Annotated in this window: 58 protein-coding genes and 1 pseudogene (2 of these 59 running past the window's edge); 16 read left to right on the plus strand and 43 right to left on the minus strand. The window is 40.2% G+C overall.

The features are described from left to right. Positions 1-202, minus strand: partial view of a LysR family transcriptional regulator gene (locus tag O2S85_RS18345; RefSeq protein WP_269410718.1) — the 5' end (the start) only. The gene continues 674 nt to the left of window position 1, outside the view; only the first 202 of its 876 coding nucleotides appear in the window; it begins with the start codon at positions 200-202; its stop codon lies beyond the left edge, outside the window. A 397-nt stretch (positions 203-599) separates the two neighbouring features. Between O2S85_RS18345 and O2S85_RS18350 the strand changes: the two genes are divergently transcribed. Together O2S85_RS18350 and O2S85_RS18355 are read left to right on the plus strand one after the other, a co-directional pair. After that, positions 600-1811 carry an MFS transporter gene (locus O2S85_RS18350; protein ID WP_269410719.1) on the plus strand — a complete coding sequence of 404 codons (1212 nt, stop codon included), beginning with the start codon at positions 600-602 and terminating at the stop codon, positions 1809-1811. A gap of 140 nt (positions 1812-1951) precedes the next feature. Next, positions 1952-3268, plus strand: a complete 1317-nt coding sequence (locus O2S85_RS18355) for a purine/pyrimidine permease (RefSeq protein WP_269410720.1) — start codon at positions 1952-1954, stop codon at positions 3266-3268. Positions 3269-3407: 139 nt separating this feature from the next. Here O2S85_RS18355 and O2S85_RS18360 read toward each other — a convergent pair whose 3' ends face one another. Both O2S85_RS18360 and O2S85_RS18365 read right to left on the minus strand, forming a co-directional pair. After that, positions 3408-3695, minus strand: a complete 288-nt coding sequence (locus tag O2S85_RS18360; protein ID WP_269410721.1) for a YxcD family protein — start codon at positions 3693-3695, stop codon at positions 3408-3410. Next, on the minus strand, positions 3683-4144 hold the full coding sequence (locus O2S85_RS18365; RefSeq protein ID WP_269410722.1) for a hypothetical protein: 462 nt from the start codon (positions 4142-4144) through the stop codon (positions 3683-3685). Before O2S85_RS18365 ends, O2S85_RS18360 begins: the two co-directional genes overlap by 13 nt. A 184-nt stretch (positions 4145-4328) precedes the next feature. Between O2S85_RS18365 and hpaB the strand changes: the two genes are divergently transcribed. Next, positions 4329-5771 (plus strand): 4-hydroxyphenylacetate 3-monooxygenase, oxygenase component, encoded by a 1443-nt coding sequence (gene hpaB / locus O2S85_RS18370; RefSeq protein ID WP_269410723.1) that lies wholly within the window; start codon positions 4329-4331, stop codon positions 5769-5771. A gap of 176 nt (positions 5772-5947) precedes the next feature. On the opposite strand, the gene O2S85_RS18375 is transcribed toward hpaB, so the two are convergent. Beyond that, positions 5948-7453 carry a malate:quinone oxidoreductase gene (locus O2S85_RS18375; RefSeq protein ID WP_269410724.1) on the minus strand — a complete coding sequence of 502 codons (1506 nt, stop codon included), beginning with the start codon at positions 7451-7453 and terminating at the stop codon, positions 5948-5950. A gap of 306 nt (positions 7454-7759) precedes the next feature. On the opposite strand from O2S85_RS18375, the gene O2S85_RS18380 reads away from it, so the two are divergent. Next, positions 7760-9175 carry a LysM peptidoglycan-binding domain-containing protein gene (locus O2S85_RS18380; RefSeq protein ID WP_269410725.1) on the plus strand — a complete coding sequence of 472 codons (1416 nt, stop codon included), beginning with the start codon at positions 7760-7762 and terminating at the stop codon, positions 9173-9175. A gap of 204 nt (positions 9176-9379) precedes the next feature. On the opposite strand, the gene O2S85_RS18385 is transcribed toward O2S85_RS18380, so the two are convergent. Further along, positions 9380-9952, minus strand: coding sequence for an NADPH-dependent FMN reductase (locus O2S85_RS18385; protein WP_269410726.1), 573 nt, complete (start codon positions 9950-9952; stop codon positions 9380-9382). A 209-nt stretch (positions 9953-10161) separates the two neighbouring features. Here O2S85_RS18385 and O2S85_RS18390 point away from each other — a divergent pair, with 209 nt between their 5' ends. Next, the gene (locus tag O2S85_RS18390; protein ID WP_269410727.1) at positions 10162-11487 is read left to right on the plus strand and encodes a replication-associated recombination protein A; all 1326 of its coding nucleotides are present in this window, start codon (positions 10162-10164) and stop codon (positions 11485-11487) included. Positions 11488-11879: 392 nt separating this feature from the next. On the opposite strand, the gene O2S85_RS18395 is transcribed toward O2S85_RS18390, so the two are convergent. From O2S85_RS18395 to O2S85_RS18425, 7 genes are all read right to left on the minus strand, one after another. Further along, the gene (locus O2S85_RS18395) at positions 11880-12896 is read right to left on the minus strand and encodes an oxidoreductase (RefSeq protein WP_269410728.1); all 1017 of its coding nucleotides are present in this window, start codon (positions 12894-12896) and stop codon (positions 11880-11882) included. 166 nt (positions 12897-13062) lie between these two features. Then, positions 13063-13974 (minus strand): PTS system mannose/fructose/sorbose family transporter subunit IID, encoded by a 912-nt coding sequence (locus tag O2S85_RS18400; RefSeq protein WP_269410729.1) that lies wholly within the window; start codon positions 13972-13974, stop codon positions 13063-13065. A 20-nt stretch (positions 13975-13994) separates the two neighbouring features. Then, positions 13995-14801, minus strand: a complete 807-nt coding sequence (locus O2S85_RS18405; protein ID WP_269410730.1) for a PTS mannose/fructose/sorbose transporter subunit IIC — start codon at positions 14799-14801, stop codon at positions 13995-13997. A gap of 27 nt (positions 14802-14828) precedes the next feature. Further along, entirely contained in the window at positions 14829-15803 is a 975-nt protein-coding gene (locus tag O2S85_RS18410) for a mannose/fructose/sorbose PTS transporter subunit IIA (RefSeq protein ID WP_269410731.1), read from the minus strand. Positions 15804-16247: 444 nt separating this feature from the next. Continuing rightward, the gene (locus O2S85_RS18415; protein ID WP_269410732.1) at positions 16248-16619 is read right to left on the minus strand and encodes a DUF956 family protein; all 372 of its coding nucleotides are present in this window, start codon (positions 16617-16619) and stop codon (positions 16248-16250) included. A gap of 190 nt (positions 16620-16809) precedes the next feature. Next, a complete protein-coding gene (gene rlmH, locus O2S85_RS18420; protein WP_269410733.1) occupies positions 16810-17289 on the minus strand; it encodes a 23S rRNA (pseudouridine(1915)-N(3))-methyltransferase RlmH in 480 nt (159 codons plus the stop codon). Between the two features lie 295 nt (positions 17290-17584). Then, entirely contained in the window at positions 17585-17761 is a 177-nt protein-coding gene (locus O2S85_RS18425) for a hypothetical protein (protein ID WP_269410734.1), read from the minus strand. A 203-nt stretch (positions 17762-17964) separates the two neighbouring features. Between O2S85_RS18425 and O2S85_RS18430 the strand changes: the two genes are divergently transcribed. Further along, on the plus strand, positions 17965-18906 hold the full coding sequence (locus tag O2S85_RS18430; protein ID WP_439649467.1) for an SDR family oxidoreductase: 942 nt from the start codon (positions 17965-17967) through the stop codon (positions 18904-18906). Positions 18907-19107: 201 nt separating this feature from the next. After that, on the plus strand, positions 19108-19467 hold the full coding sequence (locus O2S85_RS18435; RefSeq protein ID WP_269410736.1) for a Lin0512 family protein: 360 nt from the start codon (positions 19108-19110) through the stop codon (positions 19465-19467). A gap of 284 nt (positions 19468-19751) precedes the next feature. On the opposite strand, the gene O2S85_RS18440 is transcribed toward O2S85_RS18435, so the two are convergent. Next, positions 19752-21296: a M14 family metallopeptidase gene (locus O2S85_RS18440; RefSeq protein ID WP_269410737.1), complete on the minus strand. Its 1545-nt coding sequence runs from the start codon at positions 21294-21296 to the stop codon at positions 19752-19754. A 461-nt stretch (positions 21297-21757) separates the two neighbouring features. Beyond that, a complete protein-coding gene (gene tatA / locus O2S85_RS18445; RefSeq protein ID WP_269410738.1) occupies positions 21758-21964 on the minus strand; it encodes a twin-arginine translocase TatA/TatE family subunit in 207 nt (68 codons plus the stop codon). 140 nt (positions 21965-22104) lie between these two features. Between tatA and O2S85_RS18450 the strand changes: the two genes are divergently transcribed. From O2S85_RS18450 to O2S85_RS18470, 5 genes and pseudogenes are all read left to right on the plus strand, one after another. Next, positions 22105-22728, plus strand: coding sequence for a GNAT family N-acetyltransferase (locus O2S85_RS18450; RefSeq protein ID WP_269410739.1), 624 nt, complete (start codon positions 22105-22107; stop codon positions 22726-22728). Beyond that, positions 22725-23102 carry a nucleoside 2-deoxyribosyltransferase gene (locus O2S85_RS18455; protein ID WP_269410740.1) on the plus strand — a complete coding sequence of 126 codons (378 nt, stop codon included), beginning with the start codon at positions 22725-22727 and terminating at the stop codon, positions 23100-23102. The genes O2S85_RS18450 and O2S85_RS18455 overlap by 4 nt, the downstream gene beginning before the upstream one ends. 130 nt (positions 23103-23232) lie before the next feature. Continuing rightward, positions 23233-24183 (plus strand): response regulator transcription factor, encoded by a 951-nt coding sequence (locus O2S85_RS18460; protein WP_269410741.1) that lies wholly within the window; start codon positions 23233-23235, stop codon positions 24181-24183. Positions 24184-24284: 101 nt separating this feature from the next. Next, a pseudogene (locus O2S85_RS18465) lies at positions 24285-25133 on the plus strand (ABC transporter ATP-binding protein). Further along, on the plus strand, positions 25134-25835 hold the full coding sequence (locus O2S85_RS18470) for an ABC transporter permease (protein ID WP_269410742.1): 702 nt from the start codon (positions 25134-25136) through the stop codon (positions 25833-25835). 17 nt (positions 25836-25852) lie between these two features. On the opposite strand, the gene O2S85_RS18475 is transcribed toward O2S85_RS18470, so the two are convergent. Then, positions 25853-26026: a hypothetical protein gene (locus tag O2S85_RS18475; protein ID WP_269410743.1), complete on the minus strand. Its 174-nt coding sequence runs from the start codon at positions 26024-26026 to the stop codon at positions 25853-25855. Positions 26027-26165: 139 nt separating this feature from the next. On the opposite strand from O2S85_RS18475, the gene O2S85_RS18480 reads away from it, so the two are divergent. Continuing rightward, the gene (locus tag O2S85_RS18480) at positions 26166-26654 is read left to right on the plus strand and encodes a GNAT family N-acetyltransferase (RefSeq protein ID WP_269410744.1); all 489 of its coding nucleotides are present in this window, start codon (positions 26166-26168) and stop codon (positions 26652-26654) included. Positions 26655-26745: 91 nt separating this feature from the next. Here O2S85_RS18480 and O2S85_RS18485 read toward each other — a convergent pair whose 3' ends face one another. The 3 genes from O2S85_RS18485 to O2S85_RS18495 all read right to left on the minus strand — a co-directional run bounded on the left by O2S85_RS18485 (position 26746) and on the right by O2S85_RS18495 (position 29424). Beyond that, the gene (locus tag O2S85_RS18485; protein ID WP_269410745.1) at positions 26746-27042 is read right to left on the minus strand and encodes a 4a-hydroxytetrahydrobiopterin dehydratase; all 297 of its coding nucleotides are present in this window, start codon (positions 27040-27042) and stop codon (positions 26746-26748) included. Positions 27043-27290: 248 nt separating this feature from the next. Next, the gene (locus O2S85_RS18490) at positions 27291-29003 is read right to left on the minus strand and encodes an ABC transporter ATP-binding protein (protein ID WP_269410746.1); all 1713 of its coding nucleotides are present in this window, start codon (positions 29001-29003) and stop codon (positions 27291-27293) included. 256 nt (positions 29004-29259) lie between these two features. Beyond that, positions 29260-29424 carry a hypothetical protein gene (locus O2S85_RS18495; protein ID WP_269410747.1) on the minus strand — a complete coding sequence of 55 codons (165 nt, stop codon included), beginning with the start codon at positions 29422-29424 and terminating at the stop codon, positions 29260-29262. Positions 29425-29527: 103 nt separating this feature from the next. On the opposite strand from O2S85_RS18495, the gene O2S85_RS18500 reads away from it, so the two are divergent. Further along, positions 29528-29902, plus strand: coding sequence for a DoxX family protein (locus O2S85_RS18500; RefSeq protein WP_269410748.1), 375 nt, complete (start codon positions 29528-29530; stop codon positions 29900-29902). Between the two features lie 256 nt (positions 29903-30158). Here the strand turns inward: O2S85_RS18500 and O2S85_RS18505 are convergent, their stop codons facing one another. The 11 genes from O2S85_RS18505 to O2S85_RS18555 form a co-directional block, all read right to left on the minus strand. After that, a complete protein-coding gene (locus O2S85_RS18505; RefSeq protein WP_269410749.1) occupies positions 30159-31382 on the minus strand; it encodes a S1C family serine protease in 1224 nt (407 codons plus the stop codon). 122 nt (positions 31383-31504) lie between these two features. Next, positions 31505-32302: an MBL fold metallo-hydrolase gene (locus tag O2S85_RS18510; protein ID WP_269410750.1), complete on the minus strand. Its 798-nt coding sequence runs from the start codon at positions 32300-32302 to the stop codon at positions 31505-31507. Continuing rightward, positions 32299-33222, minus strand: a complete 924-nt coding sequence (locus O2S85_RS18515) for a two-component system regulatory protein YycI (RefSeq protein WP_269410751.1) — start codon at positions 33220-33222, stop codon at positions 32299-32301. Before O2S85_RS18515 ends, O2S85_RS18510 begins: the two co-directional genes overlap by 4 nt. Before the next feature lie 2 nt (positions 33223-33224). After that, positions 33225-34514 carry a YycH family regulatory protein gene (locus O2S85_RS18520; protein WP_269410752.1) on the minus strand — a complete coding sequence of 430 codons (1290 nt, stop codon included), beginning with the start codon at positions 34512-34514 and terminating at the stop codon, positions 33225-33227. Beyond that, positions 34514-36340: a cell wall metabolism sensor histidine kinase WalK gene (gene walK, locus O2S85_RS18525; RefSeq protein ID WP_269410753.1), complete on the minus strand. Its 1827-nt coding sequence runs from the start codon at positions 36338-36340 to the stop codon at positions 34514-34516. Before walK ends, O2S85_RS18520 begins: the two co-directional genes overlap by 1 nt. 6 nt (positions 36341-36346) lie before the next feature. Continuing rightward, positions 36347-37051, minus strand: a complete 705-nt coding sequence (yycF, locus tag O2S85_RS18530) for a response regulator YycF (protein WP_269410754.1) — start codon at positions 37049-37051, stop codon at positions 36347-36349. Positions 37052-37170: 119 nt separating this feature from the next. After that, positions 37171-37761, minus strand: a complete 591-nt coding sequence (locus tag O2S85_RS18535) for a uracil-DNA glycosylase (RefSeq protein ID WP_269410755.1) — start codon at positions 37759-37761, stop codon at positions 37171-37173. Positions 37762-37965: 204 nt separating this feature from the next. Then, positions 37966-39333, minus strand: coding sequence for a replicative DNA helicase (gene dnaB / locus O2S85_RS18540; RefSeq protein WP_269410756.1), 1368 nt, complete (start codon positions 39331-39333; stop codon positions 37966-37968). A gap of 269 nt (positions 39334-39602) precedes the next feature. Then, positions 39603-40049, minus strand: a complete 447-nt coding sequence (gene rplI, locus O2S85_RS18545; protein ID WP_269410757.1) for a 50S ribosomal protein L9 — start codon at positions 40047-40049, stop codon at positions 39603-39605. After that, a complete protein-coding gene (locus O2S85_RS18550) occupies positions 40046-42019 on the minus strand; it encodes a DHH family phosphoesterase (protein ID WP_269410758.1) in 1974 nt (657 codons plus the stop codon). The genes rplI and O2S85_RS18550 overlap by 4 nt, the downstream gene beginning before the upstream one ends. Positions 42020-42321: 302 nt before the next feature. After that, positions 42322-43260 (minus strand): YybS family protein, encoded by a 939-nt coding sequence (locus O2S85_RS18555; RefSeq protein ID WP_269410759.1) that lies wholly within the window; start codon positions 43258-43260, stop codon positions 42322-42324. Between the two features lie 218 nt (positions 43261-43478). On the opposite strand from O2S85_RS18555, the gene O2S85_RS18560 reads away from it, so the two are divergent. Next, a complete protein-coding gene (locus tag O2S85_RS18560; protein WP_269410760.1) occupies positions 43479-43979 on the plus strand; it encodes a DUF1189 family protein in 501 nt (166 codons plus the stop codon). A 115-nt stretch (positions 43980-44094) separates the two neighbouring features. On the opposite strand, the gene rpsR is transcribed toward O2S85_RS18560, so the two are convergent. The 7 genes from rpsR to O2S85_RS18595 all read right to left on the minus strand — a co-directional run bounded on the left by rpsR (position 44095) and on the right by O2S85_RS18595 (position 49205). Then, the gene (rpsR, locus tag O2S85_RS18565) at positions 44095-44325 is read right to left on the minus strand and encodes a 30S ribosomal protein S18 (protein WP_170840739.1); all 231 of its coding nucleotides are present in this window, start codon (positions 44323-44325) and stop codon (positions 44095-44097) included. Between the two features lie 198 nt (positions 44326-44523). Further along, positions 44524-44997, minus strand: coding sequence for a single-stranded DNA-binding protein (gene ssb, locus O2S85_RS18570; protein ID WP_269410761.1), 474 nt, complete (start codon positions 44995-44997; stop codon positions 44524-44526). Positions 44998-45012: 15 nt separating this feature from the next. Further along, positions 45013-45303 carry a 30S ribosomal protein S6 gene (rpsF, locus tag O2S85_RS18575; RefSeq protein WP_269410762.1) on the minus strand — a complete coding sequence of 97 codons (291 nt, stop codon included), beginning with the start codon at positions 45301-45303 and terminating at the stop codon, positions 45013-45015. A 236-nt stretch (positions 45304-45539) separates the two neighbouring features. Further along, complete coding sequence (ychF, locus tag O2S85_RS18580) at positions 45540-46640, minus strand: redox-regulated ATPase YchF (protein WP_269410763.1); 1101 nt, start codon at positions 46638-46640, stop codon at positions 45540-45542. A gap of 271 nt (positions 46641-46911) precedes the next feature. Continuing rightward, positions 46912-47109: a DUF951 domain-containing protein gene (locus tag O2S85_RS18585; RefSeq protein WP_269410764.1), complete on the minus strand. Its 198-nt coding sequence runs from the start codon at positions 47107-47109 to the stop codon at positions 46912-46914. Positions 47110-47136: 27 nt separating this feature from the next. After that, complete coding sequence (locus O2S85_RS18590) at positions 47137-48072, minus strand: mechanosensitive ion channel family protein (protein WP_269410765.1); 936 nt, start codon at positions 48070-48072, stop codon at positions 47137-47139. A gap of 107 nt (positions 48073-48179) precedes the next feature. After that, entirely contained in the window at positions 48180-49205 is a 1026-nt protein-coding gene (locus tag O2S85_RS18595; protein ID WP_269410766.1) for a hypothetical protein, read from the minus strand. Between the two features lie 90 nt (positions 49206-49295). Between O2S85_RS18595 and yyaC the strand changes: the two genes are divergently transcribed. Beyond that, entirely contained in the window at positions 49296-49970 is a 675-nt protein-coding gene (gene yyaC / locus O2S85_RS18600) for a spore protease YyaC (protein WP_269410767.1), read from the plus strand. A gap of 145 nt (positions 49971-50115) precedes the next feature. Here the strand turns inward: yyaC and O2S85_RS18605 are convergent, their stop codons facing one another. The 7 genes from O2S85_RS18605 to mnmG all read right to left on the minus strand — a co-directional run. Then, positions 50116-50820: a DUF554 domain-containing protein gene (locus O2S85_RS18605; protein WP_269410768.1), complete on the minus strand. Its 705-nt coding sequence runs from the start codon at positions 50818-50820 to the stop codon at positions 50116-50118. A gap of 20 nt (positions 50821-50840) precedes the next feature. After that, positions 50841-51995, minus strand: a complete 1155-nt coding sequence (locus O2S85_RS18610) for an aminotransferase class V-fold PLP-dependent enzyme (protein WP_269410769.1) — start codon at positions 51993-51995, stop codon at positions 50841-50843. A gap of 75 nt (positions 51996-52070) precedes the next feature. After that, on the minus strand, positions 52071-52910 hold the full coding sequence (locus tag O2S85_RS18615) for a ParB/RepB/Spo0J family partition protein (protein WP_269410770.1): 840 nt from the start codon (positions 52908-52910) through the stop codon (positions 52071-52073). After that, complete coding sequence (locus O2S85_RS18620) at positions 52891-53664, minus strand: ParA family protein (RefSeq protein WP_269410771.1); 774 nt, start codon at positions 53662-53664, stop codon at positions 52891-52893. Before O2S85_RS18620 ends, O2S85_RS18615 begins: the two co-directional genes overlap by 20 nt. Before the next feature lie 216 nt (positions 53665-53880). Beyond that, positions 53881-54729, minus strand: a complete 849-nt coding sequence (gene noc, locus O2S85_RS18625; protein WP_269410772.1) for a nucleoid occlusion protein — start codon at positions 54727-54729, stop codon at positions 53881-53883. 363 nt (positions 54730-55092) lie between these two features. Continuing rightward, entirely contained in the window at positions 55093-55809 is a 717-nt protein-coding gene (gene rsmG / locus O2S85_RS18630) for a 16S rRNA (guanine(527)-N(7))-methyltransferase RsmG (protein ID WP_269410773.1), read from the minus strand. A gap of 18 nt (positions 55810-55827) precedes the next feature. Further along, a protein-coding gene (gene mnmG, locus O2S85_RS18635; protein ID WP_269410774.1) for a tRNA uridine-5-carboxymethylaminomethyl(34) synthesis enzyme MnmG crosses the window boundary here: on the minus strand, positions 55828-57671 show its 3' portion. Its footprint extends 43 nt past the window's final position; only the last 1844 of its 1887 coding nucleotides appear in the window; its start codon lies beyond the right edge, outside the window; the stop codon is at positions 55828-55830.

A 57671-nucleotide genomic window follows, 5' to 3' on the forward strand; every position in this document is an offset into this window, starting at 1 on the left:
CCCGCTTTAAAAACAATTCGCCGTACCGATTTAACAGGATGGAGCGCCCTTTTCGTTTAAACAACGGAACGCCTAACTCCTCTTCCAAACGAGCAATCGACCTGCTCAATGCTGGCTGGGAAATGGATAAGATCCCTACCGCCCTGGTAATATGCTGAACACGGGCAACTGTTTGAAAATATTCGATTTGCTGCCATTCCATTGACGACTCCTCCAATCATGACTAAAATGCATTGAATCTATGAAAATAATGCATTATACTTTTATTTTATTAGCCATTATAATAATACATATTGGATATCATTTAAAGAGGATGTTCAAAAAGTCTGGTAAAAATGACGTGCCCCTTCAAAAGGGGTATGCTGACGCCTGAGCGCAAGCCCGTTTTTAGTCGGCCTTCCTTTGAAGCTCGTTGGCATGCTTTTCCGCTCCTCATGTACCTTTTTGTACACTCCGGTGCTCAAAGCTACGCCGTCTTGAACTTCTTGGTCCTTTTTCCTCCTTTTTGAACTCTCATTTAAAGGATGGTTAAATGCGATTTGCGGTTTCCGCGGAATCAAATTTGCCATTTTTTTAATTCATCTTTGGAGTGAGCACGTATGAACTATGTAAAAAAAGGAACGACTGACTTTCGCAAAGTAAATATTGCCCTGTTCATTGGCGGCTTTATTACTTTTGCAAACTTGTATGTGGTTCAACCATTATTACCGGCGTTTTCCGAGCAATTTGATGCCTCTCCGACAATGGTGAGCCTGACTTTATCATTAACAACTGCTTTTTTGGCAATCGCCATGTTGTTGGTAGGTTCATTATCAGAGTCGTGGGGACGCAAAGGAATTATGGGGATCTCTGTGTTTGCTGTCTCCGTTGTGGCGGTCATCATTGCATTTGTGCCTAGTTTTCAAACGCTATTGCTACTAAGGGTATTGCAAGGGATTGTTTTTGCCGGTTTGCCATCCATTGCTATGGCTTATCTTGGTGAAGAAATTGATCCATCCAGCCTGGGAGTCGCAATGGGAATATATATTAGCGGAAACACGATTGGCGGACTAAGCGGGCGAATCATCACCGGCTCGATTGCGGATATGTTTGATTGGCGTATCGCGCTTATTGCTATTGGTGTCTTGAGTTTAGTTGCCAGCATTATTTTTTGGTGGGCTTTGCCAAAATCAAAACATTTTCAGCCACGTAAACTGGATCTGGGCAAACTCGCCAAATCAATGGGAAGTCATTTAAAAGATCCAGCCATGCTATGCTTGTATGGATTAGGATTTTTATTAATGGGCGGCTTTGTGACGATGTATAACTACGTGGAATTCCAATTGATCGCCCCGCCATATTCATTAAGTCAAACGTTGGTGGGCTGGATTTTTATCGTTTACCTTGTTGGGACATTCAGTTCAACCTGGTTTGGTAATTTAGCCATCAAATACGGCCGGCGGAACATGTTATTAATCGCGCTTTGTATTACGCTAATCGGTGCCTTAATCACATTGAATGCCAACCTGGTGATTAAAATCATCGGAATTGCCTTATTCACATTCGGCTTCTTTGCCGGACATTCCATCGCCAGTGGCTGGGTCGGTGCGATGGCTACGCATGACAAGGCACAAGCATCGTCACTTTATTTATTTTTCTATTATTGTGGTTCAAGTGTTGGTGGAACCGCCGGTGGATTATTTTGGAGCAGTTTCGGCTGGGGCGGTGTTGTCAGTATGATTGTTGCTTTTCTTGTCGTGACCTTCGTCCTGTTAGCTATCCTCTCTAAAGTTGCTGTATTTAAGAAAAGACAGGTGCAGGTTGCCAATTAATCATAACAGGCTTGGAAGTCCAAGCTTGTTTTTTATCTGAATCAATTTTCCAGTTCTGTTCATTTGATTCATCATGTTATTAGCCGTATGATGATACAGTGATCATTTTACACACCATGTTGTGAGAGGATTGACTTACGTTGAAACTTATTTTTTCGTCCCTGCAATGGGCATTATTTATATTAACAAGCAGTGTTGTTATTCCAGTAGCAATTGCTGCCGATTACGGGCTTGATTCAATAGAAACGATTGAATTCGTCCAACGAACATTATTTGCGCTTGGATTGGCAGGACTTTTGCAGACATTCTTCGGACACCACCTGCCAGTTCAGGAAGGGCCAGCCGGTCTTTGGTGGGGAGTTTTTTCTTTATATGCCGGATTAGGAACCGTGCTGTTTGGATCCCATATGGAAACATTACGGGTGTTGCAGTATGCTTTTTTATTAAGTGGTGTTATTTTTATTCTTTTAAGTGTGTTTGGGCTGGTTGAGAAGCTGGCACGACTGTTCACCCCTGCTGTTACCGGCATCTATTTGATCCTGATGGTGATCCAGCTAAGCAGTTCCTTTGTACAAGGGATGTTCGGGCTGGAGAATCCCGACGATACCGTTCATACGAATGTGCTTATGCTTTCAGTTTTAATCATTATATTATCCTATCTATTTATGAAAATCCCTAAAATTGGCCACTACACAGTACTATTTAGTATTGTTTTCGGCTGGCTGCTATTTTCATTGTTTGGACTATCTGAACCCGTCACCAAGGTTAATACATTGATAAACTTACCGAAAATCTTTGCATTCGGTTCACCGCGAATTGAGCCCAACATGATTATTATGGTTATCTTTATAACATTATTGTTACTTGCCAATATGCTTGCTACGGTCCGTGTCGTTCAACAGGTACTGAAGCGTCATCATGTCCAGTTTGAGGAAAATCGTTTGAAACAATCTGGCATTATATCAGGAGTTAACCAATTACTAGGCGGATTGTTCTCAGCAATCGGAGCTGTCCCTATTTCCGGTTCGGCAGGATTTATTGCCACCACGAAAATAACCAGCAAGCTACCCTTTATCATTGGATCCTTGATCATCGTTGGTATTAGCCTGTTTCCACCATTTACAGCATTTGTAGCTGCCATTCCCAAAGCTGTTGGTTATGCCGCAATATTTCCGATTTTTGCCAGCATCATTGGTTTAGCCTTACAGGAATTTGAGGCTGCCGAAAATAAACGGATCTTGTTTCAAGTTGCTGGTATTTCACTATTTGCCGGAATTGGTACGATGTTTATCCCTTCCGACGCATTTTCTACCATGCCGCCAACGCTTGTGTCGATATTGAGTAATGGGTTGGTATTTGGCGCCCTCGTCGCTATTGTTACTGAGGCAATATTGACGAGAAAGGCGAAGGGGGATAAAAGAAAAATCCACTTAGAGAATAAAGAGAAAGAAGCCTAAATCTGGTCTCAACTCTAATGAGGAATTAAATCTTCTTTCCGATTCGCGCAAGAAATCATCGAAGTCTTGTAAAATTACGCTTTTCTTTTGAAAAATGCCAAGTACCGATACATATCTTGTTTCGGCCCTTGGCATTCTTTCACCCAACTAGCGCAATGATACCTTCCTGATCATCGAGCTCGAGTTTTATTTCAGCGGATGGGTTCTCACCCATAAATTCCTCCAGCCACATTTGTAATGCTTCCATGATATTGCCCGTGACAAGCACCTGCTGTCTATTTAACCAGTAAACTTCTGCGGAAAAACCGGTGTCATCATCATATATTAATTCTGCTTCCACCTGTTCTGGTTTTATTTCTTTCTTACGTGCGGTATATATACAGAGGGCATTGATAATATCTTGTTCCGAAATAATTAACTTCTCCATGGATTCGTGTCTTCTCTCTTTTTACGCTTAAACAATGAAACAATTTTGCTGATGATAGCAATCAATACAATCAATGCCAAAATATTGATGATAAAACCCATCATCGCACCAAAAATACCGAGGTGACCCAACAGACCACCGAACAGTAGGCCAGCCAGTCCACCAAGCATCAAGCCTTTCATCAGCCCGCCTGACATGAACCTGTTCTTTTTATTTGGGTTAGCATAAGAACGATTGTTTTGATAAGAATTCTGTTTTTTATTTTGGAAGTGAGAAGGATTATTTTTGTTGTTAAAATTAAATCCCTTTATTCCTGATTTATAACCTCTTGCATCAACAGTCGTAGGTTGATCGTGAAAAATATAAGTACCAATTGGCCCAAAAATGAGTGTTGCTGTAATCAATGCTGTTATTATCTTTTTCAACTTATCTCTCTCCTCTTCAATCATTCTCCTTATTAAATATCATACTATAGTTCATTGTGATTTGCATTGAAATCATTCTTTCTTTAAATGTTAAATAAAGCCCGTTAATGCGTGACGAAACTGTAACATCTCAACAAAATCCTAATAAAATATTCTGAAACGTATAGGCGTTTGATCATATTTCACAAAATCGTTAGGGAGTGTGTTTATGCCAGCCATTAATGGACATGAATATATTGACCGAATCAACCACTTGCAAACGTATGTATGGGTGGATGGCGATCCTGTTACAGGAAAAATTTCCGAACACCCGGCATTTAAAGGAATTATGAAAAGTCAGGCAGCATTGTACGATCTGCAACAAGATGAATCGTTAAAAGATATCATGACATATCTTTCCCCGTCAACGGAACAAAAAGTTGGGATGTCCTATTTACAACCAAAGACAAAAGAGGATCTGGTAAAAAGACGAAAGATGATTCAACAATGGGCTGGACTCACCAATGGTATGATGGGAAGAAGCCCGGATTATATGAATACCGTTGTAATGGCACTAGCCTCATCAGCTAACTATTTAAAGGAAAAAGAAAACTGTTTTCCTGAACATCTACTATCCTTTTATGAATATGCCCGGGAACATGATATATCGATGACACATACATTTGTGAATCCGCAAGTCAACCGCGGGCAATTTTATTTTGAGGACTTGGATGCGGAGCCAATTGCCGCAAAGATCGTGGACAAAAATGATAAGGGCTTGATCGTAAAGGGAGCGCGTCTGTTGGCGACACAGGGTGGCATAACGGATGAAATCGTCGTGTTTTCAGCAGGCGGGGCTCAGGATAAAGCGAATGGATTTGCATTTGCCATTCCTAGTAATACCAAGGGTTTGAAATTCATTTGCCGGGAATCATTTGTCGTTGGTGACTCGACATTTAATTATCCATTAAGTTCGCGATATGAGGAAATGGATACGATTGTTGTCTTTGATGATGTGCTTGTTCCATGGGAGCGCGTCTTTTATTACGACAACATACAGGTTTCCAATACTTTTGCAAGGGCCAGCTCATTCCTGCCGTTTACATTGCACCAGGCCGCATCCAGGCAAGTCATCAAAACCGAATTTGTCTTGGGTGTAGCTCAGTCCATCATTAATACGATCAATATCAGTGAATACCAGCATGTGCAGGAAAAAGTTTCTGAGATTATTGTTGCATTGGAAACGATGAAAGCATTGGTCATCAAATCAGAGGCAGAAGCTGAATTGGATGAATGGGGATTAATGAGACCCGATCAAAAGACACTGCAAGTAGCCAGTAACGTATTCACAAAAGTCTATGCAAGGTTCGGCGAGATCATTCAGCAACTGGGTGCAAGCGGCCTAATGTCAATCCCAACAGAACGCGCATTCCAATCGTCTTTAAGAAGAGATTTGGATCAGTATTTGCAATCAAAATCAGACGATGCGGAATCACGTGTGAAGATTTTCCGTTTGGCATGGGAAGTAGCGATGAGTGCGTTCGGTACACGGGAAATTCAATATGAACGGTTTTTCTTTGGTGATCCAATTAGGCTTTCCAGTCAGCTGTATTTCTCGTATGACAAGGAACCGTATGTGAAACGGGTAAAGGCATTATTGGAGATGGATTGAATTTTTTATTGATTGTCCTAACTTTGTCCACATTCTTGTTCCTATTTCATTTTATTTGTTACCACAATTTGCTGCGGCTGCCACTTTTTTAAATGGATAGGATTAAAAAAGCTCCCTCAACAATAAAAGGGAGACTTTTTTATTTTCTCATTTAAGTAAATAAAATAAGGTTTGTTTTATTCGGCTGTTTGTAACGAGCTTTCGTCAAGACCAAGCGCCCGATTTGTTGAAACATGGACTTCCTGGACAAGCTCTGGATTTTCCACTAGCGACATGCCATAAGAAGGAATCATTTCTTTTAGTTTCGGTTCCCATTCTTCGAGATATTGTGGGAAGCATCTTTTGAACACATCGAGCATAATCGGAACAGCTGTGGAAGCCCCAGGGGAAGCGCCGAGTAATGCAGCGACTGATCCATCAGCGGCATTAATAAGCTCCGTACCAAATTGAAGCGTTCCTTTGCCACTGGCATCCGTATCTTTAATCACTTGCACCCGTTGTCCTGCTACTACAGTATCCCAATCTTCACTTTTGGCATCCGGAATAAATTCCTGTAACTCCTTGATACGTTGTTCTTTCGATAACATTAGCTGTCCGATCAGGTATTTCGTCAACGGAATGTTTTTTGCACCCGCTGCTAACATCGTGAAAACATTATTCGGTTTTACAGAACTTATTAAATCCATATTGGAACCGGTTTTTAAGAATTTTGGTGAAAAACCGGCAAATGGTCCAAATAGCAATGATTTTTGGTTTTCAATATATCGTGTATCCAGATGCGGCACAGACATTGGTGGAGCACCAACTGCAGCTTTGCCGTATACTTTGGCATGATGCTGCTTGATAATCTCCGGATTGTTACATACCATGAATAGTCCGCTTACCGGGAATCCGCCAATATGTTTACTTTCAGGGATACCAGTTTTTTGGAGTAAAGGCAACGCCCCTCCACCGGCACCAATAAAGACGAATTTCGCAGTATGGTATTCAAGGGTATCATCTTCATAATTTCGCACTTTCACTTCCCAAGCGCCATCTTCCGTACGTTTTATATCATCTACTGTATGATTGTAGTTGATACGGACATCCTTACTCTTCAAGTGATCCAACAATTTACGTGTAAGAGCCCCGAAGTTGACATCGGTTCCAGAGTCGATCTTCGTTGCGGCTATTGGCTGATCTACTGTCCGGTCTTTCATAATCAGCGGAATCCATTCCTTCAATTTTTCCGGATCATCGGAAAACTCCATCCCTTGGAACAATGGATTATTTGATAATGTTTCAAACCGTTTTTTCAAGAATGCTACATTATCTTCCCCATGTACTAAACTCATGTGCGGTATTGGCATAATAAAGTCATCCGGATTACTTATCTGTTTGCTGTCTACAAGATAAGACCAAAACTGCTTAGTAACCTGGAACTGTTCATTAATGTTGACTGCCTTGCTAATGTCCAGGGATCCGTCTGGCTGTTCGGGCGTGTAATTAAGCTCACACAGCGCGGAATGGCCCGTTCCCGCATTATTCCACTCGTTAGAACTTTCAACTGCTGGTTTATTAAGCTTTTCAAAAATGGTAATATTCCAGTCCGGTGCCAATTCCTTTAATAGTGATCCCAATGTCGCACTCATGATACCGGCACCAATTAAAATAACATCTGCTGAAGTATGGCTGTTACTCATGTTTACCTTCCTTACATCTTAAAATTTGCAGAAAGGATGCAAGCGCTCCTGCTCATTCATTAACAAGGCAGGTCGCGAACTTGTCACACATCTTTTCTTAATCTGTTATATCCTTCATATAGTATATCAAAGTTTTGTATCGACATAAATGTTTATGTCTTGTTAAAATACAGAATCCACGCTTTGAGATCCCAAAATCTTAATTGCAATGCCCTCGCCAACATTATCATGTCACTAATAGGCAAACACACATTTTATGGGTTATGACATATGATGCATTAATGGAAAACTGGGGGAGGTGAGGTAATGATTATCCATGTGGTCACAGCGGGTGAAACACTCTGGCAAATCGCAAACAGATATGCCGTCGATATGAATCAAATCGTGCAATTAAACGGATTACCCAATCCAAATCAATTATTGGTTGGTCAATCACTGGTTATCCCAGTACTTGGTACGCCGCATACGGTTAAAAGCGGTGAAACGTTATGGTCGATTGCCCAACAGTACGGTGTCCCGGTTCAAACTATTATCCAGGCCAATCAACTAACCAATCCAAATGTTCTTTCCCCAGGAACCAAACTATTTATCCCACCAGTGACACACGTTGTTCAGCCAAGGGAGACGTTGGCGCAAATTGCAAATCGCTATGGTACCACGGTTCAAGCAATCATGAATGAAAATCAATTAACAAACCAAAACATGATTTTTCCGGGAGTGCAACTGGCTATCCCAAGAAGAAAACCCGTGATTGAAGTAAATGCTTATACGTATCAATCAGAGGAAGATGCAGTCAACAGCCTTCATGAAGTCGGTAACTTGCTGACTTATTTTAGCCCGTTCGCTTATATGATCAGGGAAGATGGCACCTTGCAACCAATGAATGACCAGCGCATGATTCAGGCTGCCGTTGCTGAACATATCACACCGATGCTTTCGATTACCAATTTCACATCTACACAAACGGGATCCAATGTCGCACATATCATCCTGAGTAATCCGCAATTAAGTAATCAGGTCATTTCCAACGTACTAAACGTAATGGATCAAAAGGGATATAAGGTCTTAAACGTTGACTTTGAGAATGTAATGCCAGAAGATCGTGAGAATTATAATCGGTTTTTACAAATGGCGGTTAACCGGCTTCATCCAAGAGGTTATTTGGTATCGACAGCACTTGCTCCAAAAACGAGTGCAACTCAAGGCGGGCTGTTATATGAAGCACACGATTACGAGGCACATGGCAGAATTGCTGATTTTGTCATTCTGATGACGTATGAATGGGGATACCGACTTGGCCCGCCACAGGCAATCTCTCCTATCAATCAAATGAGGCGGGTGGTCGAGTATGCTCTATCAGTAATGCCAGCCGAAAAAATATTTTTAGGGTTCCAAATCTATGCACGCGATTGGCTTGTTCCCCATGTACAAGGCCAGGAAGCTGAAACATTCAGTCCGCAAGAAGCTATCAGACGGGCAGTAAAATATGGCGCATCGATTCAATATGATACGACAGCCCAATCGCCATTTTTCCGCTATGTAGATGAACAGGGCCAAAGACATGAAGTATGGTTTGAAGATGCACGGAGCGCGCAGGCTAAATTTGATATGGTCAAACAATATAATCTTCGCGGGATTAGTTATTGGGCATTAGGCTATCCTTATCCGCAAAACTGGGCATTGTTGAATGACAACTTTACGATAAGAAAATTAACATCGTAACTCGTTAAAAAACGGACTAGCCAAATAAACGCTTTTCATTCCTTTTGGTCTCCTTACCATTTAGATTTTCACCTTATACTTTCCGCTGCTAAAGATTATAACTTAAAAAACAAGCGTGGCACCCATTACCAATTTATAATGGTGTATACCACGCTTATTTTTATACAGGGTTTTGTCCCAGCTTTATTGATATTTTTCTCTACGTTAATTTGCAACTGCAACAGATGAAATTGTTTTATGATAGAATTCGATGAAGTTGTTCACTACCAAATCAAGGAATTCAATTGTGCCATGATCTGTTATTTCACCAGCATCATTCATTTTTTCATGAACGGATCCGACATATACTTCATTTCCCGGTAGTAAAATTGGTGATAATGCCGGGTTTGACAGAATTTGTCTTAAATGCATTTGTGCACGGACACTGCCGTGAACACCGATAGAAGAACCAACGATAAATGCCGGTTTATCTTTGATCGTAAAGTCGCCTCCACGTGATAGCCAGTCAATAGCATTTTTTAATGCACCTGGAATGGAATAATTATATTCTGGAACTGCGAACAATACGGCATCTGAATCCTTTACATCCGCTTTAAATCGATTTACATTTTCTGTCGGCGTATTTTCAATGTCAATGGAAAATGTGTCAACATCATTAATGAATACCGGTATAATATCCAATTTATCTGCATAGCGACTTCTCATATACGCCACTAACTTCGCGTTATGTGAGGTTGAACTCGTACTACCTATGATTGCTTTTACTTTTATTGCCATCTATAAAAACTCTCCTTTATTATTGTTGGAACAGATCTATATAGTATAATTAGTTCACATATATCTCAAGTCATATGCTTGGCTTGATAAACAGGGGACTATTTTCCACGAATCCCACTGTATTATCGTTTAGATGTCGGTTTAATGTGGAAATATGTTAAATGTAATATATTTCAGACATACGAAAAAATTGGCGAGGAGGTAATACCTTGAAACAAGGCTCGTTATTTGAAAATGAAAATGATAAGCATCAGCCTTTAGCCAACAGCGTACGCCCTCAATATTTAGAAGATTTTGTTGGTCAGAAACATTTACTGGGAAATGGAAAGGTTTTACGGGAAATGATTGAAAATGATCAAGTCTCGTCCATGATTTTCTGGGGACCGCCTGGAGTAGGAAAAACAACCCTCGCTAAAATTATCGCCAATCATACGAAGGCAAAGTTTATTCCTTTTAGCGCCGTATCAACTGGTATTAAAGATATTCGTAAGGTGATGAAAGAGGCCGAAGAAAACAGGGAATTAGGTGATAAATGCATTTTGTTTATTGATGAAATTCATCGGTTCAATAAGGCACAGCAGGATGCATTTTTACCCTATGTCGAAAAAGGAAGCATTATCCTTATCGGTGCAACCACTGAAAATCCATCCTTTGAAATAAATTCAGCTTTGTTGTCACGCAGTAAAGTTTTTGTCTTATATCAGTTATCAAATAACGAGATAGTTGAATTGTTACAAAAAGCTATTTCCAATCCAAAGGGCTTGGGAAATCAAGATATTCAACTGGAAGATGGGGTGCTGGAAGCGATAGCGGCGTTTTCTGATGGTGATGGAAGAATTGCCTTAAATACGTTGGAAATGGCCGTATTAAACGGAAAAAGACAGGAAGCATCCGTTACTATTGGTAAAGAAGATTTAACCCAGCTTATTCAAAGGAAGTCGCTACTATATGATAAAGATGGGGAAGAACATTATAATATCATATCGGCACTCCATAAATCGATGCGAAATAGTGATGTTAATGCCTCTGTTTATTGGTTATCCCGGATGCTGGAATCTGGGGAAGACCCCTTGTTTATTGCGAGAAGATTAGTCAGATTTGCCAGCGAAGATGTTGGCTTGGCAGATAACAGGGCTTTGGGAATAGCAGTAGCTGTATTTCAATCCTGTCAATTCATTGGTATGCCAGAATGCGATGTGCATCTTACCCAAGCCGTCATTTATCTTGCCATGGCACCAAAGTCAAATTCGGCTTATGTGGCTTATTCAAAGGCTAAAAAAGATGCGCAACAATCAATGAATGAACCGGTTCCTTTACAGTTACGTAATGCACCAACGAAACTGATGAAAGATTTGAACTATGGCAAGGGGTATCAATATGCTCATGACACAGATGAAAAACTGACTACAATAAAAACCATGCCGGATTCTCTAGCAGGACATGAATATTATTTTCCGACTTCTCAAGGTTCGGAAGCTAAAATCAAAGATAGGTTAAAACAAATTTCCGATTGGCATAAACAAAATGATCATTGATGGGATTTTCAATTAAATATTGATATCGGCGCCAGGAGAATATACTAAATATTGAATGAGCATATCTTCCCTCCTTTTGTTGGTTGAACGTTATTTAATTGCGTTGTATCATACGAATCTGTCAGGCTGCTATACATAGGTGGTTTCACTAGTTAGTTTTATGGGACCGGCCAGACCAAATAAAAAGAGATTTTAATGAGCAGAACTTGCGTAGAGGAGGGAGGTGACTAACCTCTGTCCCCCTACACCACCTTTTTTCTTACCAATGGGTTTTTCATTTTTTTGTTCCATAAGCATTTGCACTTTAAAAATTTCAAAATAAATGTCAAAGAATGATTCGTTTCATCCGTGCATGTATCAAGAACATCTATTATAGAATCAGCCTCGCCCATCTACTTTAAGTTTTCAATTCCCCTTTCCAACATTTCCATTTGCAGCAGTGTCTGTTCATCTGTAATGGTTTTATCTTGACCATTTATGACGGCTTTATATAAGTCATCATACACTCTTCCATAATCGCCATTTACAGATTTCACTTTTTCTTCGTGGATTGTACCTTCTTCATCAATATATGTCAGTACACCATAATGTTTTATTGTATCTATACCAAAATCTTTGTTATCAGGCATGTAAAACAACTTTAAATGTTCCTCCTGACGATCTTTGGTTTGTTTCACAAAGCACCCATTTTTGCCATAAACGACGAAGCTCGGTCTTTCTTTAAGTCTAAAATAACTGGATTTTACAGATACCTTTAATCTACCAAAGTATAAATCCAAATCGAAATAGTCATTCATTCTCCCTTGTCCTAATAATTGCCTTACATCGTAATGTATATGATCCGGCTTGCCGAAGTAACTGATGACCTGATCCAGTGTATGGCAGCCATGTGCATATAAGAATGACGAAGCGGGATCAAAAGAGTGGGCAGACTCGGGTACTTCGGGGCGGTAATAGTCAAAATGCATTTCCACTTCCAGCAAGTCCCCTATTTTCCCTTCTTCTATGACCTTTTGAACGGTTAAAAAATCACTATCGAAACGTCTATTTTGATACGCCTGAACAATTAATCCTTTCTCTTTCGCCAATGCAAATATTTCTTTTGCCTGCCCTGAATTTTCCATAAAAGGCTTCTCTACCAAACAGTTTTTATTATGTTCCAATACTAGTTTTGCGTATTCATAGTGGCTGTCATGTTTTGTGCAAACCACAATGAGTTGAATGTCCTTGTCGTTTAATAATTCATCTAAGTCGGAAGTATAATTTATTCCTGCAACCTTATCCCAGCTGTCATGTTCAGGATTTCTCCGATAAATTGTTTTTACCTTTATATTCTCTCTTTGCAGTACGAACGGCAGGTGATATCTGTTCGTGCTTTTCCCATTTCCAATATAACCGATAGTAAGCATAGCGACCTCCTAAAAATATATTTATATGCAATATCTTTATATAAAGAAGCACCTCCTTAAATTGATAGGTTTATCATACCGGAGGCACTTCTTTATTTGTATACATTATTACGCCGGGCTCATAGTTAATCTTTGAAAAAAAACCCTGAATAAGCGTCTTTACTGATTACATCAAGTGTATGAGGTGGAAGACAATACCGACCACGAACAACCCAAGAATCATCATAATTGGAGAGACTTTCTTCCTAAGTAGCCACATACAAAGAAGTGTTAGCAACAATCCAGCCAAACCAGGAATTAAGCTGTCCAAGTTGTCTTGTAATGTGGTTACATCATATTTGCTCAATGACCGACCGTCAGCTTGCTGTTCCAATGCACTTTTAATTCCTGCAGCTCCAGAAGGTAACTTATCCCAATCAATATATGCACCTTCGTCAAGTTTCACCTTGGATACCGTCGGCGTAAATGTTACATCTACCCAACGATTGACTAATGCACCAAGGATGAACATACCTAGTATTGCAGCACCTTTCGTAATATCCTGAAGTAATCCGCCAGATAAGTCATCCGTAATTTTGGAACCAGCCTTGTAGCCAAGTTCTTGTGTATACCACATGAATCCCATACGAATGAGATTCCATAAAACGAAGTAAAGAATGGGTCCAAGTATGTTGCCAGTCATAGCCAGAGAAGCCGCCAATGCACCAAGGATTGGTTTAACCGTAAACCAGAAAGTTGGATCCCCAATACCCGCCAATGGTCCCATCATACCGACTTTAACACCTTGAATTGCTTTGTTGTCAACCGGCGCGCCGTTTGCACGTTCTTCTTCGAGCGCTAAAGTTACACCCATAATAGGTGAAGCTACATATGGATGCGTATTAAAAAACTCCAAGTGACGTTGCAGTGCAGCAGCACGGTCTTCTTTTGTTTTATATAATCTTTTGATCGCGGGAATCATGGAAAATGCCCAACCACCGTTTTGCATACGTTCATAGTTCCAAGAACCTTGAAGGAACGTGGAACGCCACCAAATAGAAACACGATCTCTTCTTGATAATTTCAATTCCTGTGCCAACTTATATCCTCCTCCTTCTTTTAGTAGTTATCAATAATATCGCCTAATGGATCGCCAGTATTTCCGTTTCCACCATTACCTGAACCGCCTTGTTTCGTAAGTGCTAAATAGATAAGTGCAAGCGATAAACCGATACCGCCAAGACCTAATAAGGTAATGTCAGGAATAGTTGCCAATACGAAACCAATCGCAAAGAATGGCCATACTTCTTTTGTAGCCATCATGTTAATAACCATTGCATAACCAACAGCTACTACCATCCCACCACCGATTGCCAAACCGTCTGTCAACCAGTCTGGCATAGCTTGAAGTAACTCTTTAACCGGACCTGCGCCAATAGCCACAATCAATGCGGCGGGGATTGCAATACGTAACCCCTGCAGGCAGATACCAACAATATGCCAAAAATCTATTTTTCGAAGGTTTCCTTCCTTGGCTGCGGCATCCATCAAGTGTACTATTCCTGTTGCAATCGTACGGACGATGATTGTCAATAATAAACCTGCAACTGCAAGTGGAACTGCGATCGCGATTGCAGATGACACGCCGGCTTCACCTTGACCACCTAAAACTAAAATAATTGCAGATGCAACAGATGCTAATGCAGCGTCTGGTGCTACGGCAGCTCCGATATTTGCCCAACCTAAAGCGAGAAATTGCAGGGTACCACCTAAAACAAGGCATGCCGCTAAATCTCCCGTAACTAATCCGATTAATGTACAAGCAATAATTGGCTGATGGAAATGGAATTCATCCAATACTCCTTCCATACCAGCCAAAAATGCTACGATAACAATTAATATTATTTGAATAATATTTAAATCCATAATTATTAATCTCCCTTTTTCTGATAATTAGGATCGCTTCCGTTTGTCTAACTCCGCTTGAGCCCTTTTAATAATTTCATCCATGTCGCCTTGTGAATCGTTTGGAACTTTGCGTACATCGAAGCTCAGACCAGCTTCTTTTAACTTATTGAAAGCATCAATATCATCTTGGCTAAAGGCCAACACCTTATTCGGTTGAACTTTACCAGGTGAGTGTGCCATGGAACCAACGTTGATTGTCTCCAGTGGAACACCGCCTTCAACCGCCCTAAGCGCATCTTGCGGGTTTTCAAAAAGAAGTAACGCGCGCTGGCCACCAAAGTGTTGATCATCTTTAGCTAGTTCGATCATTTTATAGATAGGAACAACATGTGCTTTTACACCTGAAGGAGCAGCCTGTTGGATTAATTTCTTACGGAGTTCATCCTTCGCTACTTCATCAGATACAACGATGATACGTGTAGGCTGTGTACTTTTCGTCCAGGATGTTGCTACTTGTCCATGAAGTAAACGAGAGTCAATACGCGCTAACACGTATTCAAATTTACCAGGAGCACCTGCATTTGATGGTTGAGCAGTATCTGCAGCAGAATCTGCGGGCTCTAATTCTTCAGGTTTTACTTTAACCGCTTCTTTAGCTGTACCGAGAATATGTGCAGCGATTTCATGCGCTGTGTTCATTGAAAGACGCGATGCATAAGCTTCGATCAACATTGCTAAGTTCAAACCAGCAACGATTGCCCATTTATCTTTGGGTTCTTCTATCAAGCTGTTGGCTTGGTTAAAAGGAGTTCCACCCCAAAGATCGACTAAGAATAATACTTCATCTTGATTGTCGAAAGAGGCGATTGCTTCTTTCATTTTTGCCTTTACATCATCAGGTCCTTCGCTTGGCATTAATGTAATTGCCTTCACATTTTCTTGTTCTCCAAAGATCATTGATCCAGATTGCAAAATACCATTAGCAAATTCACCGTGACTGGCAATGATAATTCCTACCATCTTTTTACCTCCTCTTATGATTGTTAAGGCTTAAAATAAACATGGTAAGCTCCCAAAGTAGTATTTTTCAAACTCTTCTAAAGCGATTACATGGTTGGTTAAAAAACAATAAAAAAGGCATGAGTAAAAAATAGATTAGTAGAATTAAATAAAGGCAGGGTATAGAAGGACCCTTGTTCTTTGTTTAATCACTTCTTTTTACTCATGCCTGATCGAATCAGTAACACGTAATTATTTGATTTTTTGAAAGGACTTTAATACACAGCGTTATATAAATCAGCTTCCGAATCACTTTACGAGCTTCCGTAAATTATCTTAACACACCGGTTATTCTCTTTCAATAAAATAGGTTATTTGTCCCCTCTCTGTAACAGTTGGTTTGACAATTATGAAGATGACCCAACAAAAAAAGACAAGTTCCAACCTGTCTTGAATGTAAAATCCTTACCTTTTAAATATACTCTTGAAATTGCGTTTGATTACATCAAAGAAACTTAATGATTGGACCATATGATTTGGATCAACGTATTCGCGAATGGCTCGAAAGACCTTTTTTGGATCTTTAGAAGAAAATGAATATGTCCCATTCCGCTTCGTTTGGATAGCATAACGCGGGATCCATTTCCCTTTGAACAAAACTGAAGCAATCACGTAATCAACTTCTTCCCAAGGAATTTGAATAAATTTACGAGCATCACGATTATTGAAGAATTCAAATCCTTTGTCTCCAATCATAATTTTACCATAATCTGAAATTCTTATATGTGAGGTTGCATCAATAACTAAATCGACTTTTGTATTGATTGATTGGACCATTTGATCTACCTCATTTCTTTCTTTTACTCATAATTATTATACACCGCCTTACTATTTTAAACAAAAAATACCTTGGGACAGTTTTCGGCTTTTTTCAGATGGAGCCTGTTAGTAGTGGATGCGTTCCTTATTGATCATTTTCTACTTTATCCATTGTCATCGGTTTTTTAAATAGTTCAATCTATACTATTCACTTATGGTACGGTTCCCCTCTAATAATCCTAAACCCCCGATAAACCTGCTCCAACAATACCAACCTCATCACCTGATGTGGGAACGTCATCTTGGAAAATGACAATGCCAAATCACTCCGCTTCTGCACCGCATCACTGAGCCCAAGCGATCCCCCAATAACAAACGCTACCTTACTCCTTCCATACGTAGCAAGCTCGTCCATTTTAGCTGCAAACTGCTCCGAGTTCAGCATTTTCCCATTGATTTCAAGTGTAATGACAAACGTATCCGGCTTGATATGTCCGAGAATACGTTCACCTTCTTTCCGCTTTACTTCTTCCATTTCCGCATCACTCATATTTTCCGGAGCCTTTTCATCCGCTACTTCCACAATACTAACTTTGGCATAGGCACCCAACCGCTTCAAATATTCCTGGATCCCTTGCTTCAGGTATTTCTCTTTTAATTTACCAACTGCAACAATGGTAATATTCATATATCCGTTTCTTCCTTTTCCTGTTGAAATAAGTGATGAAGCATACAGTCTTTATCCGTAAAAATTATTCCATCGTCTTATAAAGCAATCTTGTTTATAACTAGTTTGACATACAAAAGAACAATGTCAAGATTGTCTTTTTGTTATCAGCTCAGGGGTTAAAGGAATTGTGACTAATATAATAAATAAAACAGGGCAGAAGTTGGCATTTCCGTTTCGACCCTGTTTTTATATGCTGAACCACTAAAATGTAATCATGCTATCTAACTTATACTCCCTTTCATTATACTTTGCATCATTCCCATCTCTTAACAAGTGGATAGTACGGCTCATAACGCGGATTTGTGTAGTATGGTGGTCTTTTTACGATAACAGGCATGGACCAATTAGATTGAAGATAATTCATGTTTACTTTTTCATCCGATTGGTTAACCAGCAGCCATTTTACCTTAGGGTTAAATTCCATACGCAATCGTGACACCTCCCTGCAGCATTCTACGTAAAACGATGAGGGTTGGAGCAGGTCCATCATGGCACAATCCCGCATGCACATAAACGATCGCCCAGTCATACATTACATAGGATAAACATCAAAGGGAGGTTGTACAGTTGCATAATCAAGAAAGGCCTTCAAACAATAATGATCAAATTTACACAGAGGATGAATTACGTGAGATACGGGCATATCAAAGATGGTTTGCGGAAAATAAACAAACAAAACCATATCCCTTATATCCAAATTACGGCAAAATAACACGTTATGAAGAAGTACCGTTAGCTAATCCGGAACAACGTCAGCTAAGGCAACCCGGATACGAAGACCTTATGGTTCCTAAACCAATTATCGAAAACCCTAACTATAAAGGGAGCGGAAAACTGAAGAACAAGATAGCTTTAATAACCGGAGGAGACAGCGGAATGGGTGCAGCGGCAGCAATTGCGTTTGCAAAAGAAGGGGCAAATGTAGCTATCGCATATTTAGATGAACATAATGATGCCGAACGTACCAAAAATAGGATAGAGGAGCTTGGTCAAAGGTGTCTCCTGTTACCTGGAGATCTAAGGGAAAAACAACAATGTAAAACCATCGTGGATCAGACAGTTAACACATTTGGCGGGCTGGACATTCTCTGTAATCATGTTGGCATTCAATTTCAACAAAATAGTCTGCTTGATATTACAGATGAGCAATTTGATGAAACATTTAAAGTTAATATTTACGCCCATTTTTATATTACCAGAGCCGCTTTACCGCATTTAAAACCGGGAAGCTCCATCATTGGTACAACATCCGTCGTTACTTATGCCGGAGAACCACAGCTAATTGACTATTCGGCAACCAAAGGGGCTATTGTTGGATGGACACGGTCACTTGCCAAAAGTCTTGCTGATCAAGGGATTCGGGTAAATGCTATTGCACCTGGGAGAATATGGACACCGCTTATTCCCGCGAGCTTCTCATCTGATGAAAATGCCTTGCATGGGAATAACCTATTCAACCGTATGGGACAGCCGTTTGAACTCGCCCCGACTTTTGTCTATCTTGCCTCTGATGATTCCCAACTGGTAACGGGGCAAGTATTGCATGTGGATGGAGGGGAATCGACCAATTCTTAAAGCAATACAAAAAACTTGGAATAGAGATAGGGGAGATGTCTAACTACTTCTCTTTCTCTCTCACCCTATAATCGGGATTTTATCCCTTTTTAGTCCCCTTGTTAATTTACTAAAATATTGCATGCCAACCTAATCTGTGTTTGTATGAGGTATATCATGGGAAAATAAATACAAAACAACCCAAGAAGGGAAGGAACTACTTTGCAACAACTCTTATTCATTCAAACCGGGACAGGTATTGATGTACATGGGCAGGATGTAACAATCGCATCACAACGGGCGGTACAGGATGCGATTCATTACAATTCCATGCCGGGTATTGCCAAAATGTTGCCTGATGAAAAGCTCGACAATATGAAAGTAAATGTGAAGTTGGCAGTGCCGGCTGACCAGGATAAAGTGGATGTCGAAAAAATTAAAGCAAAGATTCCATATGGCACGGTTACTGTAGAAGTTGTTGTTGGCGGAATGGCTACAACCAGCGGGATTTTTCTGGAGGACAAGCAGGATAAGAATGATCAGATGTATATCGTCAATGCGGCTGTTGAAGTTGGGTACTAAGTTATCAATGTTATGAATGATGGTTAAGTACTACCGTATGTTTGATTCGCTTTTGAAGATTTATGACAACTTGTTAAAACAAGGTATAAATACAAAAAATTGCTTGATAGTTCCTACTGATTGCAATCGTTCTTGTAATGATATACCCATACAGCATGTTGTAAACGTGCTATATGGGTATGTTAAACTTCAAATGAAACGTTACCATTTTCTATCCAACCATTAGCATCATCCTCATTTAGTAATATTTTATTGCTACAACATGAGTCATACTTTTAATAGCATCAAATGGAAACCTCCCATTTTTCCAGTAAATAATCTGTATATGCTCGGAGATTATCGAATGCTGTTTCCGTAAGTAGCTCATCGCTATATTGATGGTCTAGTAATTTCCCAAGACTGGTCAAATGCTTGGCTACTTTATCTGCATCATCTTGTTTTTCAAATCGATCAATCGCGGTTAAATGCTCTTTTAATGTACGCGCGGCTTGATCACTATCAAAGTCCCCTTGATTTTCAAAATGTTCTACCTGTTTTTTCATATTTTCTGCGGAGCCAGGATTGGTACTATCGTACAGTGCCAACCCCTCTATTTGATGATTTGGAGCACCTTCATCAATCAGGAGTGGGATAACTGTCATCATTGGCTGCTCCATCGATAGATACACGCCACCATTGTCTTCGAAGTTTTCCGTCTCCAACGAAAATAGTCGAATATGCCGGTCGATATCCTTAGCCTGTTCATTATCAAGCAAATAACCGCTTGGTGCTGGGTCCAACGCAACCCAATCTGCTTCATCCCAGCCATGGGTCCCATCTAAATAGAAGGTTTCCTGGTTTGCCCCGGCCTTTTCCTTATGCTTCGGTGCTTCTGTTACCACATCTACTACATCCGTATAACGTTCCTGATAAAAATTCAGCACAGACTCTATCGTGGCCATATGCATATCCACACGGGAATTAGGTTCTGCTTTACCCGGGGTTTCGATCAGTAAGGAAAGCCCATGCCGCAGTCCACCCATATTACGCAAAATACGTTCCGATCCACTTCCAGATCCCGGCGGTGTTCCGTATTCCCCGGTTGTGAATCCGGCTTCCTCTACATCTGGAAATAAGTAATCCTCTACCATCTCTATATTGAGGTCACGTAATTTTTCATCAACATTCAGATTACGTGGCCATAACATTTCCACATCTGGATCACCGTAGTCTCGCGGACGTTCATGGGCATCAACAGTGATATCTGGTTTAAATGTATTCATCATCTCGGCAATCACCTGAATTTCGGGTGTTTCCAATTTTAAATGGTCCCGATTGTTATCAATTCCCGAAGCATTTCCACGGGTATTCGACTGTCTGCCATCCGGGTTTGGCGTTGGGACAAACAAAATAGTAGATTTACTTAACATATCAATGGTTTCTTGATCATCGCTGAATGCCAGGTTCCGCAATGTCTTCAATGTCATTTCACGTCCAGCGGGTTCATTCCCGTGTGGCGTACCCATAATCAATACATTTCGGCCATCCGCTATTTCTTCATCTGATGGAACCTCCGGATAGCCTACTTTTGCCATATAAATTGGCCAACCTTCCCCAGAATTTCCAATCTGTTCATATGTCACTCGATCCGATAACTCAGAAACCTTCTCCAAAAATTTAGCTTCTTCATCAAGCGTTGTCCAACCATCGCCATCCCTATCCTCAAATCCAGTAGTTGGCGGATCATCGGAATTTATTCCTTCACCCGCATGTCCTGTTATTGGATTGATAGTTATGAATAAAACAATAGCTAAAAATGAAATAACTTTTCCCCATATTCCTCTTCTCATTTGTATCCTCCTTGTATATTATGTTTAAACCTATTTAGCATTGATAGCTTATTATATAACGCCTCCTTCAGATGAATTATAAAACTGATACTTCCATCAACACTTACCAACAACAGCCTTTTCAAGTTGCTCAAATAAGTAGTAACCGGTTTTGTCTACTAATTTTAAACAAGTATAATAGATTTAAAATGAAGATACTGTCAGATCGTGTCAGGTTTAAATAACTTTTTAAAAATGAATAACAAGTACTAGCATATTGAGTAGAAATTACAACTTACCGACTACTTCTATTAATCGGAATGAATGACAAGGGTAGTCCTAATGGTTTTATAATTTATTCAAGAGGATAGTGTCTTTTTGAGGTATCATCTCCATTTTTAAAATATCATTGTTTTTGGGCTTTTAAACATCCTCTACTATAATGAAAAAGAGAAAGCAATCTGCCTTCTCTTCTGCATGTCTTATTCCTTTGGTGATTTTGTGCTTTCGCTTGTTTCTTTGGATTTATCATCACTATCGCTAATCAACTCATTAGCGGAGGATTTAAATTCATGTAACGTCTGACCCGCCGCTTTGCCAATTTCCGGGAGTTTCTTCGGTCCAAAAATAATAAGCGCTAATATAACGATAAGAATTAAACCGGGAATGCCAATATTGCTTAAACCCATAAAGGTCACCTCTTTTAGCTTTATTTTACCCAAGTAGTTCTCTTTTATCCCGGTTCTGCCATATAATAAATTAGGACAATTAGTAACTGAATTTTGTGATACAATATTACTACTAGTAATGAGATAAGGATGTGCTTGCCATGTTTTATCAAGAAGTCGATGAAGAGATCACGTTAAAATTACTGGTATTAACCGATGCGGAAGCGTTATTCAGCCTGACCGATCAATTCCGGGACAATTTACGGAAATGGCTTAGTTGGGTCGATAAAACAGAAACAGTTGACGATTCCCGTGCATTCATCGAATATACCTTACAACAATACAGTGAAAAAACTGGACTGACGGCTGCTGTTATGTATCGCGGACAACTTGCTGGTACGGTCAGCTTTAACAGCTTCGACTGGACTAACCGAATCGGATATATCGGTTATTGGCTGGCAGACAGCTTTCAGGGAAAAGGGATTATGACTCGATCTTGTCGTGCGCTGGTTGAACACGGTTTTACCGAGTTAGCGTTAAACCGAATCGATATTCGCGCTGCATATGAAAACCAAAAAAGCCGGGCAATCCCTGAACGGTTGGGATTTGTTGAAGAAGGATTGCTCAGACAAACGGAATGGCTGTATGACCATTATGTGGATCATGTTGTTTATGGCATGTTGGCAGACGAATGGCAAACAGAAGAGATGAAGCAACAACATGAAACAAGTGAAGAACATGTGCCAACCGATGAAAGTGAAGAAAGCGGGGAACCTCTGGAGTGAATTTTTATATTGCATCCAGCTTCGCCAACAAGGAATTGGTTCGATATGTTGCCTTAAAACTAACTGTAAAAGGGTACAAGCACACCTATGACTGGACCATCAATCAGCAAGCAATAGATATGAAAACATTAAAGGTAATTGGCGAGGCAGAAAAACGTGCTATTGCCGCATGCGATATATTTATTTTGCTGCTCCCCGCCGGCAAAGGGAGTCATACTGAGCTAGGCCTGGCACTTGCCTTGGAAAAGGATATATACATTTATTCACCAGAAAATGCTGAAGGTGATTTGGCAATTTCCTTTTATTATGTTGATGGAGTTAAACGGTTCCATGGCAAGATTGATGACTTTCTGGTGACGATTGGTTTGGCTTAGAGTAGCATATCTGAAAAATTTAATTTCAATCCGTGCATACGACGAATTGGGTATGGCGGGTTGGATATTTTTATGCCATACTTTAACCGAATGAACCGGAAAACAGCTATCATTCGATAGGAGAATGTCCATGACTACTTTGAAAATAGATCAGGAGACAACAGCGAACCATAAATTACCTAAATTTTCTATTAACATTGACAGTTCCCAGGCGACAGCGATCTATAGCGATATTGATTTGCAGGCAGAGCTGGTTAAAGTGCTGAGGGAAAACCACGATGTGAAATTATTTGATTATCAAGAAGGATTGTACGAACGACTCACTGTTCAGGGGAATATCAAATTCTTCCATCAATGGTTTAATTGCCAAACACCACTTGCGGAAATTTTAGTGATGTTCCAGCTGACAAACTGTGCAAAAACGGCATTACGGAAATGTAGTACATCAGAAATCCGCCGGGTTTTTTATGCCAAGCACTATATGGCAGGTGCAAATTTAAATGTTTTTCGGGAACCGATTCACGGTGTTGACGTCCTTACCATCAATACCTTCATCAAAATGCTCAAGCAAATGGCACAAGAAAGCAAGCAGGTGCTTTTATTGGTATCCAACATGGAGCATGCCCTGTTGCTTGGTGATATTGCCTACCGTCTGCAGGATCAGGGCTTACATGAATTGGAAACTGAAACACAAGAAGAACAAAAGGCAGCTGAAGAAACACCCATCAGTCTCACCGTAGAAAAGATGTTCAAAGTTCCGGCCAAAGTCGACGATAAAGTCATCTTGTTTGATCCAACTGAAATTGATTACATCGAAAGCCAGGATGGGAAATCTTCTATCGTGATTAATAATGAATCCTTTGCGCTGGACTCGACCTTGACAGAAATAGAACAGAAATTGGAACTATATGGGTTTTACCGATGCCATCGTTCATACATTGTCAACCTGCAAAAGGTCAGGGAAATTATCACATGGTCAAAGAATACATATTCGTTAAGGATCGATAACAAGGTTCAATCAACTATTCCTTTATCACGGACAAAAATACAAGCTATCCAGGAAATTTTCAACCTAAAATAGGTACCATTCAGCTGAAAATCCACACAACTCACCTTGATATGACTGCACTTACGGTTCAAACACCGTATGATGAAAACAGTTCAGCAAGGGAGGAGTTTAATATGGAATATATCATCCAAGTCAGGAATTTGAACAAGACATTCAGCAAAAAAACGGCACTTGTCGATGTCAGTTTTGATGTAAAACAAGGAGAAATTTTTGGTTTGCTTGGACCAAGTGGTGCTGGAAAAACGACCATGATCAAAATATTGACTGGAGAGCTTGGTAAAACGGCAGGGGAGATCCAAGTGCTTGGAAAGGGATCGGAAAAGTTTCAATCAGCAAATTTTAAATCACAAATTGGGATCTTATCGGATAATAGTGCCTTATATGAACGGCTAACTGTTTACGATAATCTAAAACTGTTCTGTAGGTTATACAATACACCCCTCAAGTAGATTGATGTCATGTTGGAACAGGTGAATATGCAAGATGAGAGGGAAAAACAAGTCTCCAAACTGTCTAAAGGGATGAAACAGCGCGTCTTGCTGGCAAAAGCGCTAATCCATCAGCCAAAACTGGTTTTTCTGGATGAGCCTACGTCAGCATTGGATCCAGGCAATTCTGCACATATCCACCGGGGGTTACAAACGTTGAATGAAGCAGGTACAACTATCTTCGTCAACACCCATGACATGGAAGAAGCAAATGCATTATGTGACAGGGTAGCTTTTTTACACCAGGGAAAACTGCAGGAAATTGATGCACCCGAAACACTAAGGTACAAATATTCAACCCATGCCTTCCACGTGGAAACATTTAGCGGGGAACGATTGGTAATTGACAATAGTGAAGCAAATGCCGACAAAATCGCCCAATTAATCAAGGATGGTCGCGTCAAAACGATGCATACGGATAACCCGACATTGGGACAGATTTTCCTGAAAGTCACCGGAAAGGAGCTGGTATAAATGAACACGCAGCGGATACAAGCCATATTTGAAAAGGATATCAAAGATTTTATGAAAAATTCCATGCTCTTTTTCATGCCAATACTCCCTATTGTTTTGGCATTATTCTATAGCCGAATGGGGGAAGGAAATGGGGAAGAAATACCATTGATGGTCACCTATTTAGTCGTGGGTACCACCTATTCAGCGGTAACGTCAGGCTGTATGATGATGTTGATGGCTGAAGAAAACGAAAAGAAAACGTTGCGCGGACTCATTCTATCACCGGCATCCTTTATGGATATCATTATTGGCAAAAGCCTTGTCACGACATTAATGACTGTCATTAGCCTATTGATTTCACTATCGATCATGGGCATGGAACCATTTTTACATGTAAAGGCAGTCATTGGTTTAGTATTATTGTTTTTCTTTTTCCTGTTTCTTGGAATCGGCGTTGGACTGTTCGTCAAATCCGTGGGTATTACAACCGTGTATTTAATGCCGATTATGTTTATTTTTGGTTTTACCCCCATGATTAATTTTTTTGGCTTACCCGAAGACGGATTAACCATGAAAATTACCGATTACTTCCCGATTCCGCAACTTATTGATATGGAGGAAACACATTCCTGGATGCCAATTGTAGTTGGAACGATTTGGATGCTGGCGGCAGCGTTGTTTGCTTTTGTCTGTTTTAAAAATGTAAGACGAGATGAGTGATGTTTTGTTTGGATGAATTACATCTTTGCACCAGTTTGGTTATTTCCCGGAAAATAACCGATGTTTCTGACCTGACGTTCCATTCTTACGGCAATTACAAAAGTCATAATAGTTATCATTTCCGGTATCCGTGTATGTTGGCCATCAGAAATCATTCTTATCATTATTTCCCGGGCTAGAAATGGCAGCATGCTTTACGAAAAACAATTAGCACCATTAGTGGTCAGCAGCCACTGTTAGGAACCACCTTCATTCTGGATGTATTGGCTTATGAAAAAATTTCGGGATCATGGTATACTCGTAGAAAATTTCGGGGGAGGTTAAGGGTACATGCATAATCGGATCCGTACAATGAAAACCGATGAGATTTCACAGGTGCAGCATGTTGCCAAAACAAGTTGGAACAGTACGTATGATGGAATCATTCCTGCTGATATACAGAATAATTTCCTGAAGACGGCATATAGTGATGAGCAAATGAAACATCGCCTAAAAAGTTCTTTATTTCTTATTGCAGAAGTGAATGGGGAGATCGTTGGCTTTGCGAATTTTTCTCCCGTTAATGATATTGGCCAGACAGAACTGGGGGCAATATATATTTTGCCAGAACATCAAGGTCTTAGCATTGGAACGGATTTACTGCATGAAGGATTGAAACTGCAACCTGACGCGAAAGAAGTTTTTATTAGTGTGGAAAAGGACAACGATATTGGCAAACATTTTTACGAGGCAAAAGGATTTAAAATTATCTCTGAGTTCGAGGAGGTTTTTGACGGACACTTGTTGCAAACTATCCGTATGGTTTTAAAAGTTCGCTAACTGATAAGCCTTTTATTTCATCATTTCCCGGGAAATATCGACAAATTCCCCGGGTTATTTTTTACACATTCCATTCGTCGCATTCACATGGTTACTTCTCCGCCCGTTCAAATAACTGATCAAAATGGTGAATCATTTCAAAGTCTAAATCGGTAAGCCCCTTTGCCCGCCAAGAGGTGATCTTGAGGGTAACCGCTTTATAATCAATTGCAATAAAGGGATGATGATTCTTGCTTTCTGCGTACTCAGCAACTTGATCCACAAAACGAACCCCGGCCAAAAAGTTTTTAAAGTGATATTTCCTGGCAACCCACTTTTCATCTAACCGTTTCCACTTGGGCAATTGTTCCAGCTCTTTTGCAATTTGTTCTTCACTTAACCGTTCCATTTGTAATTCTCCTTTCCCTCTTTTTCCAGGTTGATGTCATTCTTCAAAATGTTTATGCACAGATTATCCACAGGTTTTTGTGCATAAGTTTGTGGAAAAAACCTGATTATATATGTTTATCCACAAACAACAATGCTAAAACTTGAAAAAACATCCGTCACCATGTGTTGTGACCGACGGATTTTTCAACCGCTGCATTCCTTCCCGTATCTTATTCATGGTTTACGATTAATATTACTATTTGCTTGCTACATCTGCACGCGATGGAGATGGGCAAATATGCCTTGGCGTTGTAATAGTTGATCATGATTTCCTTCCTCTTCAATGCCATTTTTGGTAACGACCATAATACGATCCGCATTTTTAATTGTGGCTAAACGATGGGCGATAACAATGGTTGTTCGATCTTTTGCCAATTCGGTTAGTGCCTGTTGAATAATCATTTCCGTCTCCGTATCCAAGGCAGAAGTTGCTTCATCCAAAATCAGTATAGGCGGGTTTTTAAGAAACATCCGGGCAATCGCAATTCGCTGTTTTTGACCGCCTGACAGTTTCAATCCACGTTCACCAACTTGAGTTTCATAGCCATCCGGGAGGTCATTAATAAATTCCTCCATATGAGCCCGTTTAGCAGCTAGCTCAATTTCTTCCATCGTCGCATTGAGTTTTCCATAAGCAATATTTTCCCGTAGTGTTCCGGTAAATAGAAATACATCTTGCTGGACAATACCAACCTGGTTTCTTAAGGATTCTTTGGTCATATCACGGATATCCAGGCCATCAATCACGATTCGACCGCTATCAACATCGTAAAAACGGGGGATAAGCGAGCTGATCGTTGTTTTTCCTGCACCGGATGGCCCGACAAAAGCAACTGTTTCCCCTGCATTAATGACAAAGCTTAGTGATTTTAATACCGGTGCTTGTGTTTTTTCATAGCCAAATGTTACCCGATCAAAGAAGATATCTCCCTTTAAATGGGAAACAGTTTGTGCACCTTTTTGATCGGTTACATCGGGGGAGACCTTCAACATATCTGTAAACCGTTTAAAACCAGCCATACCTTTTGGATATAACTCAAGTAAGGCACTTATTTTTTCAATTGGTTTGAACAATACATTCGTAAATAACACAAATGCAACTAATTCACCCATTTCCATCCGTCCGTTAAAAGTCAGCCATGCGCCAACAACCAAGACGACCAAAATGATAAAGCGCATCATCATATAAATATTGGAATTGACAAAAGCCATTACCTTATAAGCACCAATTTTTGCTTTACGAAAGCTGTAATTATCCTTGGTAAACCGATCCATTTCAAAGCCTTCATTAGTAAACGACTGAACCACCCGTACCCCGGAAATAGCATCTTCAACGCGGGCATTGACGTTGGCAATATCATAATACATCTTACGCCAAGCCTTGCTCATTTTTATATTACTGTACGCGATCAGCCATATTAATATCGGAACTATGATTAAAATGATAACGGCCAACTGAAAGTTAATGTTAAACATCAGCAGAAAGGCACCAACAAAAGTCATCATCGCTATGAAAAAATCCTCCGGGCCATGGTGGGCAAGTTCGCCAATATCAAATAAATCATTGGTAATCCGGCTCATAATGTGTCCTGTCTTGGTATTATCAAAAAAGCGAAATGATTGCTTTTGTACATGATTAAATAATTGCTGCCGCATGTCGGTTTCAATGTTCACACCAAGTTTGTGACCCCAATACGTGACAACATATTGTAAAAAAGTACTAAGTAAATAAACAAGCAAAAGGCTGATACTGACAAGTACGATCAGGTTCCAGTTCCCGCTGGGCAGGAGTTTATCAATAAATGATTGCACCGCCACCGGAAAAGCGAGTTCTAACAGCGCGACAATGACTGCGCAGGAAAAATCTATCAAAAATAGCCGACGATGTGGTTTATAATAGGAGAAAAATTGTCTAATCAATATGGCACATCCTTTATAAAAAATGAATGTCTACAAGGATTATAAGCGTTGCCATGTCAATTAGCAATAGGGACGCATTTTTAGAGACTTATACTAGTAAAAATTATTACTCGGGACCGGTTGCACATTTAATGATCAATTCAACTTAAAATATAACAATATTGGCCAAAATTGGGTTAGACATCAACCAGGTGTATCAGCTTATCGACCGCATAATAGGGGATATCAACCGTGGCCGCGGGTTATCGACCACTTCCTAGGACATATCAACCAAGGGTACATCCGTATCAACCGCTTGTGCCCAGCTATCGACCAAATTCACATCTGTATCAACCACATCGGCCAAATTATCGACCAGGGATACGAATATATCAATCACTTCTCCTCCCATATTGACAGTAACACCTGAACTTTCAGCCAAGTATCAGCTAGTTTTATCCAAAAACCAATAAACATAAAATGCTTGTCAAGGTTGCCTCATTTTTTGCATATACATAAAGTACGTTTAAATTGGAGGGATAATCATGAGGAGACTGCCATTATTCCATTGGGTTTGTTATATGATCGGTTATGTATTTATTACATCCGGGATCATGAAACTGGTTGACGATAATTTCCAGGTTTTCTTTAGTAATCTGGCGCTGCCATTTCCGAACTCATTTTTATTTCTTGTGGCGATTACTGAGATCGTGTGCGGCACGTTGATTGTCATCCGCCTTTATGTAAAGCAGGCAGCCACACCACTCATTATCATTATGCTTGGTGCCATCTTTCTTACTAAAATTCCGACTTTGACCACTAATCGCGGCTTGCTATCCTTCTTATTTGAGGCCCGGCTGGATATCGTCATGCTCGTGTTACTGGCTGTCATTTGGCTGCATGTCCCAAAAAAAGTATAAGAAAATCCCATCGTGTATTCCTAATTTATAATTATGAACATGTAAATAACAGGCAAACAACAAGTTATCCACAATTTTGTCCACATGTGCACAAACGTTCTTATCGATCAAAAAAAGAACTGCTTCAGCAAAAACAGAGCAGTTCTTTTTTATCTTCCGCAATAGCGAATACGTCATAATCCATATCATTCGATACGTAGGTGCGTCAATTTAGCCGTTACGCCACTAACTGGGTACGGGCACTTTTTGCTTTTCTTTATTTCTCAGTCAATTTAATCGATGTATTATGTTGCTTCCCATTCCGGTAATACGTCACATCCACAGTATCACCAATTTTCTTTTCCCGGTACAATATCTTTCGCAAATCAATCATGTTATCCACAGCTTTGCCATCAAGTTCGGTGATAACATCCAAGCGTTTTAGACCTGCTTCATCTGCAGGAGATAATGGCTCGATATTCCAGATATAGACGCCACCTTTAACCTCTTTTGGCAACTTCAAGGTGTTTTTCCACTCGGATTGCGGGACTTCTTCCAAGGAGTAAATTTCAACACCCAAGTATGGTCTGACCACTTTTCCGTTTTTCGCCAATTCATTGACTATTGGCCTGGCAGAATCAATCGGGATCGCAAAACCAATTCCCTCGACAGCTGTTTGATTGATTTTCATGGAATTAATGCCTATTAGTTGGCCTTCAATATTAATGAGTGCACCACCACTATTTCCCGGATTGATCGCAGCATCGGTCTGGAGCACTTCTGCCTGCCAATCAGGCCGGCCATCCTGATTAAAATCCTGTGGAATAGTCCGTTGCTTCCCGCTAATCACACCTTGGGTAACTGATCCGGAAAAACGCATACCAAGGGGATTTCCTATTGCAATGGCTGGCTCACCAACTTTAACATTGTCAGATGAACCCATTTCAATGACTCCATCCACTTTGTCATCCTTCATCCGTAAGACAGCCAAGTCAGAAAATAAATCACTTCCAAGCAGCTCGGCTTTTAAATGTGTTTCGTCCGATAGAACCACTTCCAAGTCATCGGCACCCTCTACAACATGGTGGTTGGTAATTGCATAGGCATATCCATCCTGCTTTTTATAAATAACACCGGATCCGGTAGCTGCCTCACTTTCTTCGCCTTGCTGATCCCAAAAGTTTCCCTCCCGCTGGATGTTGGAAACACCGACCACAGCTGGGCTAACCTTTTCCACAATATTGGTTAACTGGGTGGTTACATCAACATTTACATAATTATTTTCGGCTGTCCCATCACCCGGATTAGGCTTCTGGTTTTGATTATGATGTTGCTCCGCCTGTTGTGTCCATCTATCGGGTACAATTCCTGTTTTCATTAATGATGGCATGGCAACAATCACCACAACAATCCCGATGACAATACCTAATAGAACGGGTAACCAGCTCCGCCTTTTTTTATTTCGGTTTGGCGGCGGGGGTTGATTATCATAATAGTCCATACATTCAACTCCTTCATTCTACCCATATCATATGTAAAATGAATTACTATCATGCACATAAGCAACTCGTCATAATGATAGGTGGATTTAATTGAATGAGGAACATTGAATTGGGTTTTCGCTTAACCGACTTCGTATAAGGTTGTTGGCTGATAAGGATCTGTATCACATAACTCAATCGTGTGCCCCACATCAATTCCTCGTTCCCCAAGTACATTGCCAACAGACATGCGAGCCAGATCTTTCATGTTATTATCTTGACTTAAATGGGCCAAATAAATACGCTTGGTACGATTGGAAATTATATCACATAATGCCAATCCACTATCATCATTGGAAACATGACCGGAATCGCCCAGAATACGGCGTTTGACATTCCATGGATATCTTCCCATCCGCAGCATTTCCACATCATGGTTCGCCTCAAATATGTAGGCATCCGCACTCTCAACCGTCTTCTTGATTCGCTCGGATACATAGCCCAAATCTGTTACAAGGGCAACTTTCTTACCATCATGTCGAAACGTATAAAACATCGGTTCAGCAGCATCATGGGAAACACCAAATGATTCCACTTCTATATCACCGAATGTTTTAACTTCCTCCATTTCAAAATAAAACTTTTGGTCGAGGGAGAGCTTCCCAATCGATCCTTCCATAGCCTTCCATGTTTTTTCATTCGCATAAATTGGTAAGTTGTATTTGCGTGCAACGATCCCAAGCCCTTTAATATGGTCACTGTGTTCATGCGTGACCAGAATTCCGGATAATGTTTTCGGATCTACTTGAACTTGCCTAAATAAATGATCCATTTTCTTACCACTAAGTCCTGCGTCAACAAGCAGCTTTTGGCTATCCGATTCGATATAAAAGGCATTTCCTGTACTTCCTGATGCCAATACACTAAATCGTAAGGTCATTCCTCTTCACCCCGTTTATTTGTCTCTAATTTTTGATCCAGCTGCTTTATAATCCCCTTGAAATCCCTATCCCCTTTAACAGCAGTGAGGGAGCTTTTGATAGAGGTAATGGAATCTTTTAGAAAAGTGCTATCATCATCATTAGGAAAAGCAAACCCTTCGATCGCATGGATAAAATAATTACGTTTTCCATTTACTGTGATCTTCCATGTCGGTGCAAATGTTTGCTCATCACTGGCAATAGGTTGGGTTGTGTAATAGCCCACTTTTGCACTGGTAATTTTCTCACCTGTATGCAGTTCATTGTGATTATACAATGTATCAATGGCCCGAATCGGCTTAATCAGCGGCTTCTTGCTATTATCAAAATCTTTATTTTCCTTACCCAGCATGGTTTGTGTATAGCAAACAATCTCGTTCTTATCGTTTAAGAATACGAGCAACAGACCTTTGTCGTTATAATAGACAGGCAGTTTATCTTTCTTTTGGAAATAAATGATCACATTCAAATCCTTATCCCAATCCCAATAAACATAACTGTCAGGAGAGAACACGTTATTCTTGATGACATCTTTTGCTTCATCACTATCTTTAATGGGGATAGGTTTATCAAATTTGGAAACAAGTAATTTATCTTTCACAACAGTTATTTTTTGGTTGTCTGTACTGGCAATCCCGCTCAAGTCAGACTCTGAAAAGCTTTTTTGCTTGAGAGAAATGTAGGATTCCTCCAGTTCTCCATCCGGCATTTTTGGTAATGTAATATCCTCCAGTTTTAATTGCTGTTCAATCGTCGACTCCTGTTGTTCCATAATATCCAAATCATTCTTTTCCTGTTTTTGAAAAAACTGAACGGCTAAATACACGTCCAACACGAGAAAGCAGAGGATAAACAGTGTTTTAATCTGACTCCATTGCATCCTCAAGCTCCCCCCTTATTGATGGATAATTTGTCGAACTCTAATTCCTGCCAGTTCCCATTATATTTCACATACCAAGCTGGCTTCATGGTCAAATAGGGCAAATCATCATCTTCCGCTGCCAAATGATAACCAATTCTGATATCATCAATTTCATCTGCTTTCATATCAGACTTGTCGATCATGTAAATAACATCCTCACCTGAAGGCAATTCTACGGTGTTTTCACCTGGCGAGGTATTGAAACTGACGATAGGGCGCTGGTATTTATATAAATCGTCATTCCGAAACTCCTGCTCAATGACAGCTAAATCACTGTTAAAGACTGGATAACCAGAATAGAACATACGATAGCGTATAAAGTTGGTTGCTGGCCGTAATTCCTCCAGATGAAATTCACTTGTCCAGCCTTTTTGTTCATTAATATTGTTTATACTGGTATCCAACAAATTCATTGGTTCCATTTGGTTGTAACTGGTATTTAATGTGTTAAAGAATTCGATACTCTTACCATCTCCTTTTACACGCATACCACGTACCTCGTCCGTATAGTAAACCCCTCCGGCATTTGTTGTGTCCCGACGAACGATTTCTGGATTACTAAACAATACATCCACAAGCTCACCCGGGTTAATACTCTGCATGGCAACCCTTCTTTGTTTCATCTCCGGTTTATTTTTAGGAATATAAATGGGTGTATCTGATTCTTTGAATAGGATATACTCACTTAACTCTTTTGGATTGGTTACATAATTCCATAATTCATTATATTTTTTGGAGTTATTGACAAGGGCAGTTGCGCGCTGATCACCATTCTCTGATAAAAATTGCACTTTTAATGACAAGTCCTCATTAAAAGTGATGTATATCCGCTGAAACGACCAGTCTGGCAAGTCAATTTTTTCATTAAACGAAAATAGACTATCCAGGATTTTCATCGGTAGTTTATAAGGAAATGTCAGCTCTACCTGATAATCATCAGTGGGCGGACCATCCGCTTTTCCTGTTTTAAAATTATACATCACCCAGGACTGCATATCCCGATATAATGACTCCCGTTGCTTTGGATCCGCGAATCCATAAACACGATTATAACGATGAAAGATGACGGATGTAGGTACAATGACATCTTTCTTGTGTACGTCATCTACACCGCCAATACCTGCCTCCGCATATTCCATATTCGCCATAAATTTGTAATTTGGCTGGTAACTCCAAAGTCCCAATGTCAACAACAAGCTAATTCCAATTAAAACTGCCAAAATAACTGATTTTACCGTTTCTAATTTCATTAGCCGGTCCTCCGCTTCTGATTCATCAACGGAAGGGTGAAATAAATAGTTGTCCCTTTGCCTTGTCTGCTTTTAGCCCAAATCCTGCCATGGTGTGCTTCCACCAATTCCCTGGCTATTGCCAATCCTAAACCAGTTCCGCCAAGTTTTCTTGTTCTTGCTTTATCTGCCCGGTAAAAACGGTCGAACACCCTGTCTACCTTATCATAAGAGATACCAATACCTTCATCCTGAATACTGACTAATAATTGATACCGTTGTTTCTCAACACTAACACAAATCATCCCGCCCTCAGGAGAATATTTAACGGCATTGGAAATGATATTATCCAATACCTGGGTCATCTTGTCCTTGTCCATCCAGACATAATATACACCATGAGGCAATTTACGGCTGAAACCGATCCCCTCATAAGCATTCATCTCAAACCGATCGATAATATGATTAATATAAGCTATAAAGTCTGTTTTTTCCCAATGCAGCCCATATTGCTTATTATCCATCCGGGACAGCTGCAGCAAATCATTGACCATTCGAATCATTCGTTCCGTTTCATTTTGTGCCACTTGTAAGAATTTCGGCGCAATCGATTTGTCCTGCCAGGCACCATCGGTCAGTGCCTCCATATAGCTCCGCATCGTTGTTAATGGGGTGCGCAACTCGTGGGACACGTTTGATACAAATTCCCTTCGTTCCTGTTCCACTTTTTCTTGTTCCGTTACATCACTAATCACCGTAATAAAGCCAATAATGTCATCTTCGTCATCAGAGATGGTGGAAAAGTTTGCCCGAATAAGAAAGATATCATCTGCTTCACTGAAGTCAATGACCATTGATCCGCTCTCCTGCATTTGGGATAAATCGACGTCTTTTTCTCCCAATTGCAGCACATCAAGCAGGAATTCACCTTTTACATCGTCGGGATTACGGCTAATCAATTTACCTGCTGCATCATTAATTAAATTAATAGCTCCGGTTGCATCGGTTGCAATAACCCCATCAGACATATTGGACAGAACACTGCTTAGCTTATGCCGCTCTTCCTCAACGGTTGCATACGAGTGTTTGAGTTGATCGTTCATATCGTTAAATGCCTCTGCCAGGTTACCAATCTCGTCTTGGGCGTAAACATTAACCTTTTGTGTAAAATCACCTTTAGCCATCGTTTGGGCCTGTCGACGCATTTCGGTAATTGGCTTGGTAATCGTCCTGGCAACGAGGATTCCCAATAACGCAGAAACAATAATTGCCAAAATCGATGCCTGCAAGAATATCCGGCTGATTTCCTGCAATTGATTGTAGACATTTTCCAATGATGCTTCCAAGTAGATGGCACCGACGATATCTTCGCCGATTTTAAGCGGTTCTATCCGTACATAAACCCTATTTCCCGTCTCCGCACTTAACATTGTATTTTTATAGGAAACATCAGAAGAAAGAGCCTTTGTAATTAGATCACCCGTTGTTTTCTTCCCAATCTTATCCTGATCAGAATAACTATTGGCACCCAGTACCCGGCCGACATTGTTGACTACTTGTAAGCTAGTAATCTCTTCAGGGCCAATATTATTAACGATTTCCTGGACATCCTCCTGTAACGTGGGCTCCGTTTCATCCTCGGTACGTTCCTCTGTAAAGGCATCTTTCAAATTAAAAGATAAATACTCGACACGATTATCCACGGATTCCTTAAAGTTGGAGGTCAAGCGTTCCTCCAATTCCCTTGCAACATAGGAGCCAATAACTTGTACGGCGACGACAAGGAGTAAAATATAAATAATGATAAATTTTAATTGTATCGATCGGAAAAAACCGACTTTGTTCATAAAAACCTACTCCTCGCCAGGATTACGCAAATAATAACCAACTCCACGGCGTGTCACAATCCACATGGGGTTACTTGGATTCTCCTCAATTTTTTCACGAAGTCTTCTGACCGTTACATCAACCGTCCGTACATCACCAAAATAATCATACCCCCAGACTGTTTCCAGCAGGTGTTCCCTGGTCATGACTTGTCCGATATGACGTGCCAAATAATGCAATAATTCAAATTCACGATGGGTCAGTTCCACCTGTTCTCCATTTCGGGTAACAGCGTATGCATCCGGGTGAATCACAAGGTTCCCCATCACAATATCTTTGGTTGCTTTTACCTTATCATCCGGGATATTCTGTTGTCTTCTCAGATTTGCCTTCACCCGGGCAACTAGTTCCCGATTACTAAACGGTTTGGTAACGTAATCATCTGCACCAAGTTCAAGGCCCAGAACTTTATCGATTTCCGCATCTTTTGCCGTCAACATAATAATCGGCATTGATTGGGTTTTACGGATTTCCCGGCATACTTCATTGCCATCTTTGTTAGGCAACATAAGATCCAGCAATATTAAATCAGGTTCCTCACTTTGCGCAAGTTCAATCGCCTCGTCTCCGTCATATGCGCAAACAACCTGATAACCCTCTTTTTCCAAATTAAATTTCAATATATCTGCAATGGGCTGTTCATCATCAACAACTAATATTTTCTGACTCAATCCAGTCACATCCTTTTAGTCACATGCTTTTGTCTATTTTACCTTACTTTTGGCCAAATGTCTTTTGTTCTATTTTTAATTTTAGGGGGAGGACAGCTAATATGATGTGGTTATCCCCCTTAATTGATACTTAGCCTCATGCGTGTTTGGTAGTTGTTAGCGAGGAATCGCCAATCTTCCAGAAATAACTTCCATAAATTTGGCCGGCGTCTGACTGCTAATGGGTGGTAAGCGGTACAGGTTTGATATCCTCGTACATCGTGCATTTGACCGCGTAGTGATTTTACATCAACATGAACATCTTGAAAAAACGATTGGACAGCGACATTCCCCAAACACAACACAAATGCCGGCTGTTTTGCTTGCAGTTGTTGCTCCAGATGGTTCATACAAATAGCTCTGGTCGCTTCTTTGTCATATTTTTTAGTTGGCTTTCGCTTTAATATAAAGGTTACATATAAATCATGCATGTTTAATCCTGCATCATTGGCGGCTGTTTGCAATGTTTGCCTTGTGCCACAGACAAACGGGTTTCCTTCACGGTTTTCCCGCGCCCCTGGATTGTCCAATAAAACCATAATCGGAGCATCGGGGTTCCCTTCACCCCAAATCATTCTTGAACCATGCTGATAAAGACCACATTCCTTACATGATTTTTCATTTTTCGGTGTTGGTTCCTCCGGCCACAGAACCGGGCAAAAGTCTGCCATTGTTTTTTTCCTCCTGGATTTATAAGCTAATAAGACTTAGTTTATCCAGTATTTCAAGGTTCACAACAGAACGAAAAAAATAAGCCTTCCTATGTTTGAAGGCTGTGGAGCTTGCATAGAAACCAGCTTGAGTTAGTTTTTAATGGAGGATCTTTTCTCAATTGAAGATTTTGTGCGTTACCGGGGTTCCCCTGAGAATCCGCCTTATACCGGTACTGGCGGGATGTCACTTTCCTGGTAACGGTGATCCAAATCAACGAACTTATTATATTCCTTTACGAAAGCAAGCTCCACTGTGCCAACAGGGCCATTACGCTGTTTGGAAATGATAATCTCAATAATGTTTTGTTTTTCCGATTCCTGATCATAATAATCATCACGATATAAGAATCCAACAATGTCAGCATCCTGTTCAATACTTCCGGATTCACGTAAGTCCGACATCATCGGGCGTTTATCCTGACGCTGCTCCACACCACGGGATAGCTGTGATAAAGCAATTAATGGTACATTCAATTCCCGGGCAAGTCCTTTTAATGACCGGGAAATTTCGGATACTTCCTGTTGTCTGTTTTCTCTGGAATTGCCACTTCCCTGGATGAGCTGCAAATAATCAATCAGGATCATACCCAATCCATGTTCTTGTTTTAACCGCCGACATTTGGAGCGAATTTCACTAACACGGATTCCAGGTGAGTCATCAATATAAATACCAGCGTTGGACAAGCTCCCCATTGCCATCGTCAACTTTCCCCAGTCATCGGCCTCCAGCGTACCTGTCCGAAGACGCTGAGCATCAATATTGCCCTCCGCACAAAGCATCCGCTGGACAAGCTGCTCGGCGCCCATCTCCAAGCTGAAGATCGCCACATTTTCATTGGTATTAATAGCCACGTTTTGCGCAATATTTAACGCAAATGCGGTCTTACCGACTGATGGACGGGCAGCGATAATAATCAGGTCGTTGCGCTGAAACCCTGAGGTAATTTGATCAAGATCCCGATACCCTGTTGGTACGCCTGTGACATCCGCTTGATGATTATGCAGCATTTCAATATCATCGTAGACCTCTATTAATACGTCCTTGATAGACTTAAAAGCGCCGGCACTTTGTCGCTGTGAAACTTCGAGAATATTTTTCTCCGCCTCATTTAAAACATCATCGACATCATCTTCTCTGGTGTAACCGGTAGTAACAATGTCTGTTGCGGTTCGGATTAACCGGCGCAGTATCGATTTTTCTTCAACAATTTTACTGTAATAACCAATGTTAGCAGCGGTTGGGACACTGCCAGCCAGATCGGTCAAATAGGAGACCCCGCCAACCTCATCTAACAGTTTTGCATTTGATAATGATGTAGTTACCGTGACCAGGTCAATCGGTTCACCAAGGTCGGAGAGCCGCATCATTGTCTCAAAGATGCGTTGATGACCGGCCCGATAGAAATCCGCCGGCATTAACCGTTCAGAGGCTTGGGAAAAAGCCTCAGGTTCAAGGAAAATAGCACCAATGACCGCCTGTTCCGCTTCAATATTATGTGGTGGTGTACGATCATTCCAATTCTCATTCATTTGTTTCATTTCTCCTCTTATAAATCGGAGTGACTAAGGGTTGGTTACTTATCAAGCCATCGTTTCCCTTGTAGAGGATGTTCAAAAAGTCCGGTAAAAATGACACGTCGAATTTCGTCGTTGGCTTGCTTTTCCGCTCCTCATGTACCTTTTATGTACACTACGGTGCTCAAAGCTACGCCGCCTAGAACTTCTCGGTCCTTTTTATCCTCCTTTTTGAACACGCACTTGTATGAAAACGATGGGACAGGAGAACCGTCCCTCTGTCCCTATTTTTCTGTGACGTGTACTTTTATGGAACCTGTTACTTCGGGATGGAGTTTTATCGGGACGGTTGTGTATCCCAAAGCCCGGATTGGTTCATCCAGTTCAATTTTACGTTTATCGAGCTTATAGCCGTACGATTTTTCCAATGTTTCAGCGATCTGTTTGCTGGTAATGGAGCCAAACAGACGACCGTTATCTCCTGACTTTGCTTGCAACTCAACAGTTAGATTGGCAAGGGTATCTTTTAATTTTATAGCCTCATCTTTTTCCGCTTGTTCTTCTTGAGCTGCTTTACGCTTTTTAGCATTTAATGCCTTCATATTACCTTCTGTTGCTTCTTCAGCTAATTTATTCTTTAGTAAATAATTACGGGCATATCCATCAGAAACATTTTTAACGTCGCCTTTTTTTCCTTTACCTTTCACGTCTTTTAAGAAGATAACTTTCATTCTAATTCTCCTCCTCCAAAATAATCTTCAAGTATTTCTTTTAACAGTGCTTCAGCGTCATCCATGGTAGTATCCTCAATTTGTGTTGCGGCATTGGTTAAATGACCGCCGCCGTTCATTTTCTCCATAATAACCTGCACATTTACATCACCGAGTGACCTTGCACTTATACCAATTTTACCATCTTCCCGTTCAGAAATAACGAATGAAGCTTCGATTCCACTCATCGTCAACAGCGTATCCGCTGCCTGGGCAATTAGCACAGATCCATAGGTTTCCCCCTTGATTCCCTTGGCTATGGCAACCGAATGATGATAAACTGTAGCGCGTTCGATTAACTTACTGCGCTTCACATAAATATTTAAGTCCTCTTTCATAAATTGCTGCACCAACACCGTGTCAGCACCCTTGGAACGTAAATAGGATGCAGCATCGAATGTTCGTGATCCCGTTCGTAATGTGAAACTTTTCGTGTCAATAATAATACCAGCAAGCAGTGTGGTTGCCTCCAGCATTTTCAATTTTAATGTTTTCGGCTGATACTCCAACAACTCTGTAACCAATTCTGCTGTCGATGATGCGTACGGTTCCATATATACAAGTGTCGGATTATCCACGAATTCCTCAGCACGGCGGTGATGGTCAATGATAACCTTAAAGTCGGTTTTACTTAACAATCGAGGATCAGCCATCATAGACGGTTTGTGCGTATCAACAACAACAACCAGGCTTCTGCTAGTAACAATTGTTTCTGCTTCATCTGGCTCAATAAAGTGGTTCCATAAACTTTCCTCTTTTTTAATCGCGTCCATCATCCGGGTAATGCTTGAATTAATATCATTCGGATCAAGCACAATATACCCTTCCACATCATTGGCTCTGGCAATATTTAAAATACCAATTGCGGCACCAACCGAATCCATATCAGGTGACTTATGCCCCATAATCAGTACTTGATCACTCTCCTTCACTAATTCCTTCAGTGCATGGGAGATAACACGAGCCCTGACCCTTGTACGTTTTTCCATTGGATTGGTTTTCCCGCCATAGAATCGAACTTTTCCCAGATCATCCTTAATCGCAACCTGGTCACCCCCGCGGCCCAGTGCCAGGTCAAGGCTCGATTGTGCCAATTCCCCGAGTGCAGGTAACAGCATCTCACCATAACCAACGCCGATACTGATCGTCAATGGAATATTCTGTTCTGAATTAAGTTCTCTTATCTCGTCAAGAATATTAAACTTGGTCTTTTCCAATTTACCAAGAATTTCCCTTGTGCCAACTGCCAGAAACCGCTCCTGTGACGTTCGTTTCAGATATAGCCCATACGTATGTGACCAATCATTTAAGGCAGCTGTAACCTTTGAATTCAATTGACTCTTCCATGTATCATCCATGTTTTGCGTGATTTCCTCATAGTTATCCAAAAAAATGATTGCTAAAATTGTTTGATCATTTTCATATAATGTTTGAATTTTTTTTTGCTCAGTTCGGTCAAAAAAGTATAGCAGACGTTCTTCCTTTTTAATAATCGACTGAAAATCATAGCCTTCCAGTTCAAACCAAACTTCATCTTTTCCTTCCTTAATCGTTGGAATGAGATCATCGGACAGCAAATTCAATGACTTGCCAACTAAGATATCCTCCTCACCGAATCGATTCATATACGGATTCGCCCATTCAACGATGTAATCTTCATTGTACAGAACAATTCCAATTGGCATTTCCAATAATGCTTCCTCGCCAACCTTCTTGATCCGGTGGGAGAGTGTCGCAATATATTCCTCTGTTTCATTGATAATTGTTTTCTCGGTTCGAATACTATAATAAAACGATGCAATTAAAAATAACGTCATTAATAACCCTAATATCCATTGATAATACCAAATGACACCAAGCAGAATAATGGATAATAAATAAATAATCCATAGGTGTCTACTAAATGCGGGTTTCTTCTGTAAATCTGGCATAGAATTCACTCCATAACCTTTTTCGTTAGGTAAGAACGTACAAAAATCCAGGCCCTATTCTGGGTATTGCCAGGGGAGGGAAAGTTCGGCCAAGCCCGCGACCCTGTCGCAACGCCGAACTGACCTGCGTCCTGCAGCCTTCCATCCGGTTCCAGTACCTTTGTTCAGTTCGCAAGACGCTGGTCATGCCAACGTCAGCACAAGACGTCCGGCTTTAATCGACCAGCGTTTAGCCGATTGCACAATTCTTTCTTTATCTCGCATTAACGGGCTGTAAAACCCCCACTGAATGAAATTTCACTTTATTTATTGGCGGAAATCCGATCCCGCAAGCGAAAGCCTATATCAATGATTCCCAAGACTCGCACCAGAATTACCAAGAACGGTATAAAAAGTGTAGCTATAATACTGATAATCGGCAGTGCCTTTGATCCGCCTTTCTGATAAGCATAAAAGAAAATCAGTGAAAATCCTTGTAAAATCATTAATGTACCAATGAGCATTAACACATTATTTACTGCCAAATACAAGGTTCCATTTGGATCCAAATCAAAGAAAGAGAAAATAATCGCAATAAAGTAAATCCATATGAGTGATACCGGCAATGTCAGATTACGAAAGGGCGGAAATCGGTAATCCTTGCTCCATATACGATTGACAATCTTATAACTGATCCATTGACAGATAAAGGCAAAAATAATTCCAATTATTGCGATACCGGCTGGAATTAAATTTTTCATCAGATCGACCTGCTGTTCAATCATGGAAAGCTGTTCTTCGGCTTGCCCTGGCAAACCAAACTGATCCATCATTCCCTGGGCTTGCTCCATCGATTGGTCAATTGCCTGGTTGATTGCTTTTACAATATTCACATCAAACACCAACTGTGTAATCAAAAACAAAAATACGAAGCCGATCACAAAACCAACCGTACCCCGTGCCCATGTTTCATAGGCTGACAAATTCTTATTCATGGCAACACCAATCATGATCCCGCCAAGCCCCATCAAAATGGTTAGCGGAGAAAAGGCTGTTGCAAATAAAGTTGACAGAACCAGGCACGCCACAAACATGATAAGTGATGGTTTCCAATTATATCGTGATGCAAATACTGCAAATGGGATTGGCAAAAGAAAGAAAGCAATAGCTCCCACCACTGGTACAATCGTGATAATTAAAAGGAGAATCATATAAATCGCAGTGAGTAATGCACCTTCTGTCAGTAGTTTCGATCGATTCATGAATTGCACCTCTTACATTCAATTACAGACTTTTTTTCATATCATTACTATATGATAACATTTTTTGTAGACATTTTGGGATTGAAAAATGCGGAAATCCAAACAAAAGAAAAGTAAAAACGATATTACATGCGCTTTTTACAAGTTTTTTTACTATAATAGGGGGGAGATATTAATTTATTTGTCCAGCTTACTTAAGAAAAGAAGGATGTCCAGCAATGATTTTTATCCAGGCGTTACTCCATAGTATCAAACTACCAGCTAAAAATGCCATGTTCCGGCTCAATCGGATTGGTATGGATATTACCGTTATGTACATGTTTTTGCTTCTGCTGATTGTTTCCATCCCATCTCTGCTGGAACGACTGTCCAACCCAAGCCAATCAGGGATTACAGTACATATATTTTTTTTGTTGATGTACTTTTTTATTTTCTATTATCTGCCGTTAGTGATCTTTGTATTTGTCATACTATCTGCAGTGGCTTATATTGGTGTTTTGATTAGCCGGGCGCTATCCCGTAAGATCCGTTTTGCCATCCTGTGGAAAATGTGTGCTTACACAACAACGATTCCGTTTTTAATCTATACCATTATCGCGCTATTCATTCCAATTAGCGATCGCTGGCTATGGCTATTTCTTATTTATACGATTATATTAATGATTAAAATGATTACAGTCTATCCAAGAAGAAAAGAACAGTCAAGAGGAAAAATATAGCTGTGTTATCTAGTTTTATTGAAAAACTGCACTTTTGGCGAAAGCGTCATCACTATTATAATCAAATAAAATAAAGACCCTTTCGCGGAATACTTGCAAAAGGGTCTTTATTTTATTACTCGGCTACGTAAGGCAATAATGCCATTTGACGAGCACGTTTGATTGCTTTGGTCAATTTACGCTGATATTTTGCAGATGTTCCAGTTACACGACGTGGAAGTATCTTTCCGCGCTCTGAAATGAAACGTCTCAGTAAATCAACATCTTTATAGTCGATGTGTGTAATTCCGTTCGCTGTGAAGTAACACACTTTACGACGCTTTGCACGACCGCGACGAGCTGCCATTTGTACCCCTCCTTTTGGTTATTTGTTCAAACAATGATCTAAAAGAGGATGTTCAAAAAGTCCGGTAAAAATGACGCTTCGAATTTCGTCGTTGGCTTGCTTTTCCGCTCCTCATGTACCTTCTATGTACACTCCGGTGCTCAAAGCTACGCCGCCTAGAACTTCTCGGTCCTTTTTATCCTCCTTTTTGAACACTCACTAAAACGGTAAATCATCGTCGGATATATCGATAGGTTCGCCATTATTTCCAAATGGGTTCTCAGGATTTGGCTGGTTCTGATTCTGGTTTTGGTTTTGATTCGGACTTTGTTGTGGCTGAAAACCAGAGGATCCTTGACTTCTTTGTGAAGAACTTTTTGTTTCCAAAAATTGCACACTTTCGGCGACAATTTCTGTTACAAAAACGGTCTTTCCATCCTGTCCTTCATATCTGCGTGTCTGAACCCGACCATCAACGCCGATCATGTTACCTTTTTTCATGTAGTTTGCCAGGTTTTCCGCAGCTCTGCGCCAAACGACACAATTAATAAAATCTGCTTCACGTTCACCTTGCTGGTTGGAAAAAGGCCGGTTAACCGCAATGGTAAAGTTGGCCACCGCGACTCCGGTTGCTGTATAACGTAAATCTGGATCCTTCGTTAATCTGCCAACTAGTACGACACGATTTAACATCAGAACCACCCCTTATTATTGATCTTCTTCTCGAATTGCGATATGGCGAATAATATCGTCACTAAATTTTGCCTGGCGATCAAACTCATTGATAGCATTTTCATCAGCCGCAAAATTGATAACAACGTAGTAGCCATCACGATAATCTTGAATTTCATATGCAAGACGGCGCTTGCCTTTTTCATCAACTTTTTCAATCTCCGCTCCATTATCAGTAAGAATGTTGTTAAAGCGCTCAATTAAAGCTGTTTGCGCCTCTTCTTCGATATCTGGGCGGATGATATACATGATCTCGTATTTTGTCATCCGTTACACCTCCTTTTGGTCTTAGCGGCCCTTATCTATTAGAAAAAAGGTTAAAACCTTCCATTTTCTGCAATAAGAGCAAGGAGTAATCTTATACATTACTCACAATGAGATATTATACCAAAACAGACCTAAAAAAACAACATTTCGAGAGAATCCAAATATACGTTAATAGCAATCACATTAAAAAACAGCCTTTTTTATAATACAGACCTTAGACAACCAGACACCTTTAACTATACATTGAAACGGAAATGGATGACATCGCCGTCTTGGACAATATATTCTTTCCCTTCCAGACGTACACGACCATTTTCACGAGCTTGCACCATGGATCCAGCAGCCATTAAATCCTCATAGGAAACGACCTCTGCGCGAATAAATCCTCGTTCAAAATCAGAATGGATGATTCCTGCTGCTTGTGGCGCCTTAATGCCTTTATGAAAGGTCCATGCTTTAACTTCCTGCTCACCTGCCGTAAAATAAGTTGCCAGTCCCAATAAGTTGTATGATGCTTTAATAAGCTTGTCCAGCCCAGATTCTTCAATCCCCAGTTCATCCAGGAACATATCCTTTTCGTCCGGATCCAATTCGGCAATTTCTTCTTCAATTTTCGCACTGACGACAATTACTTCCGCATTTTCATTGGCTGCAAATTTCTTTACTTTTTGCACATTCTCATTAGCATCAGGTTCAGCAATTTCATCTTCTTTAATATTGGCTACATACAAGGTTGGTTTACTTGTTAATAGTTGTAGTCCTTTAACAACCTTCCTCTGCTCTTCATTAAATTCGACTACACGTGCGGGTTGTTCATTTTCAAGCGCTTGTTTCAATTTGGTAAGTACCTCATACTCCACAACCGCACCTTTTTCCTTTTGTCTGGCTAATTTTTCTACCCGCTGATAGCGTTTATTGACAGTTTCCAAATCAGCTAAGATCAATTCCAAATTTATCACTTCAATATCAGTAATAGGATCAACCTTGCCGGAAACATGGGTAATATTTTCATCCTCAAAACAACGTACAACCTGACAAATCGCATCAACCTGGCGAATATGGGACAAAAATTGATTACCCAAACCTTCCCCTTTACTTGCACCTTTGACAATACCTGCAATATCGGTAAATTCAAAAGCTGTTGGTACAGTTTTCTTCGGATGTACCAATTCCGTTAATTTATTTAATCGATCGTCAGGTACTTCAACAATACCAACGTTTGGATCAATTGTCGCAAATGGATAGTTGGCTGCCTCCGCACCTGCTTGGGTAATTGCATTAAATAATGTTGATTTCCCGACATTGGGAAGGCCAACAATTCCTGCTGTTAAAGACATAACTAACTTTCACTCCTTAAGGATTCCTTCCATGAACGCGTTCGTTACCATTCATTATAAGTACATGCCAATCAATTGACAAGCAACGAAAAAGCAAAAATGAGCCTTTTTAACGGACACATTTTTGCCAATTGAACATGGAAAATTTAATTTCATCTGTTATTAGCCAGCCGAAAAATCACATTCTCGGCTAAAAAAATAATTTTACATAATTTTTTCATATTAACAACTGCCGGGGAGATTAATCTGTCAATTTTTGTAAAATCATTCTTTACTCTTCCGCTTTTTCCAATACCTTTTTCATCTTTTTGGTAAACTCTTTGCGCGGGATCATTACACTATGGTTACAGCCCATGCATTTGATGCGGATGTCCATCCCCATCCGAATGATTTTCCAACGGTTTTCTCCACACGGATGCTGTTTTTTCATTTCAACAATATCATGTAATCCAAACTGTTTATCCGGCATTATCGCATCCCCCTTTGCATGCTTTAATCATTGACTATTGCTTCTTATCCGTTCCTGTACCCCATCCCCGCTTATTTGCGGTGCTTCCTCACGTGTGTACATGACAAGTCTTGGTGCAGGGATTTCAATACCTTCATGATAAAGTCGTTCCTTGACCTCTTTACGAATGATTCTGGCACCAGCCCATTGGTATACGGGCAAGGTTTCGGCGATCACCTGGATGACATAGTGTGATGTTTCCAATGATTGAATACCTTGAATAACCGGTGTTTCTACAATTTCTTCATATTTCTCTGGCAAATCCTCAATGATTGTCTCAATAATCTTTTCAGCTGCTAATATATCACTTTCATATGGTACATTAATATCAACAACAGCCAGCCCGTTATGAATCGAATAATTAGTTACCTGGGTGACATCGCCATTAGGAATAATGTACTGTTCTCCTGTCCAGCTCATAATCTTTGTTGTACGAATCCCAATTTCTTCAACTGTTCCTTCAGCATTAGAGGCGACAATATAATCCCCTACCGAAAACTGATCCTCAAAGATAATAAAGAAGCCGGAAATAAGATCACGAACCAGATTTTGGGCACCAAAGCCGATTGCTAGCCCAACAACTCCTGCTCCCGCTAGAAGTGCCCCCACGTTAAAGCCAAAAGCATTATCAAGTACCATGATAATTGCGGCAAAATACACGGTATATGATAACATGTTCTGAATCAGTTTTTTGAGCGTCATTTCCCTACGTTCCGTGATACGAAAAGGGCCACGCTGTTTATTCCGAAATATCCGCTCGATAATCTTTTTCCCCAGACGGACAATAATTATCGCGATCAGTATAATTAATACAGCCCTGCCGATTGATTTGGATATATCAATCCAAAGCTGGGCGCCTGTTAAAAAACTCCATAAATCATTGATGCTATTTATTTTATTAGCCTCTGTTAATGTTTCCGCCAATTTTATCCCTCCGAAAATAGGAAACTTTCTTTTTTTCAGGCAAAGCCTATTCCATGTATAGATTTTACCTCAATATGGAGAATAAGAAAAGAATATAGCAATCTAATTTAGCTGCTTCTTTTATCGATTTTTTTCCAAATTGGAAATAACAGAAGGCGGGTGAGTACATATAAATTAAGCAGGCCATAAAAGGGATAGAGATAGTTAATTAACGTTGAGAATCCCAAGGTCGTTAACGGAACCATCACAAGCAAAATTAAAAGCACTAATAACCATAAAGGTACATTCAGATAATGCTGGATCCTTGTCACTATTCCCATTACCCCGGAAGCAGCTGTCGTAAAAATTGCAAACCAGAGCATGGCAGACATAAAGATGAGCATGCTGAACGGGTAATCCTTCAAAATTGCAAATAACGGTATTTCATAGAGTAATAATTCGTCAGCAATCTGGATGAGGCTATTGTTATAGATATATGAGAGCGTGCCCAAAATGACGCCACATCCAACACTGGCAAACCAAATTTCTCCCTTGGAATGAATCTTATTGCCAATTGCCCCAAGAACAGCAATCAAAGGAAGAATATTCAATGCTGTAAATGGAAAGGCAGCCGTCCAATTTCGTTGTTCATACCAGTGAGAAAACAGAGACAATCCCTGATCATGGGTAAATAAGAGCAATATATAGAGAAGCCCGCCAAGCAATAATGGCAGAACCACCTGATTTACCGATAAGATTCCGCTGATATCTTTAAAGAACAGTAAAACAAGCGTAACGACAATAAAAGCAACACCCCACCAATAAGAAATATTAAAAGCCTGTCCTGTTGCACCACTTCCGGCAATCATGACTACGGTAGTCGTAATCAGATATAAAAAAATCATGACATCATAAACACCCGTAAGCTTTTTACCTACAATGTCGCGAAGAATTGGCAGATAGTCTGTAGATTGCCGCTGGTAACTCAGATCCAAAATGACGTACACAGATATGGAAAAGAAAACGGCAAACAACAGGATAGCCAGTCCACTTTCATGCCCGAAAAATTGCCATAATTCTCTTCCCGATGCATAACCAGCACCTATCGTTGTGCCTATAATTAAAAACATCCATCTAAGACCAGCCTTAATCATTGCAGTTCCTCCAATAATTTTTAATATGGTACGTATACTTCCTTTTTAAAATCCGTATACTAATACCAATATGTTTGTGGAGGATAAGCTATGAATCTAAAAAAGCAGTTAAAAACAAAAAATGATGTTTTCAGGATGGACTATACAGATCCTGATTTACTTGAAATAATGGGTGAGAAACTCATTTCATGGCTTCCCAAGTTCCCGCATGAATATGTCATTGTCTGTATCGGCACTGACCGTTCTACAGGAGATGCACTTGGTCCATTAATCGGTAGTTTTTTTACCGAATTAAGGCCACGACATATGACGGTATATGGAACATTGAAAAAGCCGGTACATGCTGCAAATCTCCATGATTATGTTCGACATATTGAGCGCCGCCATCGTTGTCCGTTTATTATCGCGATTGATGCCTGTTTGGGAAAGAGCCGTTCAGTAGGATCCATTGTTACTGGTGTTGGGCCAATTAAGCCTGGGGCAGCCATGAATAAACAACTGCCGGAAATCGGGAATATCTATATAACTGGTGTGGTAAATGTGAGTGGTTTTGAAATCGGGAATATCTATATAACTGGTGTGGTAAATGTGAGTGGTTTTATGGAGTATTCAGTCCTGCAAAATACAAGGTTATCCATTGTTATTGATATGGCGAAGAAGGTAACCGCCATATTGGATCAAATTGATCGCCAGTTGACACATGGTCGAAAACTCCCCGCCATGATTTCACAAAAAAACATCGCCTCATCGAAAATTGATATTTGAAGTTGAACCAATCAGACCGTTACTGGCTGTTGGATCTCTCACCTAGAATTTTCATATTTTCTCTATTCATGAAGTGAGCAGTCTTACAGCCAGTTACACTGCGATAAATCATCATACCAGTGGACCACATATCAACTAAATGCGGTCAAAATAGCTGATAAATATAAAATACAATTCCAACAGTCACGAGGGCGGGTAATAAATTGCCAATCCGGATGCTGGTCAATTTTAATAGATTAAGTCCAATAGCTACAATCATTAGCCCGCCCACTGCAGTAAGTTCAATAATAAATCCATCCAGGAATGCTTTAGGAAGCCAATTTTCGATTTGTGTCGCTAATAAAGCAATCGAACCTTCATAAACCAGCACAGGGATAACAGAAAATATGACACCAAATCCAAGTGTGGTTGTCAGTACCAGAGCCACAAACCCATCGATGATTCCCTTTGTAATTAAAATTTCATGGTCACCCCGAATTCCACTGTCCAATGCACCAATTACGGACATGGCACCAATACCAAAAATAAGGGAAGCAGTAATAAACCCTTGGGCAATACTAAAATCATCACCACTTGAGGTAAACTTACTGCCAATCCAGGCTCCCAACCGGTTTAATCCTTCTTCAATATGCAGCCATTCTCCAATAATCGCCCCACTCAACAGGCTGAGCAGTACAATAATAATCACATCTGCTTCAAAAGCCATTTGTAAACCAATCAGGATAACGGCAAGTCCAATCCCCTGCATAACGGTTTCTTTATAACGTTCCGGTATTTTGGTGAATAACAATCCAATTAAACTGCCAATAATAATGCATATCCCATTTATGATAGTGCCTAGTAAAGCCATTGCTACAACTCCATTATCTGCTAAATATCTTCGTATGCTGCTACAATATCTGTGATTGCCTGAATAAACGTATCAACTTCTTTTTCCGTATTATAATAGCCTAGGCTCGCCCGAACAACTCCCATATTGGTTGTTCCCATCATTTCATGAGTTAGCGGACTGCAATGTAACCCTGCCCGTACCGCAATATCGTAATGTGAATCTAGGATCATAGCAATTTCCTGTGAAGGCACATGCAAGACATTAAAGGCCACAATTGGTATTCTTTCTTCCTGGTCTGTTGGGCCATATAGTAATACACCTGGTATTTTTTTTAGTTCCTGATAAAGTTGTTTCGCCAACAATGTTTCACGTGGAACATTGTTGGTTTTTCGTTGTTCATAGGCTAATAAAGCTGCGAAAAGCCCAGCAATGCCTGGAGTATTTAATGTTCCACTTTCCAGATGTTCCGGCCATTGATCCGGTTGAGTGATGGCTTCAGAAAAATTGCCTGTTCCACCATGATGAATCGGTTCTAATTCAATTCCCGTTTGTACAAGTAACATGCCAGTTCCTTGAGGGCCTAATAACCCTTTATGTCCAGGAAAAGCTAACATGTCGATTCCCATTTCCTCCATGTTTATAGGTACATGCCCTGCTGTTTGTGAGGCATCCACTAATGTTAAAATCCCACTGTTTTTAGCAAAGGTCATTATTTTGTGCAGTGGAATTATTGTGCCGGTGACGTTTGATGCATGCGTCATGGCAATTAATTTCGTCTTTGGTTGTATTGCATGACAAACATCTTCTATAAATGTTTTACTATTTCCTCTCCAAGGTACATAGGTGACTGATACACCATATGTTCTTTTTATGTATTCAAGCGGTCTGCGTATGGAATTATGTTCAAATGAAGTTGTGACTACATGATCACCTTTTTGCCAAGACAATCCTTTAATTGCTTGATTAATTGCAACAGTCGCATTAATATAGAACAATGCCCGTTTTGGATCCTGCAGTCCAAACAAGGAAGCTGCCTTTTCTCTTGTTTGATTAATTTTTTCTGATGCTTTTCGTGCGAGTTGATGCCCGCTTCTTCCCGGATTGGCTCCGTAAACCTCGACTGCCTTTATCATCGCATTGGTTACTTCCGGTGACTTAGGAAATGATGATGCCGCTTGATCAAAATAAATCATTTACGAATCCCCTCCTAACACATGTATAGAAAAAAAGACTGACGTTAATAAGGGAAGTCAGCCTTTTCTATCATCCTATTTATAATCCATTGTTTCGATAATTCGTTCCAGATCTTCATCCGAATAAAATTCAATTTCGATCTTGCCCTTTCGTTTTCCTCGTTGAATGGTAACCGATGTTCCAAAGCGATCTTGTAATATAGATTCCCGTTCTTTTAGAAAAATATCCTTTTTGGGTTTTTCCTTTTTGGGTTCCGGCTTTTTATTTAATTGAATAATTAATTGTTCAACCTGACGAACATTTAGTTTTTCATTGCGGATTTTTTTTACCATTGGGATCAACTTGGTCTTGTCCTTTAATCCTAACAATGCCCGTCCGTGTCCCATTGATAGTTCACCATTATTAATATACGCAATGACTTGATCCGGCAATGAAAGTAAACGGACAATGTTGGCGATATGTGATCTGCTTTTGCCTAGCCGCTGGGATAAAACTTCCTGGGTGATGTTTAATTCATTCATCAAATTAGCGTATGCTTGGGCTTCCTCTATTGGTGTCAAATCTTCACGCTGCAGGTTTTCCAATAATGCAAGCTCCATCATCTTTTCATCAGTTAATTCTTTAACGATAACCGGGATTGTGGAAAGTCCTGCCTCTTTTGCAGCACGAAAGCGTCTTTCACCAACAACAATTTCGTAGCCTTTGATACTTTCACGAACGATTAATGGCTGAATGATTCCATGTTGAAGTATCGATTCTTTCAATTCTTCAATTGCGTCTGCATGAAATGTTTTTCTAGGTTGATAAGGATTGGGCCTGCATTCGTTAATCGGAATCTCTTGAATGTTCGCTTTATCATCTTCCTCTACCTTGGGGAAAAGCGCATTAATACCTTTACCTAACCCTCTCGCCACTACTCATCACTTCCTTCGCTAATTCAAGATATACTTCTGCACCTCTTGATTTCGGATCATACGTAATGATCGGCTGTCCGTAACTAGGGGCTTCACCTAATCGTATGTTCCTTGGAATAATCGACTTGTATACTTTGTCCTGGAAGTACTTTTTCACTTCTTCAATAACCTGAATACCCAAATTGGTCCTGGCATCCAGCATCGTCAACAAAACGCCTTCAATCATCAATTCCTTGTTCAAATGTTTCTGTACCAAACGGATCGTATTTAACAATTGACTAAGTCCTTCCAAAGCGTAATATTCACATTGCACCGGAATCATTACTGTGTCCGCAGATGTGAGGGCATTTATCGTCAACAACCCTAATGATGGCGGGCAATCAATAATGATATAATCATAATTTTCCTTTAGACTGTCCAATGCTTTTTTTAAGCGAATTTCACGGGATATAGTTGGGACTAATTCAATTTCTGCGCCAGCAAGTTGAATGGTGGCAGGGATTATATCCAAGTTTTCAACATTTGTTGGAACACAAACTTCCTCGGCAGGCAGGTCTTCAACAAGCACATTATATACACATTGATCCATATCGGCCTTATTTACACCTAATCCACTTGTAGCATTTCCCTGCGGATCAATATCAACCAATAACACTTTTTTATCAAACGACGCCAGGCAAGCACTTAAATTAACTGAAGATGTTGTTTTTCCTACACCACCCTTTTGGTTTGCGATGGCGATTGTTTTATTCATGGTTTCACCTACCTAAAAAACTCTATATCTATTATTTTATCATTTATTTGCTAGAAAGAACTAGCTTTTTCGCTTTGTTGAAAAAAAATTAATTTGCTTAAGGAGGGTTTAAATAACAGCCCTATATCCAGCTGCAGCGATCAAGGGCGCCACCGCTGTTGCATATACAAAAACTACCCATCGTAAAGGGGACGGGTAGTTGATCTTGCCTGCTGTTTACTCTTTCTTTTTGGGAATCTTAATGGTGATCTGATAATATTCGTCCAAATCTTCTTCGTCTGTCTCCACATCAATTCCAGTATCAGAAACCATATTTAATGATTGCCGAATGGTATTCATAGCAATTCGAATGTCTTTATTAACGCCTTTTAATTTTGGTCGCTTTTTCTTTTTACTTTCTGTTGAATCATTTAATTTTTTAATCCGTTCTTCAGTTTGTTTGACATTGAGATCCTTGTCCAAAATTTCTTCAAGTAGTTTTTCCTGCTGTTCCGGATCCTTCACTTTGATTAATGCCCGTGCATGCCGTTCGGTAATTGTTTTTTCCATTAATGCTGTTTGTACACTTTCGGGTAACTTCAACAGTCTTAATTTATTCGCAATTGTTGATTGATTTTTACCCAACCGTTGCGCCAAGGCCTCTTGTGTTAATGAATGAAGTTCCAATAATTTGGCATACGCTGTTGCTTCTTCAATAACTGTCAGTTCCTCCCGCTGCAGGTTCTCAATCAAGGCAACGGAAGCAGTCTCCGCATCGGTCATTTCCCGAATAATTACCGGCGCCTTTTCCCACTCCAACGTTTGGATCGCACGCCATCTTCGTTCTCCGGCGATTAGTTCATATGAATCTTCATCTACTTTCCTGACGATAATTGGCTGAATCATTCCATGTGTATGAATGGTTTGTGCCAATTCTTGTATTTTTTCTTCATCAAACACGGATCTCGGCTGAAAGCGATTCGGCCCGATATTTTTAACAGGAATCTGAATAACCTCGTCTGGACGATATGTCTCTTCTTCTGGTTCTGAATTGGATTTATCCCCCAACCCAAAAATACGCAACATTATCAGACACCACCTTTACTATGAAGCGCTACAAATAAAGTGAACCTTCCTTTAGCATACAATTAGCATAAATTAATCCCATATCTTTAAAATGAATAGAACTTCACGCCCTAATATAGAAGTATTGCTGTCCATTATTTATTAAATGTTTCACGTGAAACATAGTAATTTCTTTCATCTAATATAAACTCATAAAACACTCTACTAATTTTATTCTATCATAGATGGAGCTAGAAAAGTATGACATAGAAAAAATAAGTGAAACTTTTTGGTGACGACTAGTTATGGAAAATGCTATGTTTATTTTAACTGTCATACCTTAAGATAGTGATTATATAACAAACAAATGATATTCTCGTTTGGTCATGATAATGGCTTTTTATTTGGCAAACCTGGTTTTCTTGGGTATTTGGAGGGGGTTTTGCCTATTTTATTGACAAAAATAATCGCACGTTCACTATTTTCCTCTGGTAATGCAAACGTATGTACATTGGGCGTATCGCCACCCAATTGTGCCAGTGCCGGCTTTGCATCAGTTACTTCTTCGTTTGTTTGTGCACCCTTCATAGCTAGAAAAACGCCATTTTGTTTGCACAATGGTAAACATAATTCACTTAAAACTGACAATCTGGCCACGGCACGAGCAATAACAACATCAAATTTTTCCCGAAATGTCGATTTTCTCCCAAAGCTTTCGGCCCGGTCATGGTAAAAGGCGACATTGTTCAAATCAAGCGTTGTTGCCAAATGTTCCAGAAACCCAATCCGTTTTTTAAGTGAATCAACAATAGTGACGTGCAAATCTGGAAAACATATTTTGAGCGGGATGCTTGGGAATCCAGCACCAGCACCCACATCACAAATATGCTGATTGTTTGCAAAGTCATAATAAAATGCAGCAGTAATGGAGTCATAGAAGTGCTTTAAATAGACATCTGTTTCCAATGTTAATGCCGTTAAATTTATTTTTTCATTCCACTCAATTAAGGTGTTGAAGTACAAAGCAAACTGTTTTATTTGTTTTTTACTCAATTTTATCCCATGCTTGCCTAATTCAGTAACAAATTGCTCTGGATTCATGACGGCGTCTCCTTACCTTTAATTTGCCACTCGTGCTATTTTTCCTTGTTCAATATAGACGAGCAAAATAGACACATCTGATGGGTTCACTCCGGAAATCCTTGATGCCTGGCCAACAGATAGTGGTCGTACCTTTTTCAGTTTTTGTCTTGCTTCGGTAGCAATACCATTAATATCGTCATAATCAAGGTTATCCGGTATTTTCTTATCTTCCATCTTCAACATGCGTTCTACCTGTTCATTGGCTTTTTTAATATAACCCTCATACATGATTTGGATTTCGACCTGTTCCTTGACAATCGCTGTTAAGGTGTCATCCGTTTCAATTACCCGTTCAAGGAGTTCATAGGTCATTTCCGGACGTTTTAACAAGTCTGCTGCCCTAACTGCTTCTTTTAGTGGTGTCGCATTTACTTCCTTTAACAATGCCTGAACATTGTCTTCCGGTTTTACGATAATTTTTCTAAGCCGTTCTTTTTCCTGTTCTACCAACCGGTTTTTCTCCAGATACGCTTGATACCGTTCTTCTTTAATCAAGCCCAACTGATAGCCGATTTCCGTTAGACGCAAATCTGCATTATCATGACGTAACAGCAGGCGATATTCAGCACGGGATGTCAACAAACGATATGGTTCCTTTGTTCCTTTGGTAACCAGGTCATCAATTAACACGCCAATGTATGCTTGTGAGCGGTCCAAAATTAATGGATCTTTTCCCAATACCTTGGCTGCTGCATTGATCCCGGCCATCATCCCTTGAGCAGCGGCTTCTTCATATCCCGATGTGCCATTAATTTGCCCGGCGGTAAACAAACCAGGAATCTTTTTCGTTTCCAATGTTGGCCAAAGTTGTGTTGGTACAATCGTGTCATATTCAATCGCATATCCAGCCCGCATGATTTCAGCATTTTCCAGACCTGGCACGGATTTTACCATTTCATGCTGAACAGACTCCGGTAAAGAGGTTGATAATCCCTGGACATATACTTCCTCTGTTTCTCTTCCTTCTGGTTCCAAGAAGATTTGATGGCGAGGCTTATCATTAAAACGAACAATTTTATCTTCAATGGAAGGACAATATCGTGGGCCAGTACCACGTTTTGCTCCAGAATACATCGCAGAAAGACTCAGATTATCATTAATAATCTGGTGTGTGAATTCATTTGTATACGTGAGCCAGCATGGAATTTGGTCAGTAATATATTCCGTCGTTTCATAAGAAAATCCTTGTGCTTTCACATCACCTGGTTGTATCTCTGTTTTCGAATAGTCGATCGTATGACTATTTACCCGTGGTGGTGTACCTGTCTTGAACCGGGTAATTTCAAAACCAAGTTCCTCCAGGTGTTCAGAAAGTTTGATCGATGGACGTTGGTTGTTGGGGCCACTTTCATATTCCAGATCCCCCATTAACACTTTTCCGCGCATAAATGTGCCAGTAGTGATAATTACATTTTCAGCATGATACGCTGCTTTTGTTTCCGTTATAACGCCTTTACATACACCATCTTCAATGATTAATTTGTCAACCATGCCTTGGCGAAGGGTCAGGTTTTCCTCATTTTCCAATGTTTTTTTCATTTCTCGAATATATAATGGCTTATCCGCCTGTGCACGTAAGGCTCTCACTGCAGGTCCTTTTCTGGTATTTAACATCCGCATTTGGATATATGTTTTGTCGATCACTTTTGCCATAACCCCACCAAGGGCGTCAATTTCCCGTACAACAATCCCTTTTGCTGGACCACCAAGTGATGGGTTACATGGCATAAATGCGACCATATCCAGATTAAGGGACAACATTAATGTTTTCGCACCCATGCGGGCAGCAGCTACACCTGCCTCGCATCCGGCATGACCTG

This window comes from Lentibacillus daqui (assembly GCF_027186265.1).
GTDB classification, from domain to species: Bacteria; Bacillota; Bacilli; order Bacillales; family Amphibacillaceae; genus Lentibacillus_C; species Lentibacillus_C daqui.

What these genes read in the sequence shown, in the direction of transcription:
- O2S85_RS18450 (WP_269410739.1), top strand. Translation starts at nt 22,105, where the DNA reads ATGTTTTATCAAGAAGTCGATGAAGAGATCACGTTAAAATTACTGGTA.
- O2S85_RS18500 (WP_269410748.1), top strand. Translation starts at nt 29,528, where the DNA reads ATGAGGAGACTGCCATTATTCCATTGGGTTTGTTATATGATCGGTTAT.
- O2S85_RS18380 (WP_269410725.1), top strand. Translation starts at nt 7,760, where the DNA reads ATGATTATCCATGTGGTCACAGCGGGTGAAACACTCTGGCAAATCGCA.
- O2S85_RS18610 (WP_269410769.1), bottom strand. Translation starts at nt 51,995, where the DNA reads ATGATTTATTTTGATCAAGCGGCATCATCATTTCCTAAGTCACCGGAA.
- O2S85_RS18475 (WP_269410743.1), bottom strand. Translation starts at nt 26,026, where the DNA reads ATGCTGCCATTTCTAGCCCGGGAAATAATGATAAGAATGATTTCTGAT.
- O2S85_RS18520 (WP_269410752.1), bottom strand. Translation starts at nt 34,514, where the DNA reads ATGAAATTAGAAACGGTAAAATCAGTTATTTTGGCAGTTTTAATTGGA.
- O2S85_RS18470 (WP_269410742.1), top strand. Translation starts at nt 25,134, where the DNA reads ATGAACACGCAGCGGATACAAGCCATATTTGAAAAGGATATCAAAGAT.
- O2S85_RS18595 (WP_269410766.1), bottom strand. Translation starts at nt 49,205, where the DNA reads ATGATTAAGGCTGGTCTTAGATGGATGTTTTTAATTATAGGCACAACG.
- O2S85_RS18505 (WP_269410749.1), bottom strand. Translation starts at nt 31,382, where the DNA reads ATGGACTATTATGATAATCAACCCCCGCCGCCAAACCGAAATAAAAAA.
- O2S85_RS18360 (WP_269410721.1), bottom strand. Translation starts at nt 3,695, where the DNA reads ATGGAGAAGTTAATTATTTCGGAACAAGATATTATCAATGCCCTCTGT.
- walK (WP_269410753.1), bottom strand. Translation starts at nt 36,340, where the DNA reads ATGAACAAAGTCGGTTTTTTCCGATCGATACAATTAAAATTTATCATT.
- rpsR (WP_170840739.1), bottom strand. Translation starts at nt 44,325, where the DNA reads ATGGCAGCTCGTCGCGGTCGTGCAAAGCGTCGTAAAGTGTGTTACTTC.
- O2S85_RS18560 (WP_269410760.1), top strand. Translation starts at nt 43,479, where the DNA reads ATGATTTTTATCCAGGCGTTACTCCATAGTATCAAACTACCAGCTAAA.
- O2S85_RS18440 (WP_269410737.1), bottom strand. Translation starts at nt 21,296, where the DNA reads ATGAGAAGAGGAATATGGGGAAAAGTTATTTCATTTTTAGCTATTGTT.
- rlmH (WP_269410733.1), bottom strand. Translation starts at nt 17,289, where the DNA reads ATGAATATTACCATTGTTGCAGTTGGTAAATTAAAAGAGAAATACCTG.
- O2S85_RS18535 (WP_269410755.1), bottom strand. Translation starts at nt 37,761, where the DNA reads ATGGCAGACTTTTGCCCGGTTCTGTGGCCGGAGGAACCAACACCGAAA.
- noc (WP_269410772.1), bottom strand. Translation starts at nt 54,729, where the DNA reads ATGTTGCGTATTTTTGGGTTGGGGGATAAATCCAATTCAGAACCAGAA.
- O2S85_RS18605 (WP_269410768.1), bottom strand. Translation starts at nt 50,820, where the DNA reads ATGGCTTTACTAGGCACTATCATAAATGGGATATGCATTATTATTGGC.
- yyaC (WP_269410767.1), top strand. Translation starts at nt 49,296, where the DNA reads ATGAATCTAAAAAAGCAGTTAAAAACAAAAAATGATGTTTTCAGGATG.
- O2S85_RS18395 (WP_269410728.1), bottom strand. Translation starts at nt 12,896, where the DNA reads ATGCTTACTATCGGTTATATTGGAAATGGGAAAAGCACGAACAGATAT.
- rplI (WP_269410757.1), bottom strand. Translation starts at nt 40,049, where the DNA reads ATGAAAGTTATCTTCTTAAAAGACGTGAAAGGTAAAGGAAAAAAAGGC.
- O2S85_RS18460 (WP_269410741.1), top strand. Translation starts at nt 23,233, where the DNA reads ATGACTACTTTGAAAATAGATCAGGAGACAACAGCGAACCATAAATTA.
- tatA (WP_269410738.1), bottom strand. Translation starts at nt 21,964, where the DNA reads ATGGGTTTAAGCAATATTGGCATTCCCGGTTTAATTCTTATCGTTATA.
- O2S85_RS18405 (WP_269410730.1), bottom strand. Translation starts at nt 14,801, where the DNA reads ATGGATTTAAATATTATTCAAATAATATTAATTGTTATCGTAGCATTT.
- O2S85_RS18480 (WP_269410744.1), top strand. Translation starts at nt 26,166, where the DNA reads ATGCATAATCGGATCCGTACAATGAAAACCGATGAGATTTCACAGGTG.
- hpaB (WP_269410723.1), top strand. Translation starts at nt 4,329, where the DNA reads ATGCCAGCCATTAATGGACATGAATATATTGACCGAATCAACCACTTG.
- ychF (WP_269410763.1), bottom strand. Translation starts at nt 46,640, where the DNA reads ATGTCTTTAACAGCAGGAATTGTTGGCCTTCCCAATGTCGGGAAATCA.
- O2S85_RS18585 (WP_269410764.1), bottom strand. Translation starts at nt 47,109, where the DNA reads ATGCCGGATAAACAGTTTGGATTACATGATATTGTTGAAATGAAAAAA.
- O2S85_RS18555 (WP_269410759.1), bottom strand. Translation starts at nt 43,260, where the DNA reads ATGAATCGATCGAAACTACTGACAGAAGGTGCATTACTCACTGCGATT.
- rsmG (WP_269410773.1), bottom strand. Translation starts at nt 55,809, where the DNA reads ATGAATCCAGAGCAATTTGTTACTGAATTAGGCAAGCATGGGATAAAA.
- rpsF (WP_269410762.1), bottom strand. Translation starts at nt 45,303, where the DNA reads ATGACAAAATACGAGATCATGTATATCATCCGCCCAGATATCGAAGAA.
- O2S85_RS18385 (WP_269410726.1), bottom strand. Translation starts at nt 9,952, where the DNA reads ATGGCAATAAAAGTAAAAGCAATCATAGGTAGTACGAGTTCAACCTCA.
- ssb (WP_269410761.1), bottom strand. Translation starts at nt 44,997, where the DNA reads ATGTTAAATCGTGTCGTACTAGTTGGCAGATTAACGAAGGATCCAGAT.
- O2S85_RS18510 (WP_269410750.1), bottom strand. Translation starts at nt 32,302, where the DNA reads ATGACCTTACGATTTAGTGTATTGGCATCAGGAAGTACAGGAAATGCC.
- O2S85_RS18410 (WP_269410731.1), bottom strand. Translation starts at nt 15,803, where the DNA reads ATGGTAGGAATTATCATTGCCAGTCACGGTGAATTTGCTAATGGTATT.
- O2S85_RS18375 (WP_269410724.1), bottom strand. Translation starts at nt 7,453, where the DNA reads ATGAGTAACAGCCATACTTCAGCAGATGTTATTTTAATTGGTGCCGGT.
- O2S85_RS18365 (WP_269410722.1), bottom strand. Translation starts at nt 4,144, where the DNA reads ATGATTGAAGAGGAGAGAGATAAGTTGAAAAAGATAATAACAGCATTG.
- O2S85_RS18620 (WP_269410771.1), bottom strand. Translation starts at nt 53,664, where the DNA reads ATGAATAAAACAATCGCCATCGCAAACCAAAAGGGTGGTGTAGGAAAA.
- dnaB (WP_269410756.1), bottom strand. Translation starts at nt 39,333, where the DNA reads ATGAATGAGAATTGGAATGATCGTACACCACCACATAATATTGAAGCG.
- O2S85_RS18415 (WP_269410732.1), bottom strand. Translation starts at nt 16,619, where the DNA reads ATGGTCCAATCAATCAATACAAAAGTCGATTTAGTTATTGATGCAACC.
- O2S85_RS18550 (WP_269410758.1), bottom strand. Translation starts at nt 42,019, where the DNA reads ATGCCAGATTTACAGAAGAAACCCGCATTTAGTAGACACCTATGGATT.
- O2S85_RS18515 (WP_269410751.1), bottom strand. Translation starts at nt 33,222, where the DNA reads ATGCAATGGAGTCAGATTAAAACACTGTTTATCCTCTGCTTTCTCGTG.
- O2S85_RS18350 (WP_269410719.1), top strand. Translation starts at nt 600, where the DNA reads ATGAACTATGTAAAAAAAGGAACGACTGACTTTCGCAAAGTAAATATT.
- O2S85_RS18485 (WP_269410745.1), bottom strand. Translation starts at nt 27,042, where the DNA reads ATGGAACGGTTAAGTGAAGAACAAATTGCAAAAGAGCTGGAACAATTG.